This window comes from Streptomyces sp. NPDC059679, from assembly GCF_042734105.1.
Classification (GTDB): domain Bacteria; phylum Actinomycetota; class Actinomycetes; order Streptomycetales; family Streptomycetaceae; genus Streptomyces.
Genome location: NZ_JBHWES010000026.1, coordinates 56,716 through 112,867 on the forward strand (window position 1 = coordinate 56,716; position 56,152 = coordinate 112,867).

Sequence of the window (56,152 nt, forward strand, 5' to 3'; positions counted from 1 at the left end):
CACCCACGCCTCCTCCCGCACCGCGAACGCCGCCCGCGCGTCCCCCGCCGCCAGGATCAGCATCTCGGCGTCCGTCCGGGTCGGCGGGGTGTCGGGGGAGACGTACGGGCGGTAGACCGGCAGCCGCACCAGCAGCTCGCGGATCGCCGTGCGCAGCGCCCACGGCGCGTGGTCGCGCAGCCGCGGTTCGGCGGCGCAGATCCGCACGGCGGTGCGCACCAGCCGCTCCACCTCGGCGGCCAGCTCATGCGTCACCACATGCCGCGCGGCGCGCCGCACGGTCGCCGGCCAGTCGCCGCCCAGGTCCTCGGGGGGTGCGGCGAAGCCGCGGTACTGCGCGGTCAGCTCCGCCAGCCCGGCCGGGTCGACGAACAGGCCGTCGATATGGTGCAGGGCGTCATAGCCGGTCGTGCCGGCGACCGGCCAGTGTGCGGGCAGCCGCTCGCCCCGGCCGAGGATCTTCTCCACGACGGTCCACCGGCCGCCGCCCGCCGCGGCCCGCACCTCCCGGTCCAGCCGCCGCAGATACCCCTCCGGATCGGCGAGGCCGTCCGGGTGGTCCACCCGCAGCCCGTCGATCACCCCGTCGCGCACCAGCTCCAGCAGCTTCCCATGGGTCGCCGCGAAGACCTCGGGGTCCTCCACCCGCACCGCGATCAGCTCGGAGATGGTGAAGAAGCGCCGATAGTTCAGCTCCGTGCGGGCCAGCCGCCACCAGCCCAGCCGGTACCACTGCCGGTCCAGCAGCTCGGGCAGCGGCAGCCCCTCGGTGCCGGCCCGCAGCGGGAACTCGTGGTCGTGGTAGCGCAGCGCCCCGTCCGCCACCCGCAGCGCGGCCAGCTCCTCGCCGAGCGGGCCGCCGAGGACCGGCAGCAGCACCTTGCCGCAGTGGCGGCCCCAGTCGATGTCGAACCACCGCGCATACGGTGAGGCGGGACCGTCCTTCAGCACCTCCCACAGTGGTCTGTTCAGCCGCTCCGGGGCGGGCACCGCCATGTGGTTGGGCACGATGTCGACGATCAGCCCGAGCCCATGGGCGTGCGCCGTACGGGCCAGGGCGCGCAGCCCCTCCTCGCCGCCCAGCTCCGCCCGCACGGCCGAGTGGTCGACCACGTCATAGCCGTGGGTGGAGCCGGGACAGGCTTCCAGCACCGGTGAGAGGTGCAGATGGGAGACGCCGAGCGCGGCCAGATACGGCACGGCCGCGCCCGCCGCCTCGAAGGGGAAGGCGGGCTGCAGCTGCAGCCGGTAGGTGGCGGTCGGCGCGGTGGACCCGGGCGCGGTGCGGTCGGACGTCATAGAACGTACGTACCCACAACCCGCACGGCATCAGATCGAAGCATCCGCCAAACACTCGTACGAGGGTTTCTTCGTCCGAACGGGAACCCGCCCCGTCCCCCTCCACACACACCACAGTCCCGCGGGGCTACCCCGGTCGCTGCAGCACCAGCAGGCTCCGGTCCACCAGCGTCAGCCGGTCGCCCGCCGCCACTTTCGCCCCGCTGCCGGGCTCCACGCCCTCCGGCAGCGAGGTGTCCACGACCAGCTGCCACTGCTTGCCGTGGTCGACGGGCACCGTGAAGTCCAGCGGCTCGTGGTGCGCGTTGAACATCAGCAGGAAGGAGTCGTCGGTGATCCGCTCCCCGCGCGGCCCCGGTTCGGAGATCGCGCTGCCGTTGAGGAAGACCGTCAGCGACTTGGCGTGCGCCGCCTGCCAGTCGCGCTGCCGCATCTCCTCGCCCTCGGCCGTGAACCATGCGATGTCGGACAGCTCGTCGTGGGTGCCTTCGACCGGCCGTCCGTGGAAGAAGCGGCGCCGCCGGAAGACCGGGTGGTCGCGGCGGAGCCAGATCAGCGAGCGGGTGAAGCGCAGCAGCTCCAGGGCCGACGCGTCCGCCTCGGAAGCCTGGGACGTCCCGGCCGCCCCGGCCGACGCGTCCCCCTCGGCCGCCCGGACAGCCGCGTTTCTGCGTTCCGGCCAGTGCACCCAGGACCCCTCGTTGTCCTGGCAGTACGCGTTGTTGTTGCCGTGCTGGGTGCGCGCGAACTCATCGCCGTGGCTGAGCATCGGCACGCCCTGGGACAGCATCAGCGTGGCGATGAAGTTGCGCATCTGGCGCTCGCGCAGCGCCCGCACCGCCGGGTCGTCGGTCTCGCCCTCGACCCCGCAGTTCCATGAGCGGTTGTAGCTCTCGCCGTCCTGGTTGCCCTCGCCGTTGGCCTCGTTGTGCTTCTCGTCGTACGAGACCAGGTCGCGCAGCGTGAAGCCGTCGTGGCAGGTGACGAAGTTGACGGAGGCCAGCGGTCGCCGCCCGTCGCTCTGGTAGAGGTCGGAGGAGCCGGTCAGCCGGGAGGCGAACTCGGCGAGCGTGCGCGGCTCGCCCCGCCACAGATCGCGCACCGTATCGCGGAACTTGCCGTTCCATTCGGTCCACAGGGGCGGGAAGTTCCCCACCTGGTAGCCGCCCTCGCCGACGTCCCAGGGCTCGGCGATCAGCTTCACCTGGCTGACCACCGGGTCCTGCTGCACCAGGTCGAAGAACGAGGACAGTCGGTCCACCTCGTGGAACTGCCGGGCCAGGGTGGCCGCCAGATCGAAGCGGAAGCCGTCGACCCGCATCTCGGTCACCCAGTAGCGCAGCGAGTCCATGATGAGCTGGAGGACGTGCGGACTGCGCATCAGCAGGGAGTTCCCGGTGCCGGTGGTGTCCGTGTAGTACCGCCGGTCGCCCGCCAGCCGGTAGTACGAGGCGTTGTCCAGGCCCCGGAAGGACAGCGTCGGCCCCAGGTGGTTGCCCTCGGCGGTGTGGTTGTAGACGACATCGAGGATCACCTCGATACCGGCCTGGTGCAGGGCGCGTACGGCCGACTTGAACTCCAGGACCTGCTGTCCCCGGTCGCCCCAGGAGGCGTAGGCGTTGTGCGGGGCGAAGAACCCGATGGTGTTGTAGCCCCAGTAGTTCGACAGACCCGCGTCGGCCAGCCGGTGGTCGTGCACGAACTGGTGCACCGGCATCAGTTCGAGCGTGGTGACGCCCAGTTCCGTCAGATGTTCGATGATCGCGGGGTGCGCGAGCGCCGCGTAGGTCCCGCGCAGCTCCTCCGGGAGCCGCGGATGGCGCATGGTGAGGCCCTTGACATGGGCCTCGTAGATGACGGTGCGGTGGTAGTCGGTGCGCGGCGGCCGGTCGTCGCCCCAGTCGAAGTAGGGGTTGACCACGACCGAGGCCATGGTGTGCGGGGCAGAGTCGAGGTCGTTGCGCTTCTCGGGCCGGTCGAAGTGGTAGCCGTAGACCTCCTCGCCCCAGTTGATCTGTCCGCTGAGCGCCTTGGCGTACGGGTCGAGCAGCAGCTTTGCGGAGTTGCACCGGTGGCCGCGCTCCGGCTGGTACGGGCCGTGGGCCCGGAAGCCGTAGCGCTGCCCGGGCATGATCCCCGGCAGATAGGCGTGGCGTACGAAGGCGTCGGTTTCGCGCAGCTCCACCGCGGTCTCCGAGCCGTCGTCGTGCAGTAGGCACAGCTCGATCCGCACGGCGGCCTCGGAGAAGACCGCGAAGTTGGTTCCGGCGCCGTCGTAGGTGGCGCCCAGGGGGTAAGCCTGTCCCGGCCAGACCTGCATGCGTCGACTCTTCCACTTCTGCCCCGGGGCCCGCGAGCACCCCTGGCGCCGGACGAGGAGGGACGAGGAGGAATCCTTGCCCAACTCGCGCCCTGGCGTAGCACTTTCGCCACAACTTCCTGGAAACGGAGGCAACCTGCGACGAGATCGGTTCGTCCTACGGGGTGACTCCGCATACTGGATCTCCCGGTATGCGGTCCCATGCGACCTGAGGGGTGTTTGGGGGAGAATGTGCGCACAGTAATGCACCGCCACCTGGGCAAGGTGGTGGCCGGTGCGGCCATCGCGGTCACCGCCACTGCGGTGATGGTGGGGGTGACGCTTCCGAGCGACGCGTCCGGCCAGGAGAAAGGCGCGGCGGCGGGGCGCGACGGCGGCCCGCAGAGCTCGACGGCCGAGCAGGGCAAGTCGGCGCGGCAGCAGCCCGCTGTCGTGGAGTCCGCCCCCGCTCAGGGGAAGACGGGCACCGGCCGGGATCCGCTCACGGACGACGAGATGAAGCGCGCCGAACAACTCGCGGTGGGTCGGAGCCTCCGCGACAGCGGTGAGAACGTCACCGGCGGCAAGGGCCCGCAGCGGCTGGCCACCGACCTCGCGGAGCTGTCTCCCGAGGAGGCGGCACAGGCCGACCCGCCGCGCCGCGCCGAGGTCTCGTACTACGACTACAAGGATGACGCCTACGTCATCAAGACCGTCGACCTCGCCTCCGGCAAGGTCGAACACACCGAAACCCAGCACGGCGTCCAGCCGCCGCCGACCCGCGACGAGGCACGTGAGGCCGCCCGGCTGCTGATCGCCGACAAGCTCGGCGACGGCCTCAAGCGGGACTACAAGGACGCCACCAGCAGAGCGCTGACCGGCCCCGACCAGCTGACCGTCACCGGCTTCGTCTACCGCGTAGACGAGGAGAACGCCGGGCCGGCCGCCCTCGCGGACTGCGGGAAGCACCGCTGCGTACGGCTGTTCACCCGGGTCACGGGCGGACAGTGGATCGACACCCGCCAGCTGGTGATCGACCTGAGCGACCGCACCGTCCACCGGCTCGGCTGACGGCCCGTCCGCCGCGCGCTGCGAGCTCCTTTCCGCACACCCTTACGTTCATCACAGGAGTACCTCCATGCCTGAAAGAAGGCTTCGCCGTGCCCGCGCCCGGGTCGCGGCGGCCCTCGGCGCCTCCGCGCTCATCGGGGTCACGGGCGTCGCCGCCGGTCCGGCCGGCTCCGCCCAGGCCGCCCCCAAGGCGCCCGCGAAGGCCCCGGCCGCCGCGGCCGACTGCTCGGCCGCGTACAAGATCGAGCAGAAGCTGGACGGCGGCACCACCTGGCGGATGTGCTGGCACTACGACAGCAAGGCCGGGCTCGTGCTCGACAACGTCTCGTACCAGCCCAAGGGCGAGGCCGCCCCGATCAAGGTGCTGACCAGCGCGAAACTCGCCCAGATCCATGTGCCGTACGACGACGGCAGCAATGAGTACGACGATCTCACCGGCCAGGACTTCGCCCAGGGGCTGCAACAGCTCGACCCGGCCGAATGCCCCGGCGGCACCATCAAGACCGTCCGCGTCCCGGGCGCATGGGACCCGGATCACCCGGATGTGAAAGGTCTGTGCGCCACCACCCGAGCCCGCGGCCACGCCTACCGCATGGGCGCCGGCGGTCCGGACGGCAACAAGGTCTACCAGCTCCAGGGCAAGGACCTGCTCCTCTACACCGTCAACATGGTCGGCTGGTACGAGTACATCACCGAGTGGCGGTTCTCCGGCGACGGCACCATGACCATGCAGGTCGGCGCCACCGGCACGCTCTCCCCGCTCGACTACGACGCGGGCGACGGCCGCGGCTGGCCGATCGGCAAGGGCGCCAAGGACTACGCCACCAGCCACGCCCACAACGTCTTCTGGCGGCTGAACTTCGGCCTCGACGGCTCCCCCAAGAGCAAGGTCGAGCAGTACGACTCCAAGACCACCACGGCCACCGGCCAGAAGCCCAAGACCAAGACCACCCGCACCCAGGTCACCAAGGAACTGGCCGGGGACGCCGCGGCCCAGCGCTGGTGGCGAGTCGTGTCCACCGCGGGCAAGAACAAGGACGGCCATCCGCGCAGCTACGAGATCGTGCCCGGCCACACCAGCAAGTTCCCCGGCCGCAGCTACACCAAGCACGACGTTTACTTCACCGAATACAACAAATGCGAGCAGTTCGCCAGCAACAACCCGCGCAGCTGCAGTGTGGGCAAGAGCGTCGACAAGTGGGTGAACGGCGAGACCCTCAAGCACCCCATCGTGTGGGTCAACATCGGGTTCCACCACATCGCCCGCGATGAGGACCAGGAGCCCATGCCGGTGCACTGGCAGGGCTTCCAGCTCGCCCCCCGGGACGTCACCGCTATGAATCCGCTCACGCCTTCTGCACTGTCTGATCACAACGGCCATACACAAGAAGAAGGTTGACCGTAAGGTCGATCGATCGAGCTGCACCGCCCCCGTCCGCCGCAGTAGTCTGCGGTGATCGTTGGATGGGGGCGGAAGGCGGTGCACAGGTGAGCTCGGGCGGGCTGGAGCTGCCTTCTGGGGACGCGGTTCCCGGGGGTGACAGCGCCACCGACACACCCCCCGGTGCGGTGTCCCTGGTACAGCCGGTGGAGATCGGAGCGGAACTGGACTGGGGCGCCGACGCCTGGGCCGAGGTGCGCACCCGCGCACGCCGGGCCGGGCGGGCCTACATCTGGCTGAACCTCGTCGAGCAGCGGCTGCGCGCGGTCGTGGCCGCCGTGCTCCGCCCCATCTACGAGCCGGTCCACGACGACGACTGGGTCGTCGCCGCGGCCGGTCCCGCCGGGCAGGAGTGGGTGCAGCGCGCCGTCGCCGTACGGGAGGTGAGCCGCCGCAAGGGCTATCTGCTGGACCCGGCCGACGACAACGTCCTCAGCTTCCTCACCCTGCCGCAGCTGCGCGAACTCCTCGTCCAGCACTGGCCGTGCTTCGAGCCGTACCTCGATGACCGGCGCGAGGTGGAACTGGCCCTGGACGAGCTGGAGGTCGCCCGCAACGTCGTCTCCCGCAACCGGGCCCTGTCCGTGACCGTCCTGGCCCAGGCCGAGCGAGCCTCCGCCCGGCTCCTGGACATCCTCGGCAGCGGCACCGGCACCCCCTCCGCCGACCGGCTGCCCATCGACGCCGTCGAGGATCTGGTGGGGGACCGGTACGCGGACGTCGTGGGGGTCCACCCCGACCGTGTACGGCTGCAGCGGCAGCTGCCCGTCGAGGACCTGTTCGGCAACGCCCGCCGCCTCGACGCCGTCGGCATCGGGCTCAACCTCCTGGTCCAGAACTACTCCGGCCGCCGGCTGGTCCGGCTCGCCGAGGCCGGCTGCCGGGCCCGGCTGCTGTTCCTCAACCCGGCCAGCAGCGCGGTGCGGCGGCGCGAACGCGAGCTGGGGCTCAAGAAGGGCGAGATGAGCCGGTCGGTGGAGATGAACATCCTCCATATGCGGCGGGTGCGCGCCCGGCTGCGCGACCCCGGCGCGTTCGAGATCCATGTCTTCGACGAGACCCCGCGCTTCACCGCCTACCTGGTCAACGGCGACGGCTCCGACGGTCTGGCCGTCGTCCAGTCGTATCTGCGCAAGGCCCGGGGCATCGAGGCCCCGGTGCTGGTGCTGCGCGGCGGCGGGCGCGGGCACGATGTGGTTCGGGACGGGCAGGACCTGAGCCGCGACGGCGACAACGGGCTGTTCGGTACGTACCGGGAGGAGTTCGAGAGCGTGTGGGCGGACTCCCGGCCGGTGTCCTGACCTGCGCTGTCAGCGGTCGTCGGGGGCTTCCGGCGGCTGTCAGTGGCGGCGGTTAGCCTCCCGGCATGCCGGATTCCTACACCATGCTGTGGACCAACGACCTGTGTGCGTACCTCAAGAAGGAGGGATACGAGGGCGAGCGCCTCGTGATCCTCTTCGGCGGGCCGTTCCAGTCGATGCCCAGCTTCCTGCGCGCCGGGGTCAAGGAGGGCGACCACATCTACCCCGTGCGCGCCTTCCGCAAGCGGCTGTGGGCGCTGGGCCGCATGGAGGTGGGCCGGATCCTTCCGTACGACACGGTCGGCGAGCTGACCACCGACGAGGACTACGCCCGGGTGCTGCGCTGGCGGGCGCTGAAGGCCGGGGGCGGGGTGAGCGAGGTGCTGCTCGGCCCGCCCGGTTCGCCCCTGCGGTTCGACCGGGCGGTGCCGCCCGACCTCCTGGCCTCCTTGACCTACCGCTCCCGGCGGGGCGAGCGCCGCATCAAGCACGTCGAGGACGGCGAGTTGAAGCGCTCCCACAGCGTCCAGGGCATCTATCGGCTGGCCCCCGAGTCGGCGGCGGCCATGGCCGCGCTGGTGGCCGGCTGAAGGAGGCCATCGGTAGGGGCAGGGCCGCCGGTACGGGCAGGGCCGCCGGTACGGGCCCGGATGGTGCGGGCCGTCCAGCGGCCTTCGGTGCGGGCGATACGGACCGGGTGGCCGAAACAGGCGCTGATCGGCTCCGTGGTGACCACCTCGTCGGCCGCCCCGGAGGCCAGGGCGCGCCCCTCGCGCAGCAGCAGGGCGTGCGTGGTGCCGGCCGGCAGCTCCTCCAGATGGTGCGTCACCAGGACGGTCGCGAGCTCTGGATGGTCGCGCGCCAGCGCGTCCAGGCTGTCCAGCAGCTGCTCGCGCGCCGCCAGGTCCAGGCCGGTGGCCGGCTCGTCGAGCAGCAGCAGACGCGGGCGGGGCATCAGCGCCCGGGCGATCAGCACCCGGCCGCGCTCGCCCTGGGACAGGGTCGGCCACGGGGCGTCCCGCCGGTCGCCCACCCCCAGCGTGTCGAGCAGCCGCTCGGCCTGCTCCAGCCGGCCGGGCTCGGGCCGTCGGCGCGGAACGGCCTCGACGGTGTTGGTCAGCCCGGTCAGCACCACGTCCCGCACCCGCAGCGGGGAGCGCAGCGGATGGCGGGGGTTGACATGGCCGACGAGGGTGCGCAGCTCCCGCAGGTCCACCCGGCCCAGCGTGTGCCCGAGGACCTGCACCGTGCCCCGGGTGGGGTGGGTCAGCGCGCCGAGCAGGCCGAGCAGGGTGCTCTTGCCCGCGCCGTTGGCGCCGAGCAGCGCCCAGTGCTCGCCCTCGCATACGGTCAGCGAGATCGACCGCAGCAGATACCGGCCGTCGCGTACGACGTCGACATCCTCGGCCCGCAGCACGGGAGAGCCGGTCATCGCACCTCCTCCCCGGCAGGGCTGAGGGGATCGACGAGAGCCATGACGGCCTCCAGATGCCGGGTGGTGGCGGCGATCGCGGCCGTGGCGTCGCCGCGCGCCAGGGCGTCCAGCAGATCCGCGTGGGCGCAGGACAGATCGGGCAGCCCGGTCTCGTACGTCACCATCTCGACCAGCGCCTCGCGCAGCACCGGCAGCACGGAGGCGAACAGGCCGAGCAGCACGGCGTTGCCCGACAGCTCGACGACCGTCCGGTGGAACTCCAGATCGGCGTCCACAAAGGCGGCGGGCCCGGCCTCGGCGGCCTCCTGCCGCCGCTTCAGGTCCGCGGTGAGCCGGGCGATGTCCTCGGGGCGGGTCCGCCGGGCGGCCAGCCGGGCGGCCTCCACCTCGAGGGCCCGGCGCACCTCGTAGACCTCCAGCAGCCGGGCGCGGCGCAGCAGGTGCCGCAGGTCCAGCTCCCCGGCCGCGTCGGCCTGCCCGGTCTGCTCGGCCTGCCCACTCTGCCCGGGCTGCCCGGTCTGCCCGGGCTGCCCGGTCTGCCCGGGCTCGGTCCGGGTGACGAACGTGCCCGAGCCGTGGCGCACATCCAGCAGACCGTCCCGGGCCAGCAGTCGTACGGCCTCCCGTACCGAGGACCGGCCGACGCCCAGCTCGGCCGCGAGCATCACCTCGTTGGGCAGCCGCTCGCCGCGCTCCCAGCGCCCCTCGCGCAGCATGTCCCGCAGCGCGCCTTCGACCTGCGGTACGACAGGCCCGTGCCGCAGCCTGGTCGGCTCCGCCATGCCCCCACCTCTCCCGATCATGTCTGACGGCGGGGACTCTAACACGAGTCCTCAGACGTCTGAGGACTTGCCGCCCCAGTCGGCTCATCGCCCCGGTGGGCCCGGGGCGTTGTCAGTGGTGCGTGGGAGGGTGGTGCACACCAGGGGGAAGTGAAGGAGGGCCGGTATGGGCTGGCACCGGGAGCTGTTGATCGGATTCGACCTCGAGACCACGGGCACGGACCCGGCGGAGGCGCGGATCGTGACGGCGGCCGTGGTCGAGGTGAGGGGCGGGGAGCCGGTCGGGCGGCGCGAGTGGCTGGCCGATCCGGGCGTGACCATTCCGGACGACGCCGTGGCCGTGCACGGCATCACCACCGAGCGGGCGGCGGCCGAGGGACGCCCCGCCCGTGAGGTGGCCGATGAGATAGCGGACGTGCTGGTGGCCCACTGGCTGGCGGGCGCGCCGGTGGTGGCGTACAACGCGGCGTTCGATCTGAGCCTGCTCGCAGCCGAGTTGCGGCGCCATGGGCTGCCCTCGCTGGGCGAGCGGCTGGGCGGCGCCGAGACCGGCCCGGTCGTGGATCCGTACACGATAGACCGGGCCGTCGACCGGTATCGCAAGGGCAAGCGCACGCTGGAGGCGGTGTGCGGGGAGTACGGGGTGGTCCATGAGCGCGCCCATGACGCGGGGGCGGACGCGCTGGCGGCGGTCCACGTCGCCTATGCGGTCGCGGAGCGGCACGGCCAGGTGGCGGGTCTTGACCTGTGGGAGCTGCACCGCCGGCAGGTCGTCTGGTACGCCCAATGGGCGGCCGATTTCCAGGCCTGGCTGCGCCGCAAGGGCACGCCGGACGCGGTGGTCGATGGCCACTGGCCACTCCACGAGGCCGAGGACGAGGCTGAGGCCGAGGTGGGGGCGGAGGCGGTGGCGGGCTGACCGCCCCGCGGTGGGGCAGGTGCGGCAGGCCTTGGCAGGGCGGCGGCTCTTCGGCGCGCCGCCTCCTCGGGGCGGCCGGTCGGACGCGACGACCGGTCAGAACGCGTACCAGCGGACCGTGGGATCGCCGTCCCGCAAGGAGGCCACCCGGCGGCGGAATTCGGTGAGCGCGGCCGGATTGCCCGGTGCGTGCTGGGCCACCCAGGCGCAGCTCGCGATCTCCCGCGCGCCCCGCAGCACCGCGCAGCCGTCCCACTCCCGCACATCCCAGCCGTACGCCGCCACGAACTCGTCGTACGCGGCCGGGCCGAGCCCGTAGCGGTCCCGGGTGAGGGCCATGACGACGAGGTCGTGCTCGCGCAGGTCGTGGGAGAAGGTCTCCAGGTCGACCAGCACCGGTCCGTCGGGGCCGATATGCACATTGCGCGGCAGCGCGTCGCCGTGCACCGGGCCGGGCGGCAGCCGCGGGGTGAGCTCCGCGGCAGCCGCCGCGGCCTCGTCCCGGCGGGCCCGCAGATACGCCGCGTCCGCCGGGGCGATCGCGTCCCCGGCCAGCCGCAGCCAGCGCTCGACGCCGCCCAGCAGATCGCGGCCCGGCAGGGCAAAGGGCGGATCGGGCAGGGCGTGCACCAACTGCAGCAGCGCGCCGAGGTCGCGGGGGCCGGCGGGGCATACGGGCTCGGGGAGCTGCTGCCAGTAGGTGACGAGGTGGCCGCCGAAGGGGAGGGGCTGCTCCGGGCCGTAGCGGCGGTCCGGGCGCACCGCGGGCAGACCCTCTCGCGCCAGCCAGTCGGCGACCTGGAGTTCTCGCGCGGCCCGGTCCCACACCTCCAGATCGCGGCTGATCCGTACCACGAGGGACAGGCTGTCGACGGCGAAGACGGCGTTCTCGCCGAGCGCCAGCAGCCGCGCGTCGGCGGTGCCCGCCCGGTACGGCGGCAGCGCGGCGGTGAGCACCGCGCGCGCCCGCTCCTCGGTCAGCGCCGCGTTCCCCATACCGTGCCTCCTCCGCTCTCCTCATCCGCGCCTGGCTCGATCTCCGCCCCGGGCTCGCCCTTGGGTCTGCCCATCATGCCGTCCGGCCGGGAGCCGACGGCGCCGGGCCCCGGCGCCGACGAGCCGCCGGAGCGGGCGCCCCGAGCGGTGGCCGCGCCCAAGTCCCGTACAGACCAAGGAGATCCAAGGAGATCCAAACGCTTGACTGCGCCGCGCACCCTCCGCACGATGACGTGGGCCTCCGCACCGAGCGCCCTGATTCAGCCACACTGAGATGCGCCCTAAGGAGCCCTTCGCCGTGACATCGATGGCCGCAATGGCGCGGCCGGGCAACAGACCGCCGGGCAACAAGCCGCCGGACGGGAGGCCCGGTCGCGGCGCGTGGTTCCTGGTCCTGCCCGCACTCATACCGATCCTCGTGCTCAGCGTCGGTCCCCTGCTGTACGGGATCGCGCTGGCCTTCACCGACTCCCAGTCGGGCCGCACCCGCCCCACCCAGTGGACCGGCCTGCTCAACTTCCAGGACCTGGCGCAGGACCGGCTCTTCTGGGAGTCCTTCCGCATCGGTCTTCAGTGGGCGGTCGGGGTGACGGTCCCGCAGTTCGTACTGGCGCTGGGACTGGCGCTGCTGCTCAACCAGAACCTCCGCTTCCGGTGGCTGGCGCGCGCCCTCGCGATCGTCCCCTGGGCGATGCCGGAAATCGTCGTCGGCATCATGTGGCGGCTGGTCTACCAGCCCGACGCGGGCCTGCTGGGCGACGCGCTGGGCACCGACAAGGACTGGCTGGGCGACCCCACGACCGCCCTGCCCGCCGTCATCGTGGTCGGCGTCTGGGCGGGCATGCCGCAGGTGACCGTCGCGCTGCTGGCCGGTCTCGCCAATGTGCCCCGTGAGCTGCACGAGGCCGCGGCGGTGGACGGGGCCGGCGCCTGGCGCCGGTTCCGCACCGTCACCTGGCCCGCCATCCGGCCGATAGCCCTCGCGATCAGCGCGCTCAGCTTCATCTGGAACCTCAACTCCTTCGCGCTGGTCTACGTCCTGACCAACGGCGGCCCCGGCGGCCGCACCCGGCTGCCGATGCTCTTCGCGTACGAAGAGGCGTTCCGCTACGGCCAGTTCGGCTACGCGGCGGCGATGGGCTGCGTCCTGGTCGCGGTGGTGTCCGTACTGCTCGCCGTGTATCTGGTCGGCCGGCTGAGGGGAGACGACCGATGAAGCGCATGGGCGCCATGGGCACCCGTCGGACGGCCCGCGCCGGGCAGTACCTCGCGCTGCTGTGCTACCTGGCCTTCCTCGTCCTGCCCTTCCTGTGGCTGATGTCCACTGCCTTCAAGCCGCCCCGCGAGCTGGCGACCCTGGACCCGCACTGGATCCCCGACCACCCCACCCTGGACAACTTCCGCCAGGCGTTCGACGAGCAGCCGCTCCTCCAGGCCGCGGCCAACAGCCTGATCGCCGCCGCCTGCGCCGCCGTCATCGCCGTCGCCCTCGCGACCCCGATGGCGTACGTCATGGCCCGCCACCGGTCCCCGCTGTCCCGCGCGGCCACCGGCTGGGTCGTGGTCAGCCAGGCGTTCCCGCTGGTGCTGGTGATCATCCCGCTGTTCCTGATCCTTAAGAACCTCAGCCTGATCGACTCCCTCGCGGGCCTGGTCGCGGTGTACGTGGTGTGGGCGCTGCCGTTCGCGCTGTGGATGCTCACCGGGTACGTCCGTGCCGTGCCGCGCGAACTGGAGGAGGCCGCGGCCGTGGACGGCGCGGGCAAGGCGCGCATTCTCGTCTCGGTGACCGCCCCGCTGCTCGCCCCGGGGATCGTGGCCACCGCCCTCTTCGCCTTCATCACCTCCTGGAACGAGTTCTTCTTCGCCCTGGTCCTGCTCAAGTCGCCGGAGAAGCAGACCATGCCGGTCATCCTCACCCACTTCATCGGCGCGGAGGGCGTGGCCGACCTCGGTCCGCTCGCCGCGGCCGCGCTGCTCGCCACGATCCCCTCCCTCGTCCTGTTCGCCGTCCTCCAGCGGCGGATCACGGGCGGGGTGCTGGCCGGGGCGGTGAAGCACTGATGCGCCGCAGGCACTTCCTCGCCGGGGCGCTGGCCGCGCCCGCCACCGCCGCACTGCTGCCCGCCTCCGCGCTGCTGTCCGCCTGTTCGGCGGACCGGCGCCGCCGCTCGGCCGATGGCACGGTCACCCTGCGCTTCCAGTCGCTGGCCTGGCAGCAGGAGTCCATCGCCGTGAACAAGCAGCTGGTCGCGGAGTGGAACGCGGCCAACCCGAAGATCCGGGTGAGTTACGTCCAGGGCAGTTGGACCGGCGTCCACGACCAGCTGCTGACCGCCTTCGAGGGCGGCGAGCCGCCCGACATCATCCACGACGCCACCGACGACCTCGCGGACTTCGCGTACGGTGGCTCGCTGGCCGACCTCACCGGTCTGCTGCCCCGGCGCCTCGAGGAGGACATCCCGCAGGAGAGCTGGGGGACCGCGACGTTCGGCGACGGCATCTACGGCGTGCCGTTCCTCCAGGAGCCGCGCATGATCATGGCGAACCGCGCCCTGCTGGAGGCGGCGCGGGTGCGGATCCCGACCGCGCGGGACCCATGGAGCTGGGAGGAGTTCGAGGAGGTCGCGGGGCGGCTGACGCACAAGGGCACCTACGGGGTGGCCTGGCCGCTCAAGGAGCCCGTCTCCGCGACCCTCAACCTGTCGCTGTCCACCGGCGGCCAGGTCTTCCACCGGAGCGCCGACGGCAAGGTCACCATTCGCTTCGACGCCGCCGACCAGGCGGTCCCCGCCGTCATCCAACGCCAGTTGGGCGCCGATCGCTCCGGCTCCCGGTCGACCCTCGGCATGGGCGGCTCGGACACCCTGCCCGGCTTCTTCGGCGGCAAGTACGCGATGGTGCCGCTCGGCTTCTCGTACCGCCAGCAGCTCGTGCAGCAGGCGCCCAAGGGCTTCGCGTGGACCGTCCTCCCGGCGCCCGCGGGGCCGGGCGGAGACCAGCGGCAGGGCGTCAGCCCGCAGACGCTGTCGATCGCCGAGGACTGCCCGTACAAGGAGGAGGCGGTCCGTTTCATCGACTTCTTCCTCCGGCCGCGCAACATGGTGCGGCTCGCGCGCGGCGACTGGCTGCTGCCGACGGGCACCCGCGCCCTGGCCGATCCCGCGCTGCGCACCCGTGAGCACGGCTGGGCGACCGGCACGGCCCTGGCGCCCGCGCTGCGCCCGGCGCCCGCCCAGACGGTGCGCGGCTATCCGGAGTGGAAGGACAAGATCGCCACGCCGGGGCTCCAGGAGTACTACGGCGGCGAGATCGGGATGGCGGAGCTGAGAGAGCGACTGGTGGACGACGGAAACCTGGTGCTCGCCCGCTACCAGCGATAAGAGCGGAGGCAGGAGGACTACGAGAGCGGAGGCAGGAGGGCTGCCGAGGTTGCACGAGACGTCTCGTCTCGTTTAATGTCGCGGCCGTGGCCGAACCCTTCGACGCCCTCCTGTGCCCGCTGTGCGGCGACGGCCTCCGGCCCCGTACCGGGGCGCTCGGCTGCGCCCGAGGCCACGCCTTCGACATCGCCCGCCAGGGATACGCCAGCCTGCTCGTCGGCGGCACGTCCACCGCGAGCGCCGACACCGCGGCCATGGTCCGGGCGCGGGCCGCGTTCCTCGGGGCCGGGCACTACGCGGGCCTCGCGGACACTCTCGCGGAGCTCGCCGCGCCGCTGTGCCCGCCCGGCGGCACCGTGCTGGACGCCGGGGCGGGCACCGGCTACTACCTGTCCGCCGTACTGGACACCGTCCCCGGCGCGGTCGGTCTCGCGCTGGACACCTCCAAGCACGCGCTGCGGCGCGCCGGGCGAGCCCATCCGCGCGCGGGCGCCGCCCGCTGGGACCTCCGGCGGCCGCTGCCCGTACGGACCGGTTCGGTCGATGTGCTGCTCAATGTGTTCGCGCCGCGCAACGGCGGGGAGTTCCGCCGCGTACTGCGGCCCGGCGGGGCGCTGCTGGTGGTCACCCCCACGGAGCGCCATCTCGGCGAACTCAGGCCCTCCATGGGCCTGCTGTCGGTCGACCCCGCCAAGGAGGCCCGGCTGCGCCGTGCGCTGGACGGCCACTTCCGGCTGGAGCGCACCGCGTCCTACGACCGTACGGTCGCGCTGACCGCCGAGGACGCGGAGCACGCGGCGGCCATGGGGCCCTCGGCCCACCACCTCGACGCGGCTGAGGTGCGTCGCCGGGCGGCCCGTCTGGCCGCCCCGCTGCGGGTGACCACGTCCTTCCGGCTGGCGGTCTACCGGCCCTGTCGACACGGCTGACAGGCGCCCGCCTGACAGGCCGGTGCCATGGACCCGCTCCCTCCGGGAGACCGTTACCGACCGCGAAAGGTTGTGTCCGACTGACCTTGTGTCCTTTCTTAACGGCTTCTTACCGTCGGGTGAACTCTTGACCAATGCCGGAAAGTTGGACATGCGCCCAGACATACCGCCACTCGCCGAAGTGCGCCGGATCACCGAGAAGAAGCGCGACGCGTGGTGGACCGTCCTGCTCGTGGACCCCGTTGCCACACCGCTGGTCCGCTGGACCGCGATGCACACCCGCGCCACCCCGAACCAGCTCACCTGGGGTGCGTTCCTCGTCGGCCTCGGGTCCGCCGCCTGCTTCGCACAGGGGGACTGGCGCTGGCTGCTGCTCGGCGCCCTGCTCTACCACGTCAGCTTCATCTTCGACTGCATGGACGGCAAGCTCGCCCGGCTGACCGGCACCGGCTCGGTCTTCGGCGCCTGGCTGGACTTCGTCTTCGACCGGATCCGGGTCCTGGTCTGTGCGGTCGCGCTGATGGGCGGCCAGTACGAGCGCACTGGGGATGTGCTCTACATCTGGCTCGCACTCGCCGTGACGTCCCTGGACGCGCTGCGCTATATCAACGCGCTCGAGACGTTCAAGATCCGGCACGGGATGCGCGAGCAGATCAAGGCCCGGATGCAGGCGGCCCGTGAGTCGCACAACGAGGCCGAACTCGCCTTCATGGAGGACCTGCTCCGGGAGAACCCCGAAGCCGATGTGGAGCACGACCGCGCCGTCGCGGCCAAGGCGGCGGGCGATACGGCGGCACAAGCGGAGTCGACGGCTGAGGAGGCGACGACGGTGACCGCGCCGGAGACCTCCGGCGAGCCCACGGTCGTCGATCTGCAGCGGGAGTTCCGCCGCCGCTTCCCCTGGTGGACACGGTGCCGCTCGTTCCTGACGCGGCACCGCGTCCGTGCCCATCTCATCAGCGGTATCGAGTTCCAGATGGGCGTGTTCATCATCGGGCCCGTCCTGGACTCGGTGGTGGCGGGGACCGTCGTCTCGGGCGTACTGCTGCTGGTCTTCGAGCTGGCCATCATCTACAAGCTGCTGCTGTCCACCCGGGACTTCACCCGCACCCTCAACTCCTTCGAGCCGACCGCCTGAGCACCGGTTATCCGGGCGTGCCGCTCAGCTCCTCGAACAGCAGCAGCCACTGCCGCGGTGTCGCATACGCCACCACGGCGTCCCGGCCGAGCCCCGCCCGCCGGAACGCGCGGTCCAGCCGCCGGGCGGGGTGCGCGCGGCGCAGCGATGCGTACAAGGTCCCGCCGACGCCGGAGAAGCCGAGCTCGACCATCCGCTCGTACCCGGCCCGCTCGGCCGCGCCCGTCAGCAGCGGCCGGGGGCGCCGCGTCAGTCGCAGGATCCCGCTGTCGACGCGCGGCACCGGCCGGAAGGCGGCGCGCGGCACCCGCCCGCACAGCTGCCAGTCGACGTCCGGCCAGGTCCGTACGGTCAGCAGGCTCCAGCGGCCGTAGTCCCCGGTGCGCTTACGGGCGTACTCCAGTTGGGTCATGAAGGTGGCCGAGGTCAGCCGGGGCGCCCGCAGACACCAGTCGACGATCTCGGAGGTGCGGGCGTAGGGCACATTGCCGACCACCGCGAACGGTTCGAGCGGTGGCCAGGAGGTCAGGAAGTCCTGGTGCACCACGCGCACATGGGAGTGCGCGGCCAGGCGCAGCCGCAGCCCCGGGATGAGATGGCGGTCGATCTCGTAGCCGATGAGCTCGCGGCAGCGCGGCGCGAGCGCTTCGGTGAGCGCCCCCTTGCCCATGCCGACCTCGACCACGAGACCGTCGTGGTGTGGCCGAGCGGCCCGCACCACGCGGGCGACGGCGGCCGGGTCGACCAGGAAGTTCTGCGAGAGCGTACGGCGCGCCAGATCGCGCTCTGAATAGCGCGGGTTCCGGGATGGATTGCGTGATGGATTTCGCTTGCGGGCCACAGCCGGCGGTCCTTTCGGAGCCGGGCGGGCGGCAGCAGCGCGGAACGGGCCCTGCCGCCCGTCCCGGAGTGAGTGATTCCTGGACTGGCGGGGGCCCTGGCCGAGGGCATGCGGAAGCGAGCCGTGAGGCGGTCAGGCGCGGAAGCCGCGAAGCGCAGCGGTGCGTACGGCTACGAAGCTCTCAAAGCCTCAGCGGTGAGCGGTTTGTCGAGGGGTGTCGAGCGCTCAGTGGCGAGCGGTCAACGGCTCGGGAAGGCGCTGGGCGCGTCCGGGCCGGCCAGGGCACCGGGGCCGCGCCGCGGGCGGCGGGTGAGCAGGAGAGAGGCGTTCACACACGCCACCCGGGCGAAGCCCCGGGAGTCGCGGATGAACGCGCCGATCAGAGATCCCATCGGTGAGTGCCTCCGCGTGTGCGTGTGCGTGTCGCGAGTCGAGATCCGCGACGTCTTTCGTACCTGCCGTCCGTGCCGTCAAAGCACGAACCGGCCGCGCGGCACAAGGGCCACGCGACCGGTTCACCGTAAGGACCCGTCCTAGCGGGCCGCAACCGATTTACGCTCCGGCTCCGGCTGCGCCCCGGCGACCGGGGCCGCCGCCGCGACCGGCCCGTCGTGGGTGAGGTCGGGCAGCCACTGCAGCCAGCGCGGCAGGTACCAGTTGCGCTCGCCGAGCAGCGACATGACGGCCGGCAGCAGCACCCCGCGGATCACGGTGGCGTCGATGAGGACCGCGGCCGCGAGGCCCACGCCCATCTGCTTCATGCTCTGCATCGACAGCGTTCCGAAGATCGCGAAGACCGCGACCATGATGACGGCGGCGCTGGTGACCACGCCCGCCGTGGTGACCACGCCGTGCACCACCGCGTCCTTGGTGGTCCGCCCGGCCATCCGCGCCTCGCGGATCCGGGAGACCACGAAGACGTGGTAGTCCATGCTCAGCCCGAAGAGGATCACGAAGAGGAACAGCGGCAGCCAGGACAGGATCGCCCCGACCCCCTCCGCGCCGACCAGGCCCGCGCCCCAGCCGTGCTGGAAGACCGCGGTCAGGACGCCGTACGCGGCGCCCACCGACAGCAGGTTGAGCACGATCGAGGTGATGGCGATCGTCAGCGACCTGAAGGACATCAGCATCAGCAGGAAGGCGAAGACGATGACGAAGGCGAAGACCGGCGTCACGGCCGAGCCGAGCTTGTCGTTGAAGTCCTTGGACTGGGCCGTGGAGCCGCCGATCGGGGCGTCGGCGATGCCGTCCACCTTGTCGAGCGTGTCCGGGCGCACCGTGTCGCGCAGGATGTTCAGGCTCTTCTCGCTCTTGGCCTCGTCGGAGCCGCCGACCAGCGGCACCTCGATGACGGCGAGGTTCTGGCGGTCGTGGACGATCACCTTCACCGGGCCCTTGGAGGCGCCCTTGGCGACCGCCTCGGCACGGAAGTCCTCGATCGCGGCGCGCACCGGCGCGGCGTTGATGTCATCGGCCTTGACGGCCACCCGGGCCGGAGAGGGCCCGCCGGGGAACGCCTCGTCCATGTGCTCGTACGCGGCCACGATCGGCAGGGAGTTGCCGAACTCCTGGTCCAGGGTGAGGTTCGCGGTGTTCATGCCCACGGCCGGGACGGCCACGGCGATCAGCACACCGCCCGCCAGCGCCACCGACAGCTTGGGCTTGCGCAGCACCCGCCCCAGCACCGCACGCCAGAAGCGGCTCTCGCCGTTGCTCCGGCTCTTGGCCCGGCCCAGGAACGGCACCCGGCCCTTTTCGACCCGCTCGCCCAGCAGCGACAGCAGCGCCGGGAGCACCGTCACCGAGCCGATCATCGCCACGGCCACCACCAGCAGGGTGGCCAGGCCCATCGCCTTGAACTCGGCGATACCGGTGAAGAGCATGCCCGCCATCGCCACGATGACGGTGAAGCCCGAGACGAGGATGGCCCGGCCGGAGGTGGCGGCGGCTATCCGCAGCGCGGTCTGCGCGTCCCGGCCGGCCGCCCGCTCCTCGCGTTCGCGCCGCAGATAGAACAGGCAGTAGTCGACGCCCACCGCGAGACCCACCAGCAGCATCACGGAGTTGGCGGTGTCGCTCATGTGCACGGCGTGGCTGACCACCGCCACCAGACCGGTGGTGGCCAGGAACGCGGTCATCGCGAGCAGGACCGGCAGCAGGGCGGCGACCAGCGCGCCGAAGGCGATCAGCAGAATGCCGAGGGCCACGGGCAGCGCCGAGTACTCGGCCTGCTGGAAGTCGTCGCCGAACGCGTCGTCGAACGCCTTCTGACCGCTCGCGTCGCCGAACTGCTCGATCCGCAGGTCCTTGTGCTCGCCCTGCGCCTTCTCCACCGCGTCCAGCACGGGCTGGACATGGTCGGTGGCCTTGTCGGGGTCGCCGCGCATATCGAACTGGACGAGCGCGGAGCGCCGGTCCGCGGAGATCGTCTTCGTCTCGTACGGCGAGGTGACGCCGGTGACCTGACCCGTGCCCTGGACGGCCTTGATCACCCCGTCGACGGCGGAGCGGAACGCCGGGTCGCTCGCCGTGACACCCTTGCCCTTCGCCTGGACGAGCACGGTTTCACCGGCCGGGTCTTTGATGCCGACCTCATCCAGAAGCTTCAGAACACGCCCGGACTCGCCCGGCATGCCCTCGCCGTCCGATACATCCACCCGGCCCGCCATCGACCCGACGGCGAGGGCGAGGATGACGAGCAGCACCCACCCCCCGACCGCGGTCCACCGGTGCCGGGCACTCCAACTGCCCATGCGGGCCGCGATTCCATGCGGCCTGTCCAAGTGGCCTGTGTCCGCCACGACGTCCCCCACTTCCCCAGATCTCCCGAAGATCTCCCGATGGCGGACTCGCTGCCGCCGACCTCGGCATGACGCTCATGACGCTATGGGGCGCGGGGGTGCCGTCCCATCCTGCTGTCCGGTGAACCGTCTGGCGGCCTTCTCCACCGAAAGGAGGGGGGATAGCCCTACCCCCGAGAATGCGGCCCCTTACACGTAAAAAGCCCGCGACCGCCCGACTGGTACCCCCAACGCCTCGTGAGTTCACCGAAGTTGCCTACGTCACACGTGGACGAGGATCTTGAATTGAGCGCGTCAATCAGCCAGGGTTTCCAGTCAGGCCGGAGCGGGTCCCCACCGATGCTCCGGCGCCGTTGCAAGACGAACCTTCCCCCCACAACCACACGAGGAGGATCCCTCGTCATGGCAGTTCACAAGCAATTCAACGCGCGTCGACTCACCTTGGCCACCGCCGTCGCCGCCGCCGTGGCAGCCGGCGCCTTCGTGGCCGTCCCGGCCGGTGCGTCCACCACCGCCCCGGCCGAGGGCACGGTCTACGGCACCCAGTCCGCGAACACCGTCAAGGGCAGCTACATCGTCCTGCTCAAGGGCGGCAAGACCATCAAGGCGCAGAGCACGGGCAAGGACCTCGCCCAGCGCTACGGCGGCACGCTGCGCCGCAGCTACGACTCCGCGGTCAACGGCTTCTCCGCCGGCGGCCTGACCGAGACCGAGGCCAAGCGGCTGGCCGCCGACCCGGCCGTCGCCAAGGTCGTCCAGAACCACCGCTTCACGATCGACGCCACCCAGGACAACCCGCCGTCCTGGGGCCTGGACCGCATCGACCAGGCCGACACCGAGGGCGACAAGAAGTACACCTACCCCGACGGCGCGGGCGAGGGCGTCACCGCGTACGTCATCGACACCGGCGTACGCATCAGCCACAAGGACTTCGGCGGCCGCGCCACCTCCGGCTTCGACGCCATCGACAACGACGACGACGCGAACGACGGCCACGGCCACGGCACGCATGTCGCGGGCACCATCGCCGGCGCCGACCACGGCGTCGCCAAGAAGGCCAAGATCGTCGCCGTCCGTGTCCTGGACGACCAGGGCTCCGGTACCACCGAGCAGGTCGTCGCGGGCATCGACTGGGTCACCGAGAACCACCAGGGCCCGTCCGTCGCCAACATGAGCCTCGGCGGCACCGTCGACGACGCCCTCGACGCGGCCGTCCAGAAGGCCATCGACTCCGGCGTCACCTTCGGCGTCGCGGCCGGCAACGAGTCCACCGACGCCAGCAAGGGCTCGCCCGCGCGCGTCAAGGACGCGATCACGGTCGCCTCCAGCACGGACGCCGACGAGCAGTCCGACTTCTCCAACTACGGCGACATCGTGGACATCTACGCCCCCGGCTCGGACATCACCTCCGACTGGAACACCGGCGACGACGCCACCAACACCATCTCCGGCACGTCGATGGCCACCCCGCATGTCGTGGGCGCCGCGGCGGTCTACCTCGCCGGCCACCCCGACGCCACCCCGGCCGACGTGGCCAAGGCGCTGACCGAGGGCGCGACCCCGGACAAGATCTCCAACCCGGGCGCGGGCACGCCGAACAAGCTGCTGAAGATAGTCGAGTAGGACCCGTACGACCCCGTGGCCGCCGCGCTCATCCCCCATGGAGCGCGGCGGTCCCGCTTCTCGGTCGGAAATGGCCCACGGAGCGCGGGTACAAGTGGCCCAGGGCCCCGGGCCACCCAACGGCTAAAGTCCCCAACGTGAACACACCTTCGAATACCGCGGACGCCACCACAACCCCCACGACTCCCACCAAGGTGGACCTGTACTTCGACCCCATCTGCCCCTTCGCCTGGGTCACTTCGCGCTGGATCCTCGAGGTCGAGCGCCTGCGCGACCTCGACCTGCGCTTCCGGGTGATGAGCCTGTCCGTCCTCAACGAGGGCCGCGAAGACCTTCCCCAGCGCTACCGCGACCTGCTGGAGGCGGGCTGGGGTCCCGTCCGCGTGTGCATCGCCGCCGCACAGCACCGCGGTGAGGAGGTCCTGCGCGACCTCTACACCGCGCTCGGCACCCGCATCCACAACCAGGGCAACGAGGACACCGAGGCCGTGATCCGCGAAGCCCTCGCCGAAGTCGGCCTCCCCGCCGACATCGCCTCGGCCGCGACCAGCACCGCCTACGACGATGCCCTCCGCAAGAGCCACCACGAGGGCATGGACCCCGTCGGCGAGGACGTCGGCACCCCGACCCTCCACATCGACGGCGTCGCCTTCTTCGGCCCGGTCCTCTCCTCCATCCCGCGCGGCGAGGACGCCCTGCGCATCTTCGACGGCGCCCGGCTGCTCGCGGGCTACCCGGACTTCTTCGAGCTCAAGCGGACGCGTACGGGGGACTTGGACTTCAGCTGACCAATAAATCTGTGGACGCCGCTCGAGCGCCCGGGAAATCCTTGGCGGCATGCGACAGGACGAGATCTGGGACGTCGAGACCGCCCAGGGCTATGACACCCCCGGCGCCGGCATGTTCGCCCCGGAGGTTCTGGACCCGACCGTCGACCGCCTCGCCGAACTCGCTGACGGCGGCCGGGCCCTCGAGTTCGCCATCGGCACCGGTCGTGTGGCCGTCCCGCTCGCGCAGCGCGGAGTGTCGGTCACCGGCATCGAGATGTCGCAGCCGATGATCGACCAACTGCGTACGAAGGCGGACGACGCGGCGATCCCGGTCGTCGTCGGCGACATGTCGACCGCGACCGCCGGCGCTCCGGCCACGTTCCGGCTCGTCTATCTCATCTACAACACCATCTCCAATCTGCTCACCCAGGCCGAGCAGGTCGCGTGCTTCCGCAACGCCGCCCGTCATCTCGCACCGGGCGGCCGGTTCGTCATCGAGCTGTGGGTCCCCGAAGTACGGAAGCTTCCCCCCGGCCAGCAGGCCCTGGTCTGGAAGTCCGAGGCCGGTTATATCGGCCTGGACACGTACGACGTACTGCGTCAGCACGTCGTCTCCCACCACTTCCGGTTCGGCGAGGGCAGGGAGGCGCGGCTGTTCCGCAGCCCGCACCGCTACATCTGGCCGACCGAACTCGATCTCATGGCCCAGCTGGCCGGGTTCGAGCTGGAGTCGCGGCACGCCGACTGGCAGGGAGCCGATTTCACGGCCGATTCGCGCTCCCACGTCTCGGTCTACCGACTCCCTCAGTGACTACCGTGCCGCTGCCTCCTGGCGCGGCGCGCCTCTGACGCCCATGCTGCCGGGCACCGAGAGGAGCGCGCCGTACCAGACGTTGGCCATCTTGCTGTAGCCGCCCGCGTTCGGATGCACTCCGTCGGCTAGGTCGGCCGTCGTGAGTGCCCGGTACATGTCAACGAGATGGACGCGCTTGCCGGCGTTCACCTTGCTCTGCACGATCCCGGGGATCGTCGCGTTGAAAGTACGGACGGTCGAGTCGGCGAAGGAGATGGGGATGATCGTGGCCACGAAGACCTCCGTATTGGGGGACGTGGCGGTGATGTGGTCGAGCAGGGTGGAGAGCCGGCCCGGTGCTCCGGCGGGGTCGCTGCCGTACATGTCGTTGGTGCCGATGTGCAGGAGTACGGTGCGCGGGGTGTAGGTGCGCAGCCAGTTCACGACGTTGCTGTCGATCTGGCCGATCGTCCACCCGGAGTGGCCTTCGTGGTTCCGGTCGCCGAGATTGCCCGGCCCGTTGGACATGGAACCGACGAAGTCGACGTTGTGGCCGCCTGCCACGAACTTCTGCCAGAGGTCGATGCGGTAGCCGCCGGGTACGTTGGCACCGTCGGTGATCGAGTCGCCGAGCGGCATGATGCGCACGCCGGCCCTGGGTGCGGCGGGGGCGGAGGCTGCGGCGTGGGCGGTGCCGGTTGCGGTGAACAGCGCGAGGATCAGGCCCGCGAGAGCGATGGTGCTGGTGACCAGGCGTCTTGTCCTTGTCATGATCGCCTTCCTTGGTGGGGGGCGGGATCACGAGGTCGCCTCTCGATCTCTGGCGACTCCGGAAAGGTGCTGAAACATTCCGGAGTGTGTTCCGAAGTTTTTCAGTCGGCAAGGGTCAAGACGCGCCATAACCATGGCGGTCGGCCAAGACCGCCGACCGGATCGCCGTCACCCGGATCGCCGCCAAGCCTTCCGGGTGCGCGGGGGCGGCAGGGGGAAGAGGTCCTTCAGGCTGTGCAGCGCCTCGCTGTCGATCCGGGCGTGGAAGACCTCGTCGTCGACGCGGAATTCGGGCACCGCGCGGAGCCCGGCGGCGGCCTCGGCGTTGAAGCAGGCCCGTAGGCCGAGGACCGCCCAGCCCGGATGGAAGGTCTCTGTCTCGCGCCGCTCGCCCATCGCCCACTTCAGGCCCCACTGGGCCAGTTCCAGGATCGCCGGTCCCAACTCCTCCGCCCATGCCCGCGATCAGGCGCCCCTCCGACAGGCGGTCGAGGGTGGCGAGTTGATGCTACTTAACTGGTCAGGACGGCCCGCGAGGTCTGCCCGTACTCCAACGCCACGCGCGACAACCTAGACGTGGCGCTGATGGTCAACGGCGCTCGGATTCAGCGGAGTTAGCGTCCAGGCGCTCAGCCCGCCAGGTCGCCGAGCAGTCCGGGGACGTCCAACTCGACGCTGAACTCTCCGGTGACCTGGACGGACTTCTTCCCCGTGACCGTGGCCACCTCGCGGTATGCGTCGACGGACAGCTCGTGCACCACGATCCGCACGTCGGGCTCAAGCTCGACGCGCCAGTAGGCCGGCACCTTCGCCTGGGCGTAGAGCGCGGGCTTGAGGATGCGGTCGGTGGACCGGTTGCACGGCGACACGATCTCTACGAGCAGCAGGACCGCTTCGAGCGGTACGGCCAGTGTCCCGCGCTGGACGGCAGCGCGGTCGACGACGGCGATGTCGGGGATGAACAGTCTGGATTCGCCGGTCACCATCACCGCGCCAGCGGATAGGAACGGCGCGGCAGATTGGGCCAAGGCGGTGTGGATCTGACGGTGCAGTGCTGAGGACACGATCTGGTGTTCCCAGCCGGGCGCGGGGGACATCATGAGGACACCGTCCACGAGCTCATAGCGGGCGCGTGCCGGGTGCTCCGGGAGCGCGAGGACATCCTCGACTGTCCAAGTGCCTTCGTGATCGTCGACTCGCATCTTGGCGACGCTCATGACTGCCATCACCGCCTCCTCGTGTTCCCGGACCTCAGGATGGCACGCAGTTCGGACACTCACCGAGACTTCCAGCCCATGCCGGTGTCCTCAGCGCTCCAGGTCGCGCGGCGGTGCGCCGTGGTATCCGGCGAGCAGCGGCGTCGGCAGGGGGCCCTTGATGCGGGCGCCGCCCTCGTACTCCTCCCAGGCGTGCGCCAGGATGCCGACGCTGCGCGAGAGGACGAAAAGGCCGCGGCCGAGTTCGGCGGGGAAGCCCAGCTCGGCGTAGATGATGGCGGTTGCGCCGTCGATGTTCATGGGGACCGGCTTGGTGCGGCCCTCGGCCAGGGCCGCCTCCAGCGCGAGGCCCGCGGCCAGGGCGTGGCCGGGGACCTCGCCTGCCTCCACGGCCTCGCGTACCAGGGTCAGCAGCGGGTCTCGGCGCGGGTCGCGTGGGTGGAAGCGGTGGCCGAATCCGGGTACGTAGGCCTTCCGTTTCCTGAACTCCAGCACCACGTCCCGGGGACGCTCGCCGCCTATGATGCGGTTCAGGATTTCCATGCACTGCTGGCCGGCTCCGCCGTGGGTGTCGCCCAGCAGGCCCGCGCCGGTGGCGACCGCGCTGTTGAGGCCGACACCGCAGGTCGCGGCCATGCGTGCGGCGGCGATGGAGGGGGCCTGCGGGCCGTGGTCCACGGCGGCGACCAGTGCGGCCTCCAAGAGCCGGCACTGTGCCGGGTTCGGCAGTTCACCGCGCAGCATCAGCCAGATCTGCTCGGCGAACCCTGTGCGGCCGATGAGCTGCTCGACGGGGTAGCCACGCAAAAGGATCTCGCCGGGGCGGATGCGGCTGACGGCGGTGGACCACCAGCCGGTGACCTTCGCTTCGTCGATCGGTCGGGGTGTGGTGGGCCTGGTGGTGGTCGGTTCGCTGGTCATGTTCCTGTCCTTGAGTGGTGGGGCAGTGGGGCTATACGGCGCCGCGCTCCCGCAGCTTCGCGATCTCCTGCTCGTCGTAGCCCAGTTCGGCTAGTGCCGTGTCCGTGTGCTGGCCGAGCAGCGGCGGTGGGGTCGACGGTCCTGCCGGGTGGCCATCGACGCTGACCGGACTGCCCAGCACCCGCAGGGACCGGTCGCGGGCGTCCGGGAACGGCAGGCTGTGCACGAAGGAACGGGACGCCAACTGCTCCAGGCCGAGCGCGTCCGGAACTGACAGAACACGGGCCGCGGGGACTCCGGCGTCGGAGAGGACCTCCTCCCACTCCTTCGCCGTACGCGCCGAGAGCCCGGCCTCGACCTCGGCCCGCAGCTCGTCCCGGTGCGCCTTGCGGTCGGCCGGGTGACGGAAGCGCGGGTCGTCGAGCAGGTCGTCGCGGTCGATGAGGCGGCACAGGGTGGCGAACTGCTGTTGCCGGTTGGCGGCGATGTTGAGGTACCCGTCGGCCGTGGCGAAGGTGCCCGACGGCGCGGCGGTGAAGTTCTCGTTGCCCATGGGGTGCGGTTCGCGGCCGGTGATCAGGTAGTTGGAGGTGACCCAGCCCATCGCCGTCAGCGCCGCCTCCAGCATCGACACGTCGAGCAGGGCTCCCTCGCCGGTGCGGGCGCGCCGCACCAGGGCCGCTGCGATCGCGTACGCCGCCGCCATGCCACCGAGCGTGTCCGCCACGGGGAACCCGGCCCGCAGCGGGGCCACGGCAGGGGTTCCGGTGACGCTCATCATGCCGCTCAGCCCCTGCACGATCTGGTCGTAGGCGGGCCGTGAGCGCATCGGCCCCGTCTGTCCGAACCCGGAGATCGCGCAGTAGACGAGGCTCGGATTCTCTTTGCGCAGCTCCTGCCAGCCGACGCCCAGGCGGTCCATGACGCCGGGCCTGAAGTTCTCGACGAGGACGTCGGCCTTGCGTACCGCCCGCAGCAACGCGGCCCGGCCCTCGGGGTCCTTGAGGTTGAGGGTCAGGGAGCGTTTGCCCGCGTTCTGCGCGAGAAACGAGGCCCCCAGCAGCTCCTCGCCCAGTGCCCGGTCGGCGCCCAACTGCCGTGCCAGATCGCCGGAGCCAGGCATTTCGATCTTGAGGACGTCGGCGCCCTGGAGGGCGAGCTGGTATCCCGCGAACGGCCCGGCGAGGACGTTCGTGAGGTCGAGGACGCGGACGCCGTCGAGGAGGTCCTGCTCGCCGCCGCCTGGCCGTTCTTCGCCGTCGTCGACGGGCAGAACACCTGGCTGATCTGGCTCGCGCTCCTGATCACCCTCGGCGTCGGCCAGTCCGCGATCCTGGGCTCACAGCCCGCCTTCTTCGCCGAACTCTTCGACACCAGGGTGCGGTTCAGCGCCGTCGGCGTCGCGAACAACCTCGGCACCGTCCTCACCGGCGGACTGGCCCCCGTGCTGGCCACATGCCTGCTGCTCTGGTTCGACCACAGCGTGGCCGGGGTGGTCGTCTTCATCGCCTCGATGAGCGCGCTCACCGTCGTCACCGTGGCCCTGGCGAAGGAGACCAGACACCGGGAGACCGCGGCGGCACCGTCCCGTCCCGCGGCCAAGGTCTAGCCGCTGATGTAGACGAGGGCGGTGCGTTGTGCCCCGACCAGGAGGAGGCAGGAGTCCCCCTCGCCGGACAGGACGGATTCGAGGGGGAGGTTCTTGGCGTACGCGAGGGTGGGCGGGGTTCCGGGCGCCCCGGTGATCTTGGTGAGGATCGTTTCGAGGAGATCGCGGGCGAGCCAGGAGACCAGTTCATCGCCGGGGATCTCGGGCGTCGTGGAGTCGAACTCCCACACCAGGGTCTGGGCCCGGGCCGCCGCGACCATGTTCTGTTCGGACTCGGTCAGCGCGGCTTTGAGGGCGGCGGCGTCCAGGGCCCACAGGACGTCGTCGGTTTCGTCGTCGTCCTCCTCCGCGATCAGCCAGTCTTCGTCCCCGGCCCAGCCCGCGCGGAAGGCGGCGTCGGGGTCGGGGACGTTCAGGTCGACGTCATGGGTGCCGAAGGTCACCTCGAAGGTGACCGCGTCGGTGTTGTTGATCTGGAGGAATTCGCTGAGCAGGGTCGTGGCACAGGCGATCCGGTACTCGGGCGTGTCATTTGCGTCGGGGGTGGCCGGGGCGGCCTTGGCGTCGGCCAGGGCCAGCCGGGTTGTTCTGTCGTGGGAGCGCACCAGCAGGTGCAGCTCATCGTCCAGCGCGGGGCCGTCCGGCTCGGCGGCCACCGTGATGCGGAGCAAGTCCGTGCCCTCTGCCGTCAGGTAACCGGCGAGGTATCCGGCGAGCGCCCGGTCTCGTCGGTCTGACTCCGTTGCGTCGGTGAGGAATTCGCTGACGAACGCGTACGCCTGCTCCGCACCCTCGTCCGGCAGGCCCCACGAGGCGTGCAGGGGGCCGGAAGACGTCTCGTCCGGGTCCTCGATGTCGAACCGCTCGACGGCCACCGGATGGCGCTGCCCGTCGGGGCCGGCGAACGTGGACGGGAAGGCGCCGTAGTCCGACACCTCGGCCAGGGAGGGCGCGGTGGTCCACTCCTCCTCGTACGACGCCGGGGCTTCGCCGCCGACGAGTGCCAGGCGCCGGCGCGGCAGCCACAGCGCGAACAGGTGCTCCACGGCTTCGAGCGGGTCGATATGGTGCGGCTCCGCTGCCGTCAACGTTCCTCCCCCGGGCTTACGTTGGTGATCAGGGCGGAGCCTACAAGGAGTGGACCGCGCCGCGCCCCAGCAACCCCGCCAGCAGCCCCCCGATGTTCCACGCGTCGTCCACGCCCCGGTGGTGTGTGCCTTCGAGGGGGAGCCCCGCGTGGCTGAGGGCGCCGGCCATGCCCAGTTCGCGGTCGAGGGAGTGCATCAGCGAGTAGAGGTTCTTGACGTTGAGATGCCGGGTGCCGAACGGATAGCGGGTGTTCGTCGCCGCGCACTGGCGGGTGAACTGGGCGCGGTCGTACTCGCCCCAACTGGCCCATACGCGGTGTCCGGCGCCGTGCTCGTCGCGCAGGATCTCGCAGGCTTCCGCGAAGCCGATGCCGGCGGTGGCCTGTTCGGGGGTGATGGTGGTCAGCTCGGTGCAGAAGGGGCTGACTGTGGAGCGCTCGGGGCGGACCATGAGGGAGCGGCGGACGGGGCGTTCGCCGGTGGCGACATCCAGTTCGCACAGGCCGATTTCGATGATCTCGGATTGCATGCCCTCGGGGGCCGGTCCGTCCCAGCAGGTCGCTTCGACGTCCACGACGAGAACGCGGTCGAGTCGCAGTTTTGCCATACGGGGTAGCGAATCACGGCGACGTGGTGGCGGGCACGCCAATTGTCGTCAGGCGGGGCGCCGGGGCGTGGGCCGGGGCGGCCAGGCGGCGATGGCGCCGGCGGTGCCGCCGCCGAGGAGGGCGAGCGCGATGGTCCAGGCGATCCAGTGGTGGGCCGCCAGGTCGAGGACGCTCTGGTCGAGGGCGCCGGCGGGCTGTGCGTCGTAGGGGTCCGCCCGGTCGTAGACGACGGTCGTCGCCACGCGGTCCTCGGCGTCGCGGTGGCCGTGCGGGACGTAGAGCGAGCCGTCGATCGCCGCTTCCGGTACGGAGACGGAGTCGCCGTCGGCGTCGTTGAAATCGAGCCACACCGATGACGTGTGGCAGCTGATGCCCCGGCCCTGGCTGCAGGAGGTGGTCAGGGACGCCTGGGCCCGGGCGTGCAGCCCGTGGGCGCGCAGCGCGGCCAACTCGGTGTGGCCGTCCCATACGTGCTTGACCTGGCCTGCCAGCAGCAGAGCGCCGATCAGCGCAACGGTCACGGCGGCCGCGGTCGTCCCCCATCGGTGCAGCAGACTCTTCACCAAGCCCTCCTCGCTCGTGGTGTCACATCGTCCGGCTAGGGTCCCTGACCATGACACACGACAGGCTCCGCGAACTCCTCGCCACCGGACTGATCGACACCCTCGACGCCCGCGACAAGGCGCTGCTCGAGCGCCGCGCGCGGATCAAGGCCAGTGGGGAGAAGCCGTCCCGGCTGGAGCCGCGCGGATGGTGGTACGCGGTGCCCGGCGCGGCGTACGAGGGGGTCTTCGAGGCGCTGGAGCTGCACGACCGGTTTCCGGTCACGCTGGAGGAGGGCGCCGATGTGGAGGACATGCCGTCGCGCCGGGGCGCGTACCCCGTGTTCATCACACCGGAACTGGACGGCTGGCGGCTGATCTTCGGCAACCTCGCCGAGGCGGTCGGCTGGGACTGGGACGAGTGGATGGGCGCGGTCGAGCGGCTGAGCGAGCACTGCGGCGAGGCGCAGATGTTCTTCCAGGACGGGGCGGCCGGGTCGGACGTCTGGGTGGTGGCCGAGAAGGGGCGGATCCGGCGGCGCTACGCGGCGGAGAGCGACCCCGAGTGGATCGGCGAGCCGCTGCCCTGGGAGGACCTGGTCGTCGATGACGAGGACTACGACCCGGAGTACTACGAGGCCGAGCCCAACGAGGGCACGGCGAGGGCGGCCTACGCCTGCGGGCAGCTGTCCGTCGACCCCACGGAGATCGGCCCCGACACACTGATGCGCGGCTACGGCTGGCTGGCCCTCAGCGCCCCGGGCATCGGGCACAAGGGGCTTGACCTGCTCGTCTAATGGCCAGCGCTTGCGGTGGATTTGAGACGGCGACGCCACGGCGCGTCGCCGTCTCGTAGCCCCACAAGTCAGCTTGCGGGGAGCACCTGCACCGTGTCGCCCACCGGACGCTCGCCCGCCGCGTCCGAGGGGGCGTTGACCAGCTCGCCGGCGACGGTCATGGTGCTGGAGCCGCCGCCGTCCAGGTTGAGCGCCCGCTCCACGCCCAGGGAGCGCATGAACTCCGCGCCTTCCGCCAGGGTGAAGCCCTCACTGACGCCGGGCCGGCGCCCGTCCACGGTGACGAGGAGCAGGCGTCCGCGCTCGTCGAGGCCGGCCATGGTGCGCGGCTGCCGTCCGTTGGACCAGGCGTAGCCGAAGGAGAGGTCCTGGGGGTCGAGCATGCCCTCGGTGGCGGCGTCGATGGCGATCCGGCCGTCCTCCACCAGGGTGGGCGCGGCGCTGACGATGCTGTCGTCGCGGCCGAGCTCGACCCGCCGCCCGGCGGTGTCGCGGACCGTCTCCTGGACGGCGATCCGCGCGCCCGGACGGCCGTGGGCGGTCAGCCAGTCGGCGGCGGAGCCGACGCCCTGGAGCACCGAGCCGCCGGACGGGACCTCGCCGCCGCGCCGGCCGGTGGAGACCACGCGGTGGTCGGCGTCGAGCACCACCTGGACACCGGGGCCGGTGGGCAGGTCGGCACGGAACGCCGCCGTGAACTTGACCAGGTCGTCGGCCTTGGCGCAGGTGAGGTCCTGGCGGGGCAGCTCGGTGGGGGTGGCGCCGGGGCGGCCGCAGTTGCGCACCTTGCCGGGCACCCGGTTGATGCCCTGCACCGCGTAGGTGGCCGACCCGGACCGTGCGGTGACCGTGGTGGTCAGATCCGCGATACGGGCACGCCGCCCGCCGTCGGCGAGGATCAGCGCGGCGCGCGAACCGGCGGCCATCGACTGAAGCTCGCCGTCGTAGGCGCCGATTCCGGCCATCGTGCCCTGTACGCCGTCGGCGCCGGAGGTGATGAAGAAGCCGCCGTTGACGCCGATCAGCGAGCCGGTCTTCGCGGCGACCGAGGAGGTCGTCTCGCGGTCCGCGACATTGCCGTTGTGCGTGGCCTCGACGGTGCCGGTGAACGCGGCCGGGTCGATGACCGCGACATGCACGCTCTCCCGGTCGGCCGGCTGCTCGACGTCGTAGCCGGTCCACTCCACGGCCGGCTGGAGGCCGAGCGCGGTCACCTTCGGGGTCGTACGCTGCGCCTCGTCCGAGGTGGCGTACGTACCGACGCGCACCCGCCAACCCATCGTGCCGCGCGGCGTGTCCGCGTACGCGGGCCAGCCGACCTGCTCCAGGCGCGGCTCGAGCCCGGCGTCGCGCAGCCGCCGCGCGGTGTCCTCGGCCCAGGCGCGCGCGGAGAGCGGGGCGAACGTCCGGGCGCCGGTCAGCCGGTTGACGGCGGGGGCGTGGATGGTGACCGTCCAGGCCGGTTCGGCGTCCGGGTGCTGGATGGTGCCGGTGCGTATCTGGACGCCCGGGGCCACGGTCCGCGTCGTCCAGTGGACCTCGGCGGGGGTGGTGGCCGCGGCGGTGACGGAGTGGGTGGCCGCGGGGTCGGCCGCCTGTGCCGGTGCGGGCACCATCAGGGGGTTGACGAGCGTCAGCACGATGGTGGACGCCACCGCGAGCGCGACGCGCGTACGAGGTCCGCGGCGGGCTCTGTCGGCTTCGAGTGTACGAGTGTCGCGTTCGTTGCGCATGACGTCCCCTCCTGTTGGGTGCAGGGAAAGTCCAGCGGTGTCCGGAGGCCGGGTCGGCAAGGGAGGCGGACGGTGCGCGGAAGGGGTGGTGAACGGCGGGGAGGGGGCGGCTGACGCCCAAGCCCGAGGAATGGGAGAGGCCGTCCGATCGAGTGCGGGAACACACGGATTATCCCTCTTCAGTCGTCATGTCGCGCCTCGTGCGATGCCCCGCAGCGGAGCTTTTCTGATCACCCCTTCGGCCTAGTAGCTCGACGCGGCCCGCGCTGAGGCGAATTACGTTGAACGGGCGTGCCTTTGTGTACGCACGTCAAGGAGGTGAAGCGATGCGAAAATCGCAGAAGGCGAAATCGCACACTTCAGTCCGCCTGCTCACAGGAGCCATCGCCGCGGCCGCCGGCCTCGTGGGTGCCGCCGCGCCGGCCTTCGCCTGCGATGCTTCCCAGCAGGGCACGGCCACGGTCTCGGCCTCGCAAGTGATTCTGGAGCCCGCGGCTCCGACCGCGGAGACATCGCCCGGCGAGCCGACACCGCGAGCCACCGAGGGAGGCGGCCAGGGTGGGACCGGCACGTCCGGGAGCGGCCAGGGCGGGAATGGCGGAGACGGCTACGGAAACGGCAACGGCAACGGTGGCAACAGTTTCACCGTGAACGTGACGTTCTGCATCGCTAGCTCCTGCCAGCATCAGCAGTCCGGCGGCTCCGGCGGCCAACCGAACGGCGGAAACGGCGGAAATGGCGGAAACGCCAACGGGGGCAACGCCAATGGTGGCAATGGCGGAAACACGAATCAATAACCGCCGTGGTCCGTCGCGCTCATGAGCCCGGGGTCGGGCAGGCCGTATTTCATCGGCCGACTCGGCACCGGCGCTCGTGGTGGCGTGCGGTCGTGGAGGTGGGCGGTCGTGGAGGTGGGCGATCAACGGCGCGGTCAAGCCGTGAGCGCCGTGAGCTCCCCGGCCCCGGCCCCGGCCCGCGCCTCGTCGTAGCGGCGCAGCAGCAGCCGGGCCAGCTCCGGGGCCGGGCCCAGAACGCCCGCCAGGACATCCGCGCCCGCATCGCGCGCGCCGTGCGCGATGCGGTCCGGGAGGCGGCCGGGGGCGATGACGTACGGGGCGACGGCCACCCGGCGGACGCCCTCGGCGCGCAGTGCGCGCACCGCGTCCTCGGTGCGGGGGAACCCCGCGGGAAATGCCGCGGAGGCGAACGCGGGCCGCACGGCGCACCAACCGGTGTGCCGCCACTCCCGCGCGATTTCTGCGATCACCGCGATCGCCTCCGGGTCGGTGGAGCCCGCCGAGGCCAGGACGACCCCGGTCGAGCGTCGGTCGCCGGGCCGCAGCCCGGCCTCGTACAGGCGCCGCTCCAGGGCCCGCGTCAGCAGCGGCGAGGGGCCCAGGACCTCGGCCTGCCGGACGCGCAGGCCCAGGTGGCGGGCCGCCGCCTCGCGCAGCACCGCCGGGATGTCGGCCTTCGCGTGGAAGGCGCGGGTGAGGAGCAGCGGGAGGGCGACGATGTCGTGGGCGCCCTCCGCCGCCAGGCGGTCCAGGACCTGGCCCACCCGCGGCGCGTTGAAGTCCAGGAACGCGGCCTCCACCCGCAGCCCCGCCCGCAGCGACCGCGCCCGCGCGCACAGCGCGGCGACGGTCGCCGCGTGGCGTGGGTCGCGGCTGCCGTGGGCGATGACCAGCAGGGTGGGGGTGGGTGAGGTCACGGGAGGCGTTTCCGGATTCCTTGGAGGGTGGGATGCGGGCCGGGTACGGGCGTCAGCGGGCGTTTGCCAGCAGGCCCCGGCTGCGCAGCACCCGCCGCTCGATCGGGGCGAAGATCAGCAGCTCGATCGCGATTCCGACGAACAGGATCATGATGATGCCGAGCAGCACCCCCGCCATGTCGGAGTTGTTGCGCTGGTTCTCCAGGTACTGGCCGAGCCCGAGCCCCAGATCGGGGGACTTGGCGATGATCTCCGCGGCCATCAGCGAGCGCCAGGAGAACGCCCAGCCCTGCTTGAGCCCGGCGACATAGCCGGGCAGCGCGGCGGGCAGCAGGATGTGCCGGGCGCTGACCAGGCCCCGGGCGCCGAGTGTGCGTCCGGCGCGGAGGAACAGCGGGGGCACCTGGTCGATGCCGGAGACCAGGCCGTTGGCGATCGAGGGGACCGCGCCGAGCAGGATGACGGTGTACATCATCTTGTCGTTGAGGCCCAGCCAGATCACCGCGGGCGGCACCCACGCCACCGAGGGCAGCGACTGGAGCCCGGACAGGATCGGGCCGATGCCGGCCCGGATGAACTTCACCCGGGCGACGATCAGCCCCAGCGGGGTGGCGATGGCCAGTGCGATGAGGAAGCCGAACAGGCCGCGCGAGACGCTGGTCCAGATGATGTCGAGCAGTTCGCCCTTGAGCCACAGGTCCCGCAGCGCGTCCCAGACCAGCTTGGGGTCGGGGAGCTTGTAGTCGTCGGTGACCTTCGCCCAGACCAGCACCTTCCAGATGAGGAGGATCAGGGCGACGGCCACGACGGGCGGCAGCACCTTCTGTACCAGCACCTCGGCCGGGGACGTACGCCGGATCTGCACCGCGTCCAGCGCGTCGAGCCCGGCCTCGAGACCCGCCAGGTCCTGGCTGGACCGCTTTCCCCGTTCCGCCGTAGCGGGCTCGTCCGTCTTCTCCACGGCGGCCGTCGTCTTCGGCGACTCGCCGGTGATCTCAGTGCCGGCCATGGCGGCGGATCTCCCCACGCAGTTCTTCGGTGATCTCAATGGACAGGTCCGCGACGGCCGCGTCCTCGATCCGGCGCGGCTGCGGAATGTCGACCGCCCACTCCCGGACGACCCGCCCCGGCCGCGAGGACAGCAGCACCACCCGCTGGGCCAGGCGCACCGCCTCGCGCACGTTGTGCGTGACGAACAGGACCGAGACGCCCGTCTCGCTCCAGATGCGGGTCAGTTCGCCGTGCAGCACATCGCGGGTGATGGCGTCGAGCGCGGCGAACGGCTCGTCCATCAGCAGCACACTGGAGTCCTGCGCCAGCGCGCGGGCGAGCGCGACGCGCTGCCGCATACCGCCGGACAGCTCGTGCACCCGCTTCCCGTGCGAGCCGCCCAGCCGCACCAGCTCCAGCAGCTCCTCCGCCCTGGGCTTGCGGTCGGCGCGCGGTACGCCGCGCAGCCGCAGCGCCAGCTCGATGTTCTTGCCCGCGGTCAGCCACGGGAAGAGCGCGTGCTCCTGGAACATCAGGGCCGGCCGGCCGCCGGCGACCTCGATGGTCCCGGCGGTCGGCCTGTCCAGGTCCGCGACCAGGTTGAGCAGCGTCGACTTACCGCAGCCCGAGGCGCCCAGGATGCAGACGAACTCGCCCGGCCGGACATCGAGGTTGATGTCGTCGAGCACGGGCTGCGCGGCGCCGGGGCGGCCGAACGCCTTGTGGACGTGGTCGATCCGGACAGCTCCGGAGGATTGCGACGGGCCTGCCGCGGCCGCCGTGGCCGCGCCCGCCCGGTCGGCCTTGTCGGTGGTCAGTGCCGGGGACATCCGGTCACCTCCTGATGGGTGCGTACGTGCGGTGTGCGTACGGGATGCGGGTGTGCGTACGGGGCGCCCGCGTACGCGATGCGTGCGTACGCGGGCGTTCGGGCGGCTACTGGGTGCCAAGACCGGCGGCCGAGACGGTGGGCTTGCCCTCCGCCTTGAGGACCTTGTTGAGCAGGGTCAGGTCGTAGATGCCCTTGAGGTCGGGCTTCTCCAGCAGCCCGGCCGCCACCGCGTGGTCCGCCTCGGTGTTGAGGGTCGAGGCCAGCGGGTCGTCGGTGACCTGGATGCTCTGCCACGCCGGGTCGATCACCTCGGCCGGGAGCGCCTTGCCGGTCTCCGCCTTGAGCGTGGCGTTGGCCTCGGCCTTCGCCTTGTCGGGGTTGGCCTTGATGTACGCGTTGGTCTTCACCGAGCCGCGCAGTACGGCCTCGACGACATCCGGGTGCTTCGTGAGGAAGTCCTGCCGGACGATCACATTGGTGATGACGAACTTCTTGTCCGGCCACAGCGTGGACTCGTCCAGCAGCACCTTGCCGCCCTCGGCGACCAGCTTGGAGGCGGTCGGCTCGGGCACCCAGGCGCCGTCGATGGAGCCGGACTTGTACGCGTCGGGGGTCACCTTGTTGTCCGTACGGACCACGGAGACATCGCCCTTGCCGCTCTGGGCGTCGACCTCCCAGCCCTTCTCGGCGATCCAGTTGAGGAACGCCACGTCCTGGGTGTTGCCCAGCTGCGGGGTGGCGATCTTCTTACCCTTGATGTCGTCGAGCGTCTTGATCTTCTTCGGGTTGACGACGAGCTTGACCCCGCCCGATGCGGAACCCGAGATGATCTTGAGGTTCTTGCCGTGGGACTTCACATAGCCGTTGATGGACGGCGAGGGGCCGATCCACCCGATGTCGATGGAGCCACCGTTCAGCGCCTCGATCTCGGACGGGCCCGCGTTGAAGACGAACGGCTGGATCCCCGTGCCGCCCAACTCCTTCTGGATCAGCCCGCCGTCGCGCAGACCCACCAGTGCGGTGGCGTGGGTGAGGTTGGCGAAGTAGCCGATCCTCACCTTGTCCAGGCCGTCGATCTTCTTGCCGCCCGCGGCGGGGACGGTCTTGCTTCCCGTGTCGTCCTTCTGCGAGCCGTAGCCGCAGGCGCCCAGCACGCCGATCAGCAGGGGGAGGGCGGCGGCTGCCGCGAAGAGGCGGGTGCGTCGGCTCAAGGCGGGTCGAGGGTGCGTGGTGCGGTCGACGGACACGGGAGGATTTCCTCTCGGAGGGCCGGGGACAGCGTCAGGGGACGCCCGGCAAATCGGCTGGTCTTCGGTTGCGATACGGCAGGGGAGCGGGGAGCGCACAGGTCAGCAGGCACATCGGCCGACCCCTCCCTGCCCACTGCCCAGGGCACCGCTGCCGACGCGGCCGCCCTCCTTCGCGAAGGTGGAGAAGACATCACCGGACATGGTCAGAAGTCCCATCCGTCGTCATCGGCCCGGTCGTCATGGGCGGGGACAGGGGTCGCGAACGAGTCGCCCACCATGCCCGCGGTCAGGGTCGTGCCGTCGGCCGGGTCGATCAGGATGAACGAGCCGGTGCGGCGCGAGTCGGCGTAGGAGTCGGCCGGCAGCGGCTCGGCGGTACGGATCTTCACCCGGCCGATGTCGTTGGCGACAAGCTGCTCCGGGTGCGGGTGCAGGGACAGATCGTCGAGGGTCAGCCGGGACGGGATGTCCTTGACGATGGCCTTCACGGTACGGGTGCCGTGCTTGAGCAGCACGCGGTGGCCGACCGTCAGCGGCTGGTCGGCGACATGGCAGACCGTCGCCTCGATGTCCTGGGTGGCCTGCGGCGCGTCCTTGCTCGGCACGATCAGATCGCCGCGCGAGACGTCGATGTCGTCCGTCAGCAGAACGGTCACCGACTGCGTCGTCCAGGCCACCTCGACCGGCTTGCCCAGCAGGTCGATGCCCGAGATCGTGGTCGTACGGCCGGACGGCAGCACCATGACCCGCTCGCCCACGCGGAACGAACCGGCCGCGATCTGGCCCGCGTACCCCCGGTAGTCCGGGTGCTCCGCGGTCTGCGGACGGATCACGTACTGCACGGGCAGCCGTGCGTGGCAGTGCGCCAGGTCATGGCTGACCGGGACGGTCTCCAGGTGCTCCAGGACCGTCGGGCCGCCGTACCAGTCCATCGTCGCGGACGGCTCTACCACGTTGTCACCGGCCAGCGCCGAGATCGGGATGGCGGTGACCTCGGGGATGCCGAGCTCGGTGGCGTACGCCGTGAACTCCTCGGCGATGGTCGCGAAGACGGCCTCCCGGTAGTCGACCAGGTCCATCTTGTTGACCGCGAGGACCACATGCGGGACGCGCAGCAGCGCCGCGATCGCGGCGTGGCGGCGGGTCTGCTCGACGACGCCGTTGCGGGCGTCGACCAGGATCACCGTGAGCTCGGCGGTGGAGGCGCCGGTGACCATGTTGCGGGTGTACTGCACATGGCCGGGCGTGTCGGCGAGGATGAACCGGCGCCGGGGCGTGGCGAAGTAGCGGTACGCCACGTCGATGGTGATGCCCTGCTCGCGCTCGGCGCGCAGCCCGTCGGTGAGCAGCGCGAGGTCCGGACCCTCCTGGCCGCGGCTCGCCGATGCGCGCTCCACGGCCTCCAGTTGGTCGGCGAGGACCGACTTGGAGTCGTGCAGCAGGCGGCCGACGAGGGTGGACTTGCCGTCGTCGACCGAACCGGCGGTGGCGAACCGCAGGAGGGTCGTCTCGGAGAGCTCCGTGGTCGTGGTCGTGGTCGTCGTGGTCATGCTTAGAAGTACCCCTCGCGCTTGCGGTCCTCCATGGCGGCCTCGGACAGCTTGTCGTCGGCGCGGGTGGCGCCGCGCTCGGTGAGCCGGGAGGCGGCGATCTCGGCGATGACGGCGTCCAGCGTGGTCGCGTCGGAGTCGACGGCCCCGGTGCAGGACATATCGCCGACGGTGCGGTAGCGGACCTGCCGCTTCTCGACCGTCTCGCCGTCCTTGGGCCCGCCCCACTCACCGGCGGTCAGCCACATGCCGCTGCGCTGGAAGACCTCGCGCTCATGGGCGAAGTAGATCTCCGGCAGTTCGATGTTCTCGCGGGCGATGTACTGCCACACATCCAGCTCGGTCCAGTTGGACAGCGGGAAGACGCGGACATGCTCGCCCGGCGCGTGGCGGCCGTTGTACAGGTTCCACAGCTCGGGGCGCTGGCGGCGCGGGTCCCACTGCGAGAACTCGTCCCGCAGCGAGAACACCCGCTCCTTCGCCCGGGCCTTCTCCTCGTCGCGGCGGCCACCGCCGAACACCGCGTCGAACCGCTCGGCCTGGATCTTCTCCGTCAGCGGCAGCGTCTGCAGCGGGTTGCGGGTGCCGTCGGGGCGCTCCTTGAGGACCCCGCGGTCGATGTAGTCCTGTACGGAGGCCACATGGAGGCGCAGCCCATGGGCCGCCACCACACGGTCCCGGTACTCCAGGACCTCGGGGAAGTTGTGTCCGGTGTCGACGTGCAGCAGCGAGAAGGGCACCTGCGCCGGGGCGAACGCCTTGAGCGCCAGATGCAGCATGAGGATGGAGTCCTTGCCGCCGGAGAACAGGATCACCGGCCGCTCGAACTCGCCCGCCACCTCGCGCAGGATATGGACCGCCTCGGACTCCAGCGCGTCCAGATGCGTCAGCGCGTAGAGGTCGCCGTCCTCGCCGCCGTCGCCGCCGTCTTCCGAGCCGGGTCCGGTTCCGTTCGTCTGAGCCACGGTGGTCATGCCAGACCCCTCTCACTCAGCAGCGACCTGAGCGCCGCGGCGGACTCCTGCACACCCTGGTGATGTGTCTCGATGCGCAGATCCGGGGAGTCGGGGGCCTCGTACGGGTCGTCGACCCCGGTCAGCCCCTTGATCGCGCCCGCGGCCTGCTTGGCGTACAGCCCCTTCACATCCCGCTCGGCGCACACGTCCACGGGCGTGGCGACATGCACCTCCAGATACGCCGTGCCCTCGGTCTGGTGGCGCTTGCGGACCGCCTCGCGGCTGTCCGCGTACGGGGCGATCACCGGCACCAGGACCTTGACGCCGTTGGAGGCCAGCAGCTCGGCCACGAAGCCGATCCGCTGGACGTTGGTGTCCCGGTCCTCGCGGGAGAAGCCGAGGCCGGAGGAGAGGAACTCGCGGATCTCGTCGCCGTCCAGCACCTCCACCCGGTGGCCCTCGCCGCGCAGCCGCTCGGCCAGCGCGTAGGCAATGGTGGTCTTGCCCGCGCTCGGCAACCCGGTCAGCCACACCGTAGCGCCCTGCCCTGTCACGCTCATCTGGTTCTCCTGGTCAGCCATCAGCCGTGCAGCCCGCACTCGGTCTTGGCGCGGCCCGCCCAGCGGCCGGCCCGTGCGTCCTCGCCCTCCAATACCCGCCGGGTGCAGGGCGCGCACCCCACCGACGCGTATCCGTCCATCAGCAGGGGGTTGGTGAGCACACCGTGTTCGTCGACGTACGCGTCCACGTCCGCCTGCGTCCAGCGGGCGATCGGGGAGACCTTGACCTTGCCCCGCTTGGGGTCCCAGCCCACCACCGGGGTGCCCGCGCGGGTCGGGGACTCGTCGCGGCGCAGCCCGGTCGCCCAGGCGTCGTAGCCGCGCAGCCCTTCCTCCAGCGGCTTGACCTTGCGCAGGGCGCAGCACAGGTCCGGGTTCCGGTCGTGCAGCTTGGGGCCGTACTCGGCGTCCTGCTCGGCGACGGTCTGGCGGGGGGTGAGCGTGATGACGTTGACGTCCATCACGGCCGCCACCGCGTCGCGGGTGCCGATGGTCTCCGGGAAGTGGTAGCCGGTGTCGAGGAACACCACATCGACGCCCGGCAGCACACGGGACGCCAGATGGGCCACCACCGCGTCCTCCATCGAGGAGGTGACGCAGAAGCGCGGCCCGAACGTGTCGGCCGCCCAGCGCAGGATCTCCAGCGCCGGAGCGTCCTCCAGTTCACGCCCCGCGCGCTCGGCCAGTTCTTCCAGGTCTTTTGCGGTGTTCTGTGCTTGCTCGGTCATATCGCCGTGCCCCCTTCGCCGTGGTCGCGCCGCAGCCCCTTGGCCAGCAGCCCGAGAAACGACAGCCGGAACGCGCGGTTGCAGGACACGCATTCCCAGGCGCCGTGGCCTTCTTCGGAGGGGCGCAGGTCCTCGTCCCCGCAGTACGGGCAGTAGAAAGGCGCCGCACGCTCACTCATGACGCCTCCTTATTACCGCTCGCTCCGCCGCGGCAGCGGCTGATGTCACTGTCGCCCATGCGGCGCAGAGGCGCGGCTTTCGTAGTCGTCTGCGGCCCGGCGTCCCGCCCGTCTCCCGCCACCGCCCTCAAGCGGCTGCGCTGCGCGCAGGCAGCTTTCATGCGTGCGTCGCTCACGAGAGCGCCTCCTCGCTCGCTCTGGCCGCCCACGTCGCGAACCGCTCGCCCTCTTCCCGCTCTTCCTGGAAGCGGCGCAGCACGCGCTCGATGTAGTCGGGGAGTTCGGCGGAAGTGACCTTCAGACCGCGCACCTTGCGGCCGAAGCCGGCCTCCAGGCCGAGCGCGCCGCCCAGGTGGACCTGGTAGCCCTCGACCTGGTCGCCGCCCGCGTCCATGACCAGCTGGCCCTTGAGGCCGATATCGGCGACCTGGATGCGCGCGCACGCGTTGGGGCAGCCGTTGAGGTTGATGGTGATGGGCTCGTCGAACTCGGGCAGACGGCGCTCCAGCTCGTCGATCAGCGAGGAGCCGCGCGCCTTGGTCTCGACGATCGCGAGCTTGCAGAACTCGATGCCGGTGCAGGCCATCGTGCCGCGCCGGAACGTGGACGGCTGGACCTGAAGGTCCAGCGCCTCCAGCCCTGCGACGAGCGAGTCGACCCGGTCCTGCTCGACGTCGAGCACGATCATCTTCTGCTCGACGGTGGTGCGGAGGCGGCCGGAGCCGTGTGCCTCGGCCAGTTCGGCGATCTTGGTGAGGGTCGCCCCGTCCACGCGGCCGACGCGCGGCGCGAAGCCGACGTAGTAGCGGCCGTCCTGCTGGCGGTGTACGCCGATGTGGTCGCGCCACCGCTGCAGCGGCTGCTCGGGTGCGGGGCCGTCGACCAGCTTGTGCTTCAGGTACTCGTCCTCCAGCACCTGGCGGAACTTCTCCGGGCCCCAGTCGGCCACCAGGTACTTCAGCCGGGCGCGGTTGCGCAGCCGCCGGTAGCCGTAGTCGCGGAAGATGCCGATGACACCCGCCCAGACCTCCGGGACCTCGTCCAGCGGGACCCAGGCGCCGAGCCGGATGCCGATCTTCGGGTTGGTGGAAAGACCGCCGCCGACCCACAGGTCGAAGCCCGGGCCGTGCTCGGGGTGGCGTACGCCGACGAACGCGACGTCGTTGATCTCGTGGACGACGTCGAGCAGCGGCGAGCCGGAGATGGCCGTCTTGAACTTGCGCGGCAGGTTGGAGAACTCCTTGTTGCCGATGAACCGGCTGTGGATCTCCTCGATGGCCGGGGTGCCGTCGATGATCTCGTCCTCGGCGATCCCGGCGACCGGCGAGCCGACGATGACGCGCGGGGTGTCGCCGCACGCCTCGGTGGTCGACAGGCCGACGGCCTCCAGCCGCCGCCAGATCTCCGGCATGTCCTCGATCCGGATCCAGTGGTACTGGATGTTCTGCCGGTCGGTGATGTCGGCCGTGCCGCGGGCGAACTCCTGGGAGATCTCGCCGATGACCCGCAGCTGCTCGGTGGTCAGCCGGCCGCCGTCGATGCGGACGCGCAGCATGAAGAACTCGTCGTCCAGCTCCTCCGGCTCCAGGATGGCGGTCTTACCGCCGTCGATACCGGGCTTGCGCTGGGTGTACAGGCCCCACCAGCGCATACGTCCGCGCAGGTCGGCGCCGTCGATGGCGTCGAAACCACGGTGGGCGTAGATCGTCTCAATGCGTGTCCGCACATTGAGACCGTCGTCGTCCTTCTTGAACTGCTCGTTGGCGTTGAGGGGCGTGAAGTGACCCGCGGCCCACTGGCCCTCGCCGCGGTGGCGTCCGGCCTTGCGGCGGGGCGTGGCTGCGCTGGGGCGGTCCGGGGTGGCGGCCATGGCGGTGTGTGTCCTTCTGAGCGGCTCTGATGCGGCGGACGGTGCTCGTGCACACCCTCGGTGCCCTGCGCTTTGGCCTGCGCTTCGGTGACCTACGCTTTGACCTGCGGTTTTGTGCAGGCGGGCATGGCAATGCGGGGGAGGGTGAGGTGCGGTGGCGGGGAGAATGAGGCGTGCGAGGTCGCCCACGTCGTCGGGGGCGGCGGGGAATGCGATGGGGCCGGCGGTGCGCCCCGAGGTCGGGGCCCGCCTAGGGGTACAGCCTCAGCCGGCTGGACAGATCGCGCTGGACATGCGGCCGAGATCGACGTGGCGCCGACTCACCAAGGCAATTCCAGCTCGAGACATGAGGGAAGCGTGGCATGGGGGTCTCGGGGCAGTCCACCATCATCCAATATCTGGACAACAATGTCTCGCATGGTGGGATGCTGTGTCCTTGGTCACCTGTCGCGTGACTTGCGGTCCGGGCGCACGGCTCACTCGGTCTCGGCGTCGTGCTTGGTGTCGAAGACCCGGAACCCGCGCCGCCGGTAGTTGTCCAGCGCGTACGGCCCGTCCGTGCTGCAGGTGTGCAGCCACACCCGCTTGGTCGGCGGCCGCCAGGCCCAGCGCTCGGCCAGGTCCCAGGCGCGGGCGGTGCCCCAGGTCAGCAGATGCCCGCCGATACGCCGCCCCCGGAAGGCGGGCAGCAGCCCGAAGTACGCGATCTCCACCACGCCCTCGTCCTGCCCGTCCAGCTCGATGTACCCCGCCGGAGTGCCGCGCTCATACGCGACCCAGGTCTCCACGCCGGGCCGCTCCAGGAACTCCCGCCACCGCTCGACGGTCCACCCCAGCCGGTCCGTCCAGGCCACATCCGCGCCGACGGTCGTATAGAGGAAGCGGTTGAACTCCGGGCCCGGGATCTCGGCCCGTACGATCCGCACCCCCGCGTCGGCGGGGGGCTGCTGCGCCGGGGCGAGGTCCGCGGGCGAGGTCTGCTCCAGGGACCAGGTGGTGACGGTGATGCTCATACGTCACATCCCATCACGACCGCGGCCGGTGGCTGCAACGCGGCGCAACCTTTGCGCATGGCTGTAGCGGGCACGGACAGTGGGCGTGGCGGAGGGCGGTACCGAGTCGGCGCGGCATCCCCTCCGCCGAGTTCCCCCCTTCTTTTGCGGCTCGCCTTGTCCGGCCTGGTCACCTGCTGGTCACGGAGGGAAACACCGGGGGCCGTGGGGCGTCCCGGGGCGGATACCGTTGGAAGGTGCAGCCAGGGAAAGAACCGTCGAAGCCGTCCGGTCGGCTCAACAAGGCCCGCGCCTTGTACCGCAATGTGTCCAAGCGCAGGATGGCCTGGCTGCTGCTGAAGGACACCGTCCACTCCTGCATGGAGTACCGGGTCACCGGCCTGGCCGCCGAGGCCGCCTTCTTCACCCTGCTGTCGCTGCCGCCGCTGCTGCTCGCCCTGATCGGGCTCCTCGGCTACTTCGACGCGTGGACCAACACCGACACCGTGGCCACCATCCGGCAGAACATCCTCAACGCCTCGGGGACCGTACTGTCCGACAAGGGGGTCCGGGAGATCGCCCGGCCGCTGCTGGACGACGTGATCAAGGGCGGCCGCCCGGACGTCATCTCGCTCGGCTTCGCCATCGCCCTGTGGTCCGGTTCCCGCGCCGTCAACGTCTTCGTCGACACCATCACCATCATGTACGGGCTCGAAGGCCGCCGCGGGATCGTCAGGACCCGGCTGCTGTCCTTCCTTCTCTATCTGGTCGCGCTGATCATCGGGGCGGTGGCGCTGCCCCTGATGGTGATCGGCCCGGAGACCGTCGTGGACCTGGTGCCCGCGAGCGGGGACCTCGTACGGATCCTTTACTGGCCCGTGGTGATCCTGCTGTCCGTCGCCTTCCTCACCACGCTCTACCACGTCTCCGTGCCGGTGCGCTCGCCCTGGCGGGAGGACATCCCCGGGGCGCTGGTCGCGCTGGCCATATGGGTGCTCGGCAGCGTCCTGCTCCGCATCTACCTGGTCCACACCGTCGAGGGGCCGACGATCTACGGCTCGCTGGCCGCACCCGTCGCCGTGCTGCTGTGGATCGGTGTGTCCGCCTTCGCGGTGCTCGTCGGCGCGGCCGTCAACGCCGCGATCGACCGGGTCTGGCCGTCGGTCGCCACCGCCGCCGGGCGCGCCGAGGCCGCCGCCCGGGCGCGGGAGGACGCGGCCAGGCGGCGGGCCTGGGAGCAGCGCACCGCGGACGACGGGGCGGCGGAGATCACCCCGCCGTCGGAGTTCCCCGAGCGCTGGGCGCAGTTCCTGCCGCATGCCGACGTACGCTCCCGGCTGCACCACAGGCGCACCCCACGACAGGCATCCAGAACGCCGGAGACACAGACGCCGGAGACACAGATACCGGAGACGAAGACACCGGAGACACCGGCGGCCGAGGCGCGGACACCCGAGGCGCGGACGCCGGAGCCCCGAGCGTCCGAGAACGGCGGGGCGAAGAACCTCGCGACGGAGAACGGCGCCTCGCGGGACTCCCGGCCAAGCGAATCCAGGCCGAGCGAATCCAGGCCAAGCGATTCGAGGCCCAGCTCCCGGCCGAAGGGCACCCCGCCGCAGGACGAATCCCCGTCCGACGGCCGGACCGACGCCGCCGGGAATCCGGTGCGCAGCGCGACCGGCGGATCAGTGCCAGATACGGGAGGCCAGTAGCCCCAGCCCGGCCCCGGCCGTCTCCCGCCACACCCGCAGCGGCCCGTCGAGCAGCGACTCGGCCTCCTTCTCGCCCGGCCAGTCGTCGATCCGGGCCAGCGCCCGCTCGCGCTCCGCCCCGGACACCGCGAGCGCGGCCTCGGCCGCCGGAAGCCGGCGCCGCACCTCGTCGGCGGGGAACACCGCGTCGCCGACCCAGCCGGGCAGCAGCGCCGCGCGCTCGGGGCCCAGGCCGTGGAAGAGGGCGGCCACCGGATTGTCCTTGCGTACGGACTCGAAGAACGGCTCGACCGTGTCGGTGTCGAGCCGGTCCCACCAGTCCATGATGTGGAGCTTCCCCGAGCTGTCCATCGCGTCGAAGGCCGAGTCGTCGACCAAGTTGTACAGGCGCAGCGCGTCCTCGGTGTTGTAGACGCCGTCCTCGCGCCACACCGGCACCGCACCACCGCCGCGCGCCGCGTCGCGCTCCCAGCGCGACCAGGTGCCCACCGCCGCCGACCGCGCCGCCGTGGCCTCGATGGCGGGCACCGCGAGCGGGGCCAGCTCCGCGACGTCCACCTCACCCAGCGCCCCCACGAGCCAGAAGCTCGACATCCCCATACCGCGCCCCTCCGTATCCACTGTGACTCGCTCCGGAATCGCAGAGTGTCATGGCCCACCGACAGCGGAGTTGGCCCCATCAGGTGACACGCGCCTGCCAGGTGGCGCATGTGCCGCCGGGGGTGCTCGACCTGCCCCTGCTCGGATGACACCGTCCAGGCATGGACGACAGCGCTCGAACGCGGAACCTGCGCCCGAGGCTGGTGCTGGCCAGCGCCACCATGCTCTTTGTGGAGTTGGCGCTGATCAGGTGGACCGGCGCCAACATCGTCCACCTGAGCTACTTCTCGAACTTCATCCTTCTGGGCTCGTTCCTCGGCATCGGCCTGGGCTTTCTGATCCCGGCCGGGCGCGGGCAGTGGCTCACCCGCTGGGCGCCGGTACCGCTCGCCGTCCTCGTGGTCCTGGTGCGGGAGTTTCCCGTACAGGTGCGGCAGACCAGCGGCGAGGTCATCTACTTCACGGCCGTGAAGACCACCGGGCTGCCCCAGTGGGTGACTCTCCCGATCCTGTTCGGGCTGGTCGCGCTCATCATGATGGCCATCGGCAAGATGACGGCGGACCTGTTCCGGCAGCTGCCGTCGCTGGACGCCTACCGCTACGACCTGCTGGGCTCGCTGGCCGGCTCGCTCTCGTTCGCCGCGCTGTCCTGGCTGCGCGCCCCGTCGGTGGTGTGGGGGATTCTGGCCGCGGTGGCGCTGCTGGTGCTGGGCGGGCGGCACAACACCGTCCGGTACGCGGTGCCGCTGGCCGCGGTGGTGGCGGCGCTGACGCTGGAGTCGCTGGCGAGCGGGATCTCCTGGTCCCCGTACTACAAGATCGAGCTCAAGCGTCCGAGCTCGGGCAGCCGGGACTACAAGATCTCCGCCAACGGGGTTCCGCATCAGAGCATCGCCCCGCTGAAGGTGCTGCGGCGCTCCGACTCCCCGTACGAGGAGCCGTACCGGGAGACCCCGGCCAACCCCCACCGGCGCGTCCTGGTCATCGGGGCGGGCAACGGCAATGACGTCGCCGTCGCGCTCGCCCACGGCGCCCAGCGGGTGGACGCCGTGGAGATCGACCCCAGGCTCCGGCAGATCGGCGCCGATCTGCACCCCGACCGGCCGTACGACGACCCCCGGGTGCATGTCCACATCGACGACGGGCGGGCCTTCCTCGAGCGTACGGACGCCCGCTACGACCTGGTGGTCCTCGCCCTGCCGGACTCCCTGACCCTGGTGTCCGGCGCCAGCAACCTCCGCCTGGAGAGCTATCTGTTCACCCGGCAGGCCTTCGAGGCGGCACACCGCCATCTGGCCCCCGGCGGCGCGTTCGCGATGTACAACTACTACCGGCAGAACTGGCTGATCGACCGGTACGGTTCCACCCTCAGCACGGTCTTCGGACACGCACCCTGCATCACCCACTACGGCGGCAAGAAGGCCGCCATCCTCGTTGCCGGTGCCACCCCCGGCGACCAGCGGTGCGCCACCGCCTGGCGGCCCTCGGGCCCGGTGCCCGCGGCCGCCACCGACGACCACCCCTTCCCGTATCTGCTGCACCGCACCATCCCCAGCCTCTATCTCTGGGTGCTGGGCGCGATCCTGCTGGTGACCGTGGTGTCGGTGCGGCTGACCGGGGTCCGCGTCCGGCGCACCGTCCGATACACCGACATGTTTCTGCTCGGTGCGGCCTTCATGCTGCTCGAGACCAAGAACGTGATCGGGTTCGCCCTCTACTTCGGCACCACCTGGCTGGTGAACGCCATCGTCTTCGCCGGTGTCATGCTGGCCGTGCTCGGCGCGGTCGAGACCCGGCGCCGGATGCGCCGCGTCAACCAGTCCGTGCTGCAACTGCTGCTGTTCGCCACCCTGGCCGTGTCCTGGCTCGTCCCGACCCACTGGGTGCTCGGGCTGCCCGTCGCGGCGCGGCTGATCGCGGCGATCGCCCTGGCCTTCGCGCCGATCTTCTGCGCCAACCTCATCTTCTCCGACCGCCTGGCGGCGGCCCCCGACCCCACGGCCGCCTTCGGCGCGAACCTCCTGGGCGCCCTCACCGGTGGCACGCTCGAATACCTCGCCCTGGTCACCGGCTATCAGGCGCTGCTTCTCGTCGTCGCCGGGCTGTACGTGGGCGCGTGTATCGCGATGCGCTTCACCCGTCACACCCGGGGCCCGGCGGAGCCGGTCGAACGGGTCACGGTCGAGCCCACCGCGCGCCCCTGAGTCCTGCGCCCTGAGCTGCACCTGACAGATTTCCGGGTTCCGGCGGGTTCTCATCCTCGTATCCGCACTGACACAATGATCTCCGCTGTTGAATCGATTCAATAGTTTTAGAGGCGACGTTGTCAAAGGCGATATGGAGAGTCCCCGGACGCCGGGAGGCCGGCAGCGGTCTGCGGCGGATCGGCGTGCTGCTGGCCGCCACCCTGCTCCCGGTGGTGTCGACGGCCGCCCCGGGCCATGCGGCGGCGGCCGAATCGCGCGGTGGGCACGCCCCTCTCGCCCCCGCGGACCTCACCGTCGGCGACCGCGCCCGGACGCTCGACGTCGAGGGCGCCCCGCTGTTCGGGTGGCGGCCACGCGACATCGACCCCGGGGCCGCCCACGTTGGGCCTGACCTCCTCTATATGCGTGTCAAATGCGCGTCGTTGAACACCCTGTGCCGGTACTCCGTCACGAAAACCACACGCGAATACGAGAGAAAAGTCAATGCCTGCCAATTGTGATCGATCCATGCTCGGCCATAAACCAAGCGACTACGTTGATCGGTATGAAGCTCCGGTACAACTTCCGCGTGTATCCGAGCGCTTCTCAGCGCGGCAATCTGGCGAGGGCGTTCGGGTGCGCCCGTGTCGTATGGAACGACGTTCTCCGTATGCGCCGCGACGCCCACGCCAAGGGCCTGCCGCGCCTGACAGCGGCTGAGCTGTCCAAGCAGGTCATCACCGACGCCAAGAAGACTCCTGAGCGGGCCTGGCTCGGCGAGGTGTCAGCCGTGGTGCTCCAACAGTCCCTGCGCGACTTGGAGAGGGCGTACAGCAACTTCTTCGCTTCGAACAACGGCGCCCGTAAGGGGCCGACGATGGGCCCGCCGAAGATGAAGAAGAAGAGTGCCCGGCAGGCGGTCCGGTTCACCGCGAACGCCCGATGGTCCATCACCGAAAGCGGGAAGCTGAGGCTGCCAAAGATCGGCGACATCGGCGTGGCCTGGTCCCGCGAACTGCCTTCCGAGCCAACATCCGTGACCATCATCAAGGACGCGTCCGGCAGGTACTTCGCCAGCTTCGTGGTCGAGGTCGACGACAAGCCCCTGCCCGAGCTGGATATCGAGGAGACGGACACTGGGATCGACCTGGGCCTGTCCTCCTACGCCGTGCTGCGCGGCCGGAAGATTGCTTCCCCAAAGTTCTTCCGTCGCCAGGAACGCAAGCTCAGGCGCGCTCAGCGTGCGCTGTCCCGTAAGCAGAAGGGATCGAACAACCGGCGCAAGGCCAGGCAGGCCGTCGCCAGGGTCCATGCCCGCATCGCTGATCAGCGGCGCGACTTCATCGAGCAGGAGACCACCCGCATCGTCCGCGAGAGCCAAGCGGTCTATGTGGAGGACCTGAACGTGAAGGGCATGGCCACCCGGCGTGGCCGGCTCGGCAAGAGTGTCCACGACCAGTCCCTCGGCATCTTCGCCCGTACCCTCGAAGCCAAGTGCGCACGGTACGGGCGGACCTTTGTCAAGGTCGATCGATGGTTCCCTTCCACTCAGATGTGCTCCAACCCGAAGTGCGGATCCCTCGCCGGGCCCAAGGGCCGCGAGCAACTCCACGTTCGCACGTGGACCTGCTCGGGGTGCGGCACCCGCCATGACCGGGATGAGAACGCCGAGGCCAACATACGCGCCGCTGGACCGAAACGCGCCGCTGTGATGCGGCACGAGGCGGAGCGTCAAAACGCCTGTGGAGAGCACGTCAGACCCCGCACGCCGGGGCAGCGCTCGCCGAAGCAGGAACCCACCCGAAGCCCCACCGCTCACCACGGCGAGGCAGGCGGGAATCACCCACGTCCACGTGGATGAGGACGTCAAGACACGGACACCACGGCCCGCACCACCGTCAACATCCTCGCCGTGGACGCCCTGCGGCGCACCGCAGACCAGGCCGCCGCCCTCGGCCGGCCGAAGGCCGAGGCCGACGCGCTGCGCGCCGACGCCGCCAAGGTGGCCGAGGCCGTCAACGACCGGCTGCGCCGCCCGGACGGCCTCTACACCGACGGGCTGAAGGCGGACGGCAGCCAGAGCGCGCACGCCTCGCAGATCGCGAACGCGTACGCCATCGCCTTCGGTATCGCGCCCGAGACGAGCGTGGACACCATCGCCGGCCACCTCGTCTCGCTCAAGCTCCAGATGGGCCCGATGACCGCCAACTGGCTGCTCACCGCCCTGCACCGGGCGGGCCGTGACGATCAGGTGCTGGCCCGGTTCACCGACCGCACCTCGCTCGGCTGGGCCAACATCCCCGCCCGGGGCGGCACCTTCACGTGGGAGTCCTGGGAGGCACCGGACGACGGCCAGAGCCTGTCCCACGGATGGGGCGCGACCGCCCTGGTGGACCTCCAGCAGGATCTGCTCGGGCTGAACGTCACCGGCACGGCCGCCACCACACTGCGGATCCGGCCACCGCGCGACACCGAACTGACCCACGCCGAGGGCACGGTGTGGACGCAGGCCGGGACCGTCGGGGTCCGCTGGAACACCACCGCGCACGGCACCGAGGTCAAGGTCGACATCCCGGTCAACACCACCGCTGAAGTGGAGGTTCCGCTCGCCGGCGGCCGGGCACTCAAGGCCCGTGGCGCGGGCCCGGACGGGGCGTCCGCGCCGCGCTTCGAGGGTGTTCGTAACGGCCGCGCCATCTATACGGTGGGCTCCGGTCACTCCACGTTCACCCCGGCCGCCTGAGGCGGTCCGCCGCAGGTCAGTGAGGGCCGGACAGAGTGGCGCGAGATGGCGCCAACCACCCTTGTCCCACCCGTCCCATGTGTCTAAGTTCCCCCTCAGACAGGCCACCTGAGGGGGAACCATGGGCCGTCAGGAGAGGCCGCTCGATCCCGGTGCGGGCCCCGAGCAGCGCTTCGCGTTCGCGCTGCGCAAGCTGAGGTCGGAGGCCGGAGGACCGACATACCGGGCGATGGCGCAGCGCACCCCGTACACGGTCTCGACCCTGTCGCGGGCCGCCGCAGGGGAGCAACTGCCCTCGCTGGAGGTCACCCTCGCGTATGTGGCCGCGTGTGGCGGGGACCGCGAGGAGTGGGAGCGGCACTGGCGGCAGACGTCCGAGGAGATCGCGCTGCGGGCCGTCGAGGACGACGACGCCGAGCCGCCCTATCAGGGCCTCGCGCGGTTCGAACCGGGGGACCACGAGCGGTTCTTCGGCCGGGACCGGCTCGTCGGCGACCTCGTCGGCCTGGTCCGTACGCATCGGTTCGTGGTGCTGGTCGGGGCCTCCGGGAGCGGGAAGTCCTCGCTGCTGCGGGCCGGTTTGATCCCCCGGCTGCGGGGCCCCGAAGAGCCGCGCGAGCCGCCCGAGCCGCCCGAGCCGCACGGGGGCCGTGCCGGGGAGCCGTACGAGAGTGCCGGCGAGCCGTACGAGCGGCCCGCCGCCGTCCGGATCCTCGCCCCGGGCGAACACCCTCGCACACACACCGAAGCGCTCGCGCCGAAGGGCGGCGAGGGCGGCGAGGGCGAGACAGTGGTCGTCGTCGACCAGTTCGAGGAGGTCTTCACCCTCTGCCGCGACCCGGACGAACGCAAGGCGTTCCTCGACCGATTACTGGACGCCCGCCGCGCCGGAAGCGGGTTACGGGTCGTCGTCGCGGTGCGGGCGGATTTCTTCGGACACTGCGCCGAACACCGCGAACTCGCCGAAGCCTGCCGCGACGCCACCTTGCTCATCGGCCCGATGACCCCGGACGAGCTGCGCGACGTCATCGTCAAACCGGCCACGGCGGCGGGCCTGGTCGTCGAACGCTCCCTGACCGCACGACTGATCGCCGAGGTCGACGGCGAGCCGGGCGGGTTGCCGCTGTTGTCCCACGTCCTGCTGGAGGCTTGGCGGCGGCGCAAGGGCCGGACGCTGGCGGAGGCCACGTACGACGCGGTCGGCGGGGTGCGCGGGGCCGTGGCCCGTACCGCCGAGGACGTCTATGCCCGGCTCACCCCCGCCCAGGCGCCGCTCGCCCGCCGTGTTCTGCTCCGGCTGATCACACCGGGCGAGGGGGCACAGGACACCCGCCGGGGCGTCGACCGCGCCGAACTCGACTGGGGCGACCCCGTCGGCACCAACGCCGACATCACCACCGCCGACACCACCGCCGTCCTGGACCGGCTGGCCCGAGCCCGGCTGATCACCCTGGACGAGAACACGGTCGATCTGGCCCATGAGGCCCTGATCACGGCGTGGCCGAGGCTGCGCGGCTGGGTGGCCGAGGACCGGGAACGGCTGCGTACGCACCGCCAGTTGACCGAGGCCGCGCGCGCCTGGGAGGAGCTGCGGCGCGAGACGGGCGCGCTGTACCGGGGGACGCGGCTCGCGGTGGCGCGCGAGTGGGCGGCGCGTGACGGCGCCCTCGACGAACTGAACTCCGTGGAGCGCGCGTTTCTGGAGGCGAGCATCGGCCTGGAGGACGGCGAGCGGGCCGCCGCGGCGCGCCGCGCCCGCCGGCTGGCCTTTCTCGCGGCGTGTCTGGCGGTGCTCCTGGTCGTGGTCACGGCCGTCGGCGTGGTGGCCGTACGGCAGCGGCACAGCGCCGTCGAGGCCCAGCGGGTCGCCATCTCCCGTCAACTGGCCGCACAGGCACTGAACTTGGGCGATTCGCGGCCCGGTACCGCCATGCTGCTCGCCGTGGAGGCGTACCGCACCGCGCCCACGCCCGAGGCGCGCGGGGCCCTGCTGAGCATGTCCGCGCGCCGCTCCTACCAGGCCGAGCTGAACGGCCACGCCGATGCCGTGTCCGAAGTGGCCTTCAGCCCCGACGGGACACTCGCCAGCGTCGGCCGGGACGGGAAGACGGTGCTGTGGGATGCCCGCCACCACACCCGGGTGGCCACCCTCACCGGCCACGCCACCTGGCTCCGGGCGGTGGACTTCAGCCCGGACGGGCGCCGGATGGCCACGGGTGGCGACGACCGGAAGGTGGTGCTGTGGGATGTCGCACACCGTACGAAGGTGGCCACCCTCACCGGACACCGGGGGCCGGTCAAGAGCGTCGCGTTCAGCCCGGACGGCCGTACGGTGGCCGGTTCGAGCGACGACGGCACCGTCATCCTGTGGGACGCCACAAGCGGCTCCCGGCGGGTCACCCTGACCGGCCACCGCGCCATGGTGTGGGCGGTGGAGTTCAGCCCGGACGGGAAACTGCTGGCCACGGCCAGTGCGGACCGTACGGTGCGGCTGTGGAGCGCGGCGACCGGTGAGCAACTGGCCGTGTTACGGGGTCACACCCGGTCCGTGGACGCCGTCGCGTTCAGCCCCGACGGGAAGCTGCTGGCCTCGGCGAGCCAGGACTACACCGCCAGGGTGTGGGACGTGCGGCGCCGCACCTCGGTGGCCAGGCTCGTCGGGCATGGCGCGGAGGTCAGAGCTGTGGCCTTCAGCCCCGACGGCCGCACGGTGGCCACCAGCGGACAGGACCACACGGTCATGCTCTGGGACGCCGAGCGCCACACCCGCCAGGCCACCCTCGTCGGACACGGCACCAACATCTACAGCCTCGCCTACGACCCGAGCGGCACCCTCCTCGCCACGGCCGGGGAAAGCGGCTCGATCACCCTGTGGGACCCCACCCGGATCCCGCTGACCGGCCTCGCCGACCGGGTCAACAAGGTGGTGTTCAGCCCGGACGGACGCGCTCTCGCCACAGCGGGCCAGAACGGGTCCGCCGTGCTGTGGGACGTCGTCCACCGCACCCCGCGCGCCGTGCTGCCCAGTGGCCACGGAACCGTCAGATCGGCGGCGTTCAGCCCGGACGGCCGTACGCTGGCCACGGTCACCGGGATCTCCCAGGACACCCCGACCGGACCCGCCTCCCGGCCGCCGAGCCCCAAGGACCAGACGCTCATGCTGTGGCCGCTCGCCGGCCGCGCGGGCCCGCGACGGCCTGTCACCCTCACCGGTCACACCGCCCGGGTCCTGGACGTGGCCTACAGCCCGGACGGGCGCATCATCGCGACGGGCGCCGCGGACAAGAAGGTTATTTTGTGGGACGCGGCCCGGGGGACCCGGCTCGCCACCTTCACCGCGGACACCGGCACGGAGGGCAGCGGCGTCAACGCGGTGGCGTTCAGCCCGGACGGCCGTACGCTGGCCACCGCCAACTACGACGGCAGGGTGACCCTGTGGAACGTGGCCCGGCGGACCCGTGTGGCCACGCTCACCGGCCACACCGGGCAGGTGCGGGCGGTGACCTTCAGCCCCGACGGCCGCACGCTGGCCAGCGCCGGTATCGACCAGACGGTGATGCTGTGGGACGTGGCCCGGCACACCCGCCTGGCGACCCTGGCCGGTGACACCGGACCCGCGTTCGCGGTGGCGTTCAGCCCCGACGGCCGTACCCTCGCCACCGCCAACGCGGACACCTCGGTCATGCTCTGGGACGTGGCCCGGCGCAAGCAACTGGCCACCTTCACCGGCCACACCGCGCAGGTGAGATCGGTCGCCTTCAGCCCCGACGGCCGCACACTGGCCACGGCGGGGGACGACGGCACCGTCAGGCTGTGGAACACCGACCCCCGGCGCACCGCGACGCAACTGTGCTCGGCGCTCTCCCGCGATCTGACCCGCGAGGAGTGGCGGCAGCTGATCCCGGAGAAGTCGTATCGCAGGACGTGCGACATGGGCTGAGCGCGGTCTCCCCGATGATCGCGATCTTCCCGATACCGTGTGTGCAGACGCGAGTTGGGGGTGGGCTGTGGAGCCGTTCACGATGGCGGCGGTGGCCTCGGCGGTCACCACGGTGACCTCGGGCGCCCTGTCGGGCGCGGGCGGGGAGATGGGGCGGCGGAGCTCAGAGGCGCTGGCCGGGCTCGTACGGAGGATGCGGCGCCGCGACGCGGACCCCGACCCCGGCTCGCCGCAGGATCCCGA

52 protein-coding genes (1 of these 52 cut by a window edge) are annotated in these 56,152 nt (G+C 71.1%); 22 read left to right on the forward strand and 30 right to left on the reverse strand.

Annotated features, from left to right (window positions below; translation table 11 throughout):
• On the reverse strand, nt 1-1,299 hold the 5' portion of the coding sequence (treY, locus tag ACFV2X_RS26360) for a malto-oligosyltrehalose synthase (RefSeq protein ID WP_385620746.1). It extends 1,272 nt beyond the left edge of the window; the window shows 1,299 of its 2,571 coding nt (coding positions 1-1,299); it begins with the start codon at nt 1,297-1,299; its stop codon lies off the left edge, out of view.
• A gap of 127 nt (nt 1,300-1,426) precedes the next feature.
• Nucleotides 1,427-3,619: a glycogen debranching protein GlgX gene (gene glgX / locus ACFV2X_RS26365; protein WP_385620749.1), complete on the reverse strand. Its 2,193-nt coding sequence runs from the start codon at nt 3,617-3,619 to the stop codon at nt 1,427-1,429.
• A gap of 243 nt (nt 3,620-3,862) precedes the next feature.
• On the opposite strand from glgX, the gene ACFV2X_RS26370 reads away from it, so the two are divergent.
• The 4 genes from ACFV2X_RS26370 (at nt 3,863) to ACFV2X_RS26385 (ending at nt 8,001) form a co-directional block, all read left to right on the forward strand.
• Nucleotides 3,863-4,669, forward strand: coding sequence for a Tat pathway signal sequence domain protein (locus tag ACFV2X_RS26370; protein ID WP_385620752.1), 807 nt, complete (start codon nt 3,863-3,865; stop codon nt 4,667-4,669).
• Between the two features lie 67 nt (nt 4,670-4,736).
• A complete protein-coding gene (locus ACFV2X_RS26375) occupies nt 4,737-6,068 on the forward strand; it encodes a copper amine oxidase (RefSeq protein WP_385620755.1) in 1,332 nt (443 codons plus the stop codon).
• Nucleotides 6,069-6,133: 65 nt separating this feature from the next.
• A complete protein-coding gene (locus tag ACFV2X_RS26380; RefSeq protein ID WP_385620759.1) occupies nt 6,134-7,411 on the forward strand; it encodes an SAV2148 family HEPN domain-containing protein in 1,278 nt (425 codons plus the stop codon).
• A gap of 65 nt (nt 7,412-7,476) precedes the next feature.
• Nucleotides 7,477-8,001, forward strand: coding sequence for a hypothetical protein (locus tag ACFV2X_RS26385; protein WP_385620761.1), 525 nt, complete (start codon nt 7,477-7,479; stop codon nt 7,999-8,001).
• Here the strand turns inward: ACFV2X_RS26385 and ACFV2X_RS26390 are convergent.
• The gene (locus tag ACFV2X_RS26390) at nt 7,947-8,843 is read right to left on the reverse strand and encodes an ABC transporter ATP-binding protein (RefSeq protein WP_385620764.1); all 897 of its coding nucleotides are present in this window, start codon (nt 8,841-8,843) and stop codon (nt 7,947-7,949) included. The two genes, ACFV2X_RS26385 and ACFV2X_RS26390, sit on opposite strands and share 55 nt — an antisense overlap.
• On the reverse strand, nt 8,840-9,628 hold the full coding sequence (locus ACFV2X_RS26395; protein ID WP_385620766.1) for a FadR/GntR family transcriptional regulator: 789 nt from the start codon (nt 9,626-9,628) through the stop codon (nt 8,840-8,842). The genes ACFV2X_RS26390 and ACFV2X_RS26395 overlap by 4 nt, the downstream gene beginning before the upstream one ends.
• 166 nt (nt 9,629-9,794) lie before the next feature.
• On the opposite strand from ACFV2X_RS26395, the gene ACFV2X_RS26400 reads away from it, so the two are divergent.
• Complete coding sequence (locus ACFV2X_RS26400; protein WP_385620768.1) at nt 9,795-10,547, forward strand: 3'-5' exonuclease; 753 nt, start codon at nt 9,795-9,797, stop codon at nt 10,545-10,547.
• Nucleotides 10,548-10,643: 96 nt separating this feature from the next.
• Here ACFV2X_RS26400 and ACFV2X_RS26405 read toward each other — a convergent pair whose 3' ends face one another.
• The gene (locus ACFV2X_RS26405; protein ID WP_385620771.1) at nt 10,644-11,543 is read right to left on the reverse strand and encodes a phosphotransferase enzyme family protein; all 900 of its coding nucleotides are present in this window, start codon (nt 11,541-11,543) and stop codon (nt 10,644-10,646) included.
• A 307-nt stretch (nt 11,544-11,850) separates the two neighbouring features.
• Between ACFV2X_RS26405 and ACFV2X_RS26410 the strand changes: the two genes are divergently transcribed.
• From ACFV2X_RS26410 to ACFV2X_RS26430, 5 genes are all read left to right on the forward strand, one after another.
• Complete coding sequence (locus ACFV2X_RS26410; RefSeq protein WP_385620933.1) at nt 11,851-12,759, forward strand: carbohydrate ABC transporter permease; 909 nt, start codon at nt 11,851-11,853, stop codon at nt 12,757-12,759.
• Nucleotides 12,756-13,607 (forward strand): carbohydrate ABC transporter permease, encoded by an 852-nt coding sequence (locus ACFV2X_RS26415; protein WP_385620774.1) that lies wholly within the window; start codon nt 12,756-12,758, stop codon nt 13,605-13,607. The genes ACFV2X_RS26410 and ACFV2X_RS26415 overlap by 4 nt, the downstream gene beginning before the upstream one ends.
• Nucleotides 13,607-14,926 (forward strand): ABC transporter substrate-binding protein, encoded by a 1,320-nt coding sequence (locus ACFV2X_RS26420; protein WP_385620776.1) that lies wholly within the window; start codon nt 13,607-13,609, stop codon nt 14,924-14,926. The genes ACFV2X_RS26415 and ACFV2X_RS26420 overlap by 1 nt, the downstream gene beginning before the upstream one ends.
• Before the next feature lie 86 nt (nt 14,927-15,012).
• Nucleotides 15,013-15,855: a putative RNA methyltransferase gene (locus ACFV2X_RS26425; RefSeq protein WP_385620779.1), complete on the forward strand. Its 843-nt coding sequence runs from the start codon at nt 15,013-15,015 to the stop codon at nt 15,853-15,855.
• A 151-nt stretch (nt 15,856-16,006) separates the two neighbouring features.
• Complete coding sequence (locus ACFV2X_RS26430; protein ID WP_385620781.1) at nt 16,007-16,993, forward strand: CDP-alcohol phosphatidyltransferase family protein; 987 nt, start codon at nt 16,007-16,009, stop codon at nt 16,991-16,993.
• Nucleotides 16,994-17,000: 7 nt separating this feature from the next.
• Here the strand turns inward: ACFV2X_RS26430 and erm are convergent, their stop codons facing one another.
• From erm to ACFV2X_RS26445, 3 genes are all read right to left on the reverse strand, one after another.
• Entirely contained in the window at nt 17,001-17,771 is a 771-nt protein-coding gene (gene erm / locus ACFV2X_RS26435; protein ID WP_385620935.1) for an ErmE/ErmH/ErmO/ErmR family 23S rRNA (adenine(2058)-N(6))-methyltransferase, read from the reverse strand.
• 302 nt (nt 17,772-18,073) lie between these two features.
• Complete coding sequence (locus ACFV2X_RS26440; RefSeq protein WP_385620783.1) at nt 18,074-18,226, reverse strand: hypothetical protein; 153 nt, start codon at nt 18,224-18,226, stop codon at nt 18,074-18,076.
• A 141-nt stretch (nt 18,227-18,367) separates the two neighbouring features.
• Entirely contained in the window at nt 18,368-20,587 is a 2,220-nt protein-coding gene (locus ACFV2X_RS26445) for an MMPL family transporter (protein WP_385620785.1), read from the reverse strand.
• Nucleotides 20,588-21,037: 450 nt separating this feature from the next.
• Between ACFV2X_RS26445 and ACFV2X_RS26450 the strand changes: the two genes are divergently transcribed.
• The 3 genes from ACFV2X_RS26450 to ACFV2X_RS26460 all read left to right on the forward strand — a co-directional run bounded on the left by ACFV2X_RS26450 (nt 21,038) and on the right by ACFV2X_RS26460 (nt 23,839).
• Nucleotides 21,038-22,258, forward strand: coding sequence for a S8 family peptidase (locus ACFV2X_RS26450; protein ID WP_385620788.1), 1,221 nt, complete (start codon nt 21,038-21,040; stop codon nt 22,256-22,258).
• 137 nt (nt 22,259-22,395) lie between these two features.
• A complete protein-coding gene (locus ACFV2X_RS26455) occupies nt 22,396-23,046 on the forward strand; it encodes a disulfide bond formation protein DsbA (protein WP_385620791.1) in 651 nt (216 codons plus the stop codon).
• Nucleotides 23,047-23,095: 49 nt separating this feature from the next.
• The gene (locus tag ACFV2X_RS26460) at nt 23,096-23,839 is read left to right on the forward strand and encodes a class I SAM-dependent methyltransferase (RefSeq protein ID WP_385620793.1); all 744 of its coding nucleotides are present in this window, start codon (nt 23,096-23,098) and stop codon (nt 23,837-23,839) included.
• Here the strand turns inward: ACFV2X_RS26460 and ACFV2X_RS26465 are convergent, their stop codons facing one another.
• The 5 genes from ACFV2X_RS26465 to ACFV2X_RS26485 form a co-directional block, all read right to left on the reverse strand.
• On the reverse strand, nt 23,840-24,592 hold the full coding sequence (locus tag ACFV2X_RS26465) for an SGNH/GDSL hydrolase family protein (protein ID WP_385620796.1): 753 nt from the start codon (nt 24,590-24,592) through the stop codon (nt 23,840-23,842).
• A 168-nt stretch (nt 24,593-24,760) separates the two neighbouring features.
• A complete protein-coding gene (locus tag ACFV2X_RS26470) occupies nt 24,761-25,036 on the reverse strand; it encodes a hypothetical protein (protein WP_385620798.1) in 276 nt (91 codons plus the stop codon).
• A 185-nt stretch (nt 25,037-25,221) separates the two neighbouring features.
• On the reverse strand, nt 25,222-25,818 hold the full coding sequence (locus ACFV2X_RS26475; RefSeq protein ID WP_385620801.1) for a Uma2 family endonuclease: 597 nt from the start codon (nt 25,816-25,818) through the stop codon (nt 25,222-25,224).
• An 81-nt stretch (nt 25,819-25,899) separates the two neighbouring features.
• Complete coding sequence (locus tag ACFV2X_RS26480; protein ID WP_385620803.1) at nt 25,900-26,730, reverse strand: citryl-CoA lyase; 831 nt, start codon at nt 26,728-26,730, stop codon at nt 25,900-25,902.
• A 31-nt stretch (nt 26,731-26,761) separates the two neighbouring features.
• Nucleotides 26,762-28,003, reverse strand: coding sequence for a CaiB/BaiF CoA transferase family protein (locus ACFV2X_RS26485; protein ID WP_385620938.1), 1,242 nt, complete (start codon nt 28,001-28,003; stop codon nt 26,762-26,764).
• 105 nt (nt 28,004-28,108) lie between these two features.
• Here ACFV2X_RS26485 and ACFV2X_RS26490 point away from each other — a divergent pair, with 105 nt between their 5' ends.
• The gene (locus ACFV2X_RS26490; protein ID WP_385620806.1) at nt 28,109-28,339 is read left to right on the forward strand and encodes a hypothetical protein; all 231 of its coding nucleotides are present in this window, start codon (nt 28,109-28,111) and stop codon (nt 28,337-28,339) included.
• On the opposite strand, the gene ACFV2X_RS26495 is transcribed toward ACFV2X_RS26490, so the two are convergent.
• The 3 genes from ACFV2X_RS26495 to ACFV2X_RS26505 are packed head-to-tail and all read right to left on the reverse strand — an operon-like array spanning nt 28,336 to nt 30,598.
• Nucleotides 28,336-29,427: a hypothetical protein gene (locus tag ACFV2X_RS26495; protein WP_385620809.1), complete on the reverse strand. Its 1,092-nt coding sequence runs from the start codon at nt 29,425-29,427 to the stop codon at nt 28,336-28,338. The genes ACFV2X_RS26490 and ACFV2X_RS26495 overlap by 4 nt on opposite strands.
• Nucleotides 29,428-29,467: 40 nt before the next feature.
• Entirely contained in the window at nt 29,468-30,034 is a 567-nt protein-coding gene (locus ACFV2X_RS26500; RefSeq protein ID WP_385620811.1) for an exonuclease domain-containing protein, read from the reverse strand.
• A gap of 48 nt (nt 30,035-30,082) precedes the next feature.
• Nucleotides 30,083-30,598, reverse strand: a complete 516-nt coding sequence (locus tag ACFV2X_RS26505) for a hypothetical protein (RefSeq protein ID WP_385620813.1) — start codon at nt 30,596-30,598, stop codon at nt 30,083-30,085.
• A gap of 50 nt (nt 30,599-30,648) precedes the next feature.
• Between ACFV2X_RS26505 and ACFV2X_RS26510 the strand changes: the two genes are divergently transcribed.
• A complete protein-coding gene (locus ACFV2X_RS26510; RefSeq protein WP_385620815.1) occupies nt 30,649-31,374 on the forward strand; it encodes a hypothetical protein in 726 nt (241 codons plus the stop codon).
• 68 nt (nt 31,375-31,442) lie between these two features.
• On the opposite strand, the gene ACFV2X_RS26515 is transcribed toward ACFV2X_RS26510, so the two are convergent.
• A complete protein-coding gene (locus ACFV2X_RS26515) occupies nt 31,443-33,107 on the reverse strand; it encodes a phosphodiester glycosidase family protein (protein ID WP_385620818.1) in 1,665 nt (554 codons plus the stop codon).
• A 326-nt stretch (nt 33,108-33,433) separates the two neighbouring features.
• On the opposite strand from ACFV2X_RS26515, the gene ACFV2X_RS26520 reads away from it, so the two are divergent.
• Nucleotides 33,434-33,904, forward strand: coding sequence for a hypothetical protein (locus ACFV2X_RS26520; protein WP_385620820.1), 471 nt, complete (start codon nt 33,434-33,436; stop codon nt 33,902-33,904).
• A gap of 134 nt (nt 33,905-34,038) precedes the next feature.
• Here the strand turns inward: ACFV2X_RS26520 and ACFV2X_RS26525 are convergent, their stop codons facing one another.
• From ACFV2X_RS26525 to ACFV2X_RS26580, 12 genes are all read right to left on the reverse strand, one after another.
• Nucleotides 34,039-34,821: a sirohydrochlorin chelatase gene (locus ACFV2X_RS26525; RefSeq protein ID WP_385620822.1), complete on the reverse strand. Its 783-nt coding sequence runs from the start codon at nt 34,819-34,821 to the stop codon at nt 34,039-34,041.
• 52 nt (nt 34,822-34,873) lie between these two features.
• Entirely contained in the window at nt 34,874-35,830 is a 957-nt protein-coding gene (locus ACFV2X_RS26530) for an ABC transporter permease (RefSeq protein ID WP_385620825.1), read from the reverse strand.
• Nucleotides 35,817-36,641, reverse strand: coding sequence for an ABC transporter ATP-binding protein (locus ACFV2X_RS26535; RefSeq protein ID WP_385620828.1), 825 nt, complete (start codon nt 36,639-36,641; stop codon nt 35,817-35,819). Before ACFV2X_RS26535 ends, ACFV2X_RS26530 begins: the two co-directional genes overlap by 14 nt.
• A gap of 106 nt (nt 36,642-36,747) precedes the next feature.
• Nucleotides 36,748-37,890 (reverse strand): aliphatic sulfonate ABC transporter substrate-binding protein, encoded by a 1,143-nt coding sequence (locus tag ACFV2X_RS26540; protein ID WP_385620831.1) that lies wholly within the window; start codon nt 37,888-37,890, stop codon nt 36,748-36,750.
• Nucleotides 37,891-38,096: 206 nt separating this feature from the next.
• Complete coding sequence (locus ACFV2X_RS26545) at nt 38,097-39,443, reverse strand: sulfate adenylyltransferase subunit 1 (RefSeq protein ID WP_385620834.1); 1,347 nt, start codon at nt 39,441-39,443, stop codon at nt 38,097-38,099.
• Nucleotides 39,444-39,445: 2 nt separating this feature from the next.
• On the reverse strand, nt 39,446-40,417 hold the full coding sequence (cysD, locus tag ACFV2X_RS26550) for a sulfate adenylyltransferase subunit CysD (protein ID WP_385620836.1): 972 nt from the start codon (nt 40,415-40,417) through the stop codon (nt 39,446-39,448).
• A complete protein-coding gene (gene cysC, locus ACFV2X_RS26555) occupies nt 40,414-40,980 on the reverse strand; it encodes an adenylyl-sulfate kinase (protein ID WP_385620838.1) in 567 nt (188 codons plus the stop codon). The genes cysD and cysC overlap by 4 nt, the downstream gene beginning before the upstream one ends.
• The gene (locus ACFV2X_RS26560; RefSeq protein ID WP_385620840.1) at nt 40,980-41,687 is read right to left on the reverse strand and encodes a phosphoadenylyl-sulfate reductase; all 708 of its coding nucleotides are present in this window, start codon (nt 41,685-41,687) and stop codon (nt 40,980-40,982) included. Before ACFV2X_RS26560 ends, cysC begins: the two co-directional genes overlap by 1 nt.
• On the reverse strand, nt 41,684-41,866 hold the full coding sequence (locus tag ACFV2X_RS26565) for a hypothetical protein (RefSeq protein WP_089508809.1): 183 nt from the start codon (nt 41,864-41,866) through the stop codon (nt 41,684-41,686). Before ACFV2X_RS26565 ends, ACFV2X_RS26560 begins: the two co-directional genes overlap by 4 nt.
• Nucleotides 41,867-42,038: 172 nt before the next feature.
• Nucleotides 42,039-43,736, reverse strand: coding sequence for a nitrite/sulfite reductase (locus ACFV2X_RS26570; RefSeq protein WP_385620844.1), 1,698 nt, complete (start codon nt 43,734-43,736; stop codon nt 42,039-42,041).
• Nucleotides 43,737-44,000: 264 nt separating this feature from the next.
• Nucleotides 44,001-44,084: a putative leader peptide gene (locus ACFV2X_RS26575; protein WP_309471194.1), complete on the reverse strand. Its 84-nt coding sequence runs from the start codon at nt 44,082-44,084 to the stop codon at nt 44,001-44,003.
• Between the two features lie 128 nt (nt 44,085-44,212).
• Nucleotides 44,213-44,749: a GNAT family N-acetyltransferase gene (locus tag ACFV2X_RS26580; protein ID WP_385620846.1), complete on the reverse strand. Its 537-nt coding sequence runs from the start codon at nt 44,747-44,749 to the stop codon at nt 44,213-44,215.
• Nucleotides 44,750-45,069: 320 nt separating this feature from the next.
• Here ACFV2X_RS26580 and ACFV2X_RS26585 point away from each other — a divergent pair, with 320 nt between their 5' ends.
• Nucleotides 45,070-46,440, forward strand: coding sequence for a YhjD/YihY/BrkB family envelope integrity protein (locus ACFV2X_RS26585; protein ID WP_385620941.1), 1,371 nt, complete (start codon nt 45,070-45,072; stop codon nt 46,438-46,440).
• Here ACFV2X_RS26585 and ACFV2X_RS26590 read toward each other — a convergent pair.
• Nucleotides 46,414-47,040 (reverse strand): hypothetical protein, encoded by a 627-nt coding sequence (locus ACFV2X_RS26590; RefSeq protein ID WP_385620849.1) that lies wholly within the window; start codon nt 47,038-47,040, stop codon nt 46,414-46,416. The genes ACFV2X_RS26585 and ACFV2X_RS26590 overlap by 27 nt on opposite strands.
• Before the next feature lie 161 nt (nt 47,041-47,201).
• On the opposite strand from ACFV2X_RS26590, the gene ACFV2X_RS26595 reads away from it, so the two are divergent.
• From ACFV2X_RS26595 to ACFV2X_RS26615, 5 genes are all read left to right on the forward strand, one after another.
• Nucleotides 47,202-49,244 carry a spermidine synthase gene (locus tag ACFV2X_RS26595; protein ID WP_385620851.1) on the forward strand — a complete coding sequence of 681 codons (2,043 nt, stop codon included), beginning with the start codon at nt 47,202-47,204 and terminating at the stop codon, nt 49,242-49,244.
• Nucleotides 49,245-49,363: 119 nt separating this feature from the next.
• A complete protein-coding gene (locus ACFV2X_RS26600; RefSeq protein WP_385620853.1) occupies nt 49,364-49,747 on the forward strand; it encodes a hypothetical protein in 384 nt (127 codons plus the stop codon).
• Nucleotides 49,660-51,087: an RNA-guided endonuclease InsQ/TnpB family protein gene (locus ACFV2X_RS26605; RefSeq protein WP_385620854.1), complete on the forward strand. Its 1,428-nt coding sequence runs from the start codon at nt 49,660-49,662 to the stop codon at nt 51,085-51,087. The genes ACFV2X_RS26600 and ACFV2X_RS26605 overlap by 88 nt, the downstream gene beginning before the upstream one ends.
• A gap of 51 nt (nt 51,088-51,138) precedes the next feature.
• A complete protein-coding gene (locus ACFV2X_RS26610; protein ID WP_385620857.1) occupies nt 51,139-51,969 on the forward strand; it encodes an alpha-L-rhamnosidase C-terminal domain-containing protein in 831 nt (276 codons plus the stop codon).
• 121 nt (nt 51,970-52,090) lie between these two features.
• Nucleotides 52,091-55,909, forward strand: a complete 3,819-nt coding sequence (locus ACFV2X_RS26615) for a hypothetical protein (protein ID WP_385620859.1) — start codon at nt 52,091-52,093, stop codon at nt 55,907-55,909.
• Nucleotides 55,910-56,152: the final 243 nt, after the last annotated feature.

Coding starts and splice junctions, on each gene's coding strand:
- glgX (WP_385620749.1), bottom strand. CDS start 3,619: ATGCAGGTCTGGCCGGGACAGGCTTACCCCCTGGGCGCCACCTACGAC.
- ACFV2X_RS26370 (WP_385620752.1), top strand. CDS start 3,863: ATGCACCGCCACCTGGGCAAGGTGGTGGCCGGTGCGGCCATCGCGGTC.
- ACFV2X_RS26375 (WP_385620755.1), top strand. CDS start 4,737: ATGCCTGAAAGAAGGCTTCGCCGTGCCCGCGCCCGGGTCGCGGCGGCC.
- ACFV2X_RS26380 (WP_385620759.1), top strand. CDS start 6,134: ATGGGGGCGGAAGGCGGTGCACAGGTGAGCTCGGGCGGGCTGGAGCTG.
- ACFV2X_RS26385 (WP_385620761.1), top strand. CDS start 7,477: ATGCCGGATTCCTACACCATGCTGTGGACCAACGACCTGTGTGCGTAC.
- ACFV2X_RS26390 (WP_385620764.1), bottom strand. CDS start 8,843: ATGACCGGCTCTCCCGTGCTGCGGGCCGAGGATGTCGACGTCGTACGC.
- ACFV2X_RS26395 (WP_385620766.1), bottom strand. CDS start 9,628: ATGGCGGAGCCGACCAGGCTGCGGCACGGGCCTGTCGTACCGCAGGTC.
- ACFV2X_RS26400 (WP_385620768.1), top strand. CDS start 9,795: ATGGGCTGGCACCGGGAGCTGTTGATCGGATTCGACCTCGAGACCACG.
- ACFV2X_RS26405 (WP_385620771.1), bottom strand. CDS start 11,543: ATGGGGAACGCGGCGCTGACCGAGGAGCGGGCGCGCGCGGTGCTCACC.
- ACFV2X_RS26410 (WP_385620933.1), top strand. CDS start 11,851: ATGGCCGCAATGGCGCGGCCGGGCAACAGACCGCCGGGCAACAAGCCG.
- ACFV2X_RS26415 (WP_385620774.1), top strand. CDS start 12,756: ATGAAGCGCATGGGCGCCATGGGCACCCGTCGGACGGCCCGCGCCGGG.
- ACFV2X_RS26420 (WP_385620776.1), top strand. CDS start 13,607: ATGCGCCGCAGGCACTTCCTCGCCGGGGCGCTGGCCGCGCCCGCCACC.
- ACFV2X_RS26430 (WP_385620781.1), top strand. CDS start 16,007: ATGCGCCCAGACATACCGCCACTCGCCGAAGTGCGCCGGATCACCGAG.
- ACFV2X_RS26440 (WP_385620783.1), bottom strand. CDS start 18,226: ATGGGATCTCTGATCGGCGCGTTCATCCGCGACTCCCGGGGCTTCGCC.
- ACFV2X_RS26445 (WP_385620785.1), bottom strand. CDS start 20,587: ATGGGCAGTTGGAGTGCCCGGCACCGGTGGACCGCGGTCGGGGGGTGG.
- ACFV2X_RS26450 (WP_385620788.1), top strand. CDS start 21,038: ATGGCAGTTCACAAGCAATTCAACGCGCGTCGACTCACCTTGGCCACC.
- ACFV2X_RS26460 (WP_385620793.1), top strand. CDS start 23,096: ATGCGACAGGACGAGATCTGGGACGTCGAGACCGCCCAGGGCTATGAC.
- ACFV2X_RS26465 (WP_385620796.1), bottom strand. CDS start 24,592: ATGACAAGGACAAGACGCCTGGTCACCAGCACCATCGCTCTCGCGGGC.
- ACFV2X_RS26475 (WP_385620801.1), bottom strand. CDS start 25,818: ATGGCAGTCATGAGCGTCGCCAAGATGCGAGTCGACGATCACGAAGGC.
- ACFV2X_RS26480 (WP_385620803.1), bottom strand. CDS start 26,730: ATGACCAGCGAACCGACCACCACCAGGCCCACCACACCCCGACCGATC.
- ACFV2X_RS26500 (WP_385620811.1), bottom strand. CDS start 30,034: ATGGCAAAACTGCGACTCGACCGCGTTCTCGTCGTGGACGTCGAAGCG.
- ACFV2X_RS26510 (WP_385620815.1), top strand. CDS start 30,649: ATGACACACGACAGGCTCCGCGAACTCCTCGCCACCGGACTGATCGAC.
- ACFV2X_RS26515 (WP_385620818.1), bottom strand. CDS start 33,107: ATGCGCAACGAACGCGACACTCGTACACTCGAAGCCGACAGAGCCCGC.
- ACFV2X_RS26520 (WP_385620820.1), top strand. CDS start 33,434: ATGCGAAAATCGCAGAAGGCGAAATCGCACACTTCAGTCCGCCTGCTC.
- ACFV2X_RS26530 (WP_385620825.1), bottom strand. CDS start 35,830: ATGGCCGGCACTGAGATCACCGGCGAGTCGCCGAAGACGACGGCCGCC.
- ACFV2X_RS26535 (WP_385620828.1), bottom strand. CDS start 36,641: ATGTCCCCGGCACTGACCACCGACAAGGCCGACCGGGCGGGCGCGGCC.
- ACFV2X_RS26545 (WP_385620834.1), bottom strand. CDS start 39,443: ATGACCACGACGACCACGACCACGACCACGGAGCTCTCCGAGACGACC.
- cysD (WP_385620836.1), bottom strand. CDS start 40,417: ATGACCACCGTGGCTCAGACGAACGGAACCGGACCCGGCTCGGAAGAC.
- cysC (WP_385620838.1), bottom strand. CDS start 40,980: ATGGCTGACCAGGAGAACCAGATGAGCGTGACAGGGCAGGGCGCTACG.
- ACFV2X_RS26560 (WP_385620840.1), bottom strand. CDS start 41,687: ATGACCGAGCAAGCACAGAACACCGCAAAAGACCTGGAAGAACTGGCC.
- ACFV2X_RS26565 (WP_089508809.1), bottom strand. CDS start 41,866: ATGAGTGAGCGTGCGGCGCCTTTCTACTGCCCGTACTGCGGGGACGAG.
- ACFV2X_RS26570 (WP_385620844.1), bottom strand. CDS start 43,736: ATGGCCGCCACCCCGGACCGCCCCAGCGCAGCCACGCCCCGCCGCAAG.
- ACFV2X_RS26575 (WP_309471194.1), bottom strand. CDS start 44,084: ATGTCTCGAGCTGGAATTGCCTTGGTGAGTCGGCGCCACGTCGATCTC.
- ACFV2X_RS26580 (WP_385620846.1), bottom strand. CDS start 44,749: ATGAGCATCACCGTCACCACCTGGTCCCTGGAGCAGACCTCGCCCGCG.
- ACFV2X_RS26585 (WP_385620941.1), top strand. CDS start 45,070: ATGGCCTGGCTGCTGCTGAAGGACACCGTCCACTCCTGCATGGAGTAC.
- ACFV2X_RS26590 (WP_385620849.1), bottom strand. CDS start 47,040: ATGGGGATGTCGAGCTTCTGGCTCGTGGGGGCGCTGGGTGAGGTGGAC.
- ACFV2X_RS26595 (WP_385620851.1), top strand. CDS start 47,202: ATGGACGACAGCGCTCGAACGCGGAACCTGCGCCCGAGGCTGGTGCTG.
- ACFV2X_RS26605 (WP_385620854.1), top strand. CDS start 49,660: ATGCGCGTCGTTGAACACCCTGTGCCGGTACTCCGTCACGAAAACCAC.
- ACFV2X_RS26615 (WP_385620859.1), top strand. CDS start 52,091: ATGGGCCGTCAGGAGAGGCCGCTCGATCCCGGTGCGGGCCCCGAGCAG.